The sequence below is a fragment of the Pseudomonas sp. BIGb0558 genome (genome assembly GCF_024807515.1).
Lineage (GTDB): Bacteria > Pseudomonadota > Gammaproteobacteria > Pseudomonadales > Pseudomonadaceae > Aquipseudomonas > Aquipseudomonas yamanorum_A.
The window spans coordinates 115344-171927 of record NZ_JANUEW010000009.1; the positions used below are offsets into that span (position 1 = coordinate 115344).

51 protein-coding genes (2 of these 51 only partly in view) are annotated in these 56584 nt (G+C 62.2%); 14 read left to right on the forward strand and 37 right to left on the reverse strand.

What is annotated here, in order from left to right:
* The 5 genes from M2400_RS13980 to iolC form a co-directional block, all read right to left on the reverse strand.
* Nucleotides 1-241: the 5' portion of a TIM barrel protein gene (locus M2400_RS13980; RefSeq protein WP_177044680.1), read on the reverse strand. It extends 575 nt beyond the left edge of the window; 241 of the gene's 816 nt are visible here — the first part of the coding sequence; its start codon is at nucleotides 239-241; the stop codon falls past the left edge of the window.
* A gap of 25 nt (nucleotides 242-266) precedes the next feature.
* Complete coding sequence (locus M2400_RS13985) at nucleotides 267-1769, reverse strand: CoA-acylating methylmalonate-semialdehyde dehydrogenase (protein WP_177044678.1); 1503 nt, start codon at nucleotides 1767-1769, stop codon at nucleotides 267-269.
* Nucleotides 1770-1792: 23 nt separating this feature from the next.
* Nucleotides 1793-2587, reverse strand: coding sequence for a 5-deoxy-glucuronate isomerase (iolB, locus tag M2400_RS13990; protein ID WP_017479897.1), 795 nt, complete (start codon nucleotides 2585-2587; stop codon nucleotides 1793-1795).
* A complete protein-coding gene (gene iolE / locus M2400_RS13995) occupies nucleotides 2584-3477 on the reverse strand; it encodes a myo-inosose-2 dehydratase (RefSeq protein WP_177044673.1) in 894 nt (297 codons plus the stop codon). Before iolE ends, iolB begins: the two co-directional genes overlap by 4 nt.
* 197 nt (nucleotides 3478-3674) lie before the next feature.
* Entirely contained in the window at nucleotides 3675-5612 is a 1938-nt protein-coding gene (gene iolC, locus M2400_RS14000; protein WP_177078285.1) for a 5-dehydro-2-deoxygluconokinase, read from the reverse strand.
* 303 nt (nucleotides 5613-5915) lie between these two features.
* Here iolC and M2400_RS14005 point away from each other — a divergent pair, with 303 nt between their 5' ends.
* On the forward strand, nucleotides 5916-6812 hold the full coding sequence (locus M2400_RS14005) for a MurR/RpiR family transcriptional regulator (RefSeq protein ID WP_177044670.1): 897 nt from the start codon (nucleotides 5916-5918) through the stop codon (nucleotides 6810-6812).
* Between the two features lie 138 nt (nucleotides 6813-6950).
* Here M2400_RS14005 and M2400_RS14010 read toward each other — a convergent pair whose 3' ends face one another.
* The 11 genes from M2400_RS14010 to M2400_RS14060 all read right to left on the reverse strand — a co-directional run bounded on the left by M2400_RS14010 (nucleotide 6951) and on the right by M2400_RS14060 (nucleotide 21228).
* The gene (locus M2400_RS14010) at nucleotides 6951-8654 is read right to left on the reverse strand and encodes an AMP-binding protein (protein ID WP_259197179.1); all 1704 of its coding nucleotides are present in this window, start codon (nucleotides 8652-8654) and stop codon (nucleotides 6951-6953) included.
* 31 nt (nucleotides 8655-8685) lie between these two features.
* Nucleotides 8686-9984 carry an acetyl-CoA C-acetyltransferase gene (locus M2400_RS14015; RefSeq protein WP_177078288.1) on the reverse strand — a complete coding sequence of 433 codons (1299 nt, stop codon included), beginning with the start codon at nucleotides 9982-9984 and terminating at the stop codon, nucleotides 8686-8688.
* Entirely contained in the window at nucleotides 9984-10871 is an 888-nt protein-coding gene (locus M2400_RS14020; RefSeq protein ID WP_259197183.1) for a MaoC/PaaZ C-terminal domain-containing protein, read from the reverse strand. The genes M2400_RS14015 and M2400_RS14020 overlap by 1 nt, the downstream gene beginning before the upstream one ends.
* Nucleotides 10872-10873: 2 nt before the next feature.
* The gene (locus M2400_RS14025) at nucleotides 10874-12217 is read right to left on the reverse strand and encodes a 3-oxoacyl-ACP reductase (RefSeq protein WP_259197185.1); all 1344 of its coding nucleotides are present in this window, start codon (nucleotides 12215-12217) and stop codon (nucleotides 10874-10876) included.
* A gap of 157 nt (nucleotides 12218-12374) precedes the next feature.
* Nucleotides 12375-14912, reverse strand: coding sequence for an acyl-CoA dehydrogenase (locus M2400_RS14030; protein WP_259197186.1), 2538 nt, complete (start codon nucleotides 14910-14912; stop codon nucleotides 12375-12377).
* A gap of 283 nt (nucleotides 14913-15195) precedes the next feature.
* Nucleotides 15196-16641 (reverse strand): outer membrane protein transport protein, encoded by a 1446-nt coding sequence (locus M2400_RS14035; protein WP_177044658.1) that lies wholly within the window; start codon nucleotides 16639-16641, stop codon nucleotides 15196-15198.
* 102 nt (nucleotides 16642-16743) lie between these two features.
* Nucleotides 16744-17247: an alkane oxidation protein activator PraB gene (gene praB / locus M2400_RS14040; protein WP_259197193.1), complete on the reverse strand. Its 504-nt coding sequence runs from the start codon at nucleotides 17245-17247 to the stop codon at nucleotides 16744-16746.
* 122 nt (nucleotides 17248-17369) lie between these two features.
* Nucleotides 17370-17855 (reverse strand): alkane oxidation protein activator PraB, encoded by a 486-nt coding sequence (praB, locus tag M2400_RS14045; protein ID WP_177044654.1) that lies wholly within the window; start codon nucleotides 17853-17855, stop codon nucleotides 17370-17372.
* A 133-nt stretch (nucleotides 17856-17988) separates the two neighbouring features.
* Nucleotides 17989-18483 (reverse strand): alkane oxidation protein activator PraA, encoded by a 495-nt coding sequence (praA, locus tag M2400_RS14050; protein ID WP_017479886.1) that lies wholly within the window; start codon nucleotides 18481-18483, stop codon nucleotides 17989-17991.
* Nucleotides 18484-18630: 147 nt separating this feature from the next.
* Entirely contained in the window at nucleotides 18631-19911 is a 1281-nt protein-coding gene (locus M2400_RS14055; RefSeq protein WP_177044650.1) for an alkane 1-monooxygenase, read from the reverse strand.
* 318 nt (nucleotides 19912-20229) lie between these two features.
* Complete coding sequence (locus M2400_RS14060; protein ID WP_259197197.1) at nucleotides 20230-21228, reverse strand: alpha/beta fold hydrolase; 999 nt, start codon at nucleotides 21226-21228, stop codon at nucleotides 20230-20232.
* Nucleotides 21229-21531: 303 nt separating this feature from the next.
* Here M2400_RS14060 and M2400_RS14065 point away from each other — a divergent pair, with 303 nt between their 5' ends.
* From M2400_RS14065 to M2400_RS14075, 3 genes are read left to right on the forward strand one after another with little or no spacing between them, the layout of a single operon-like run.
* Nucleotides 21532-23070 (forward strand): NAD(P)/FAD-dependent oxidoreductase, encoded by a 1539-nt coding sequence (locus M2400_RS14065; RefSeq protein ID WP_259197198.1) that lies wholly within the window; start codon nucleotides 21532-21534, stop codon nucleotides 23068-23070.
* Entirely contained in the window at nucleotides 23067-23966 is a 900-nt protein-coding gene (locus tag M2400_RS14070) for an SDR family oxidoreductase (RefSeq protein ID WP_177133241.1), read from the forward strand. Before M2400_RS14065 ends, M2400_RS14070 begins: the two co-directional genes overlap by 4 nt.
* 15 nt (nucleotides 23967-23981) lie before the next feature.
* Nucleotides 23982-24824: a metal-dependent hydrolase gene (locus M2400_RS14075; RefSeq protein ID WP_177133243.1), complete on the forward strand. Its 843-nt coding sequence runs from the start codon at nucleotides 23982-23984 to the stop codon at nucleotides 24822-24824.
* A gap of 6 nt (nucleotides 24825-24830) precedes the next feature.
* Here M2400_RS14075 and M2400_RS14080 read toward each other — a convergent pair whose 3' ends face one another.
* Both M2400_RS14080 and M2400_RS14085 read right to left on the reverse strand, forming a co-directional pair.
* On the reverse strand, nucleotides 24831-25469 hold the full coding sequence (locus M2400_RS14080) for a ribonuclease T2 family protein (RefSeq protein WP_177044640.1): 639 nt from the start codon (nucleotides 25467-25469) through the stop codon (nucleotides 24831-24833).
* 36 nt (nucleotides 25470-25505) lie between these two features.
* The gene (locus tag M2400_RS14085; protein WP_259197201.1) at nucleotides 25506-26486 is read right to left on the reverse strand and encodes a Gfo/Idh/MocA family protein; all 981 of its coding nucleotides are present in this window, start codon (nucleotides 26484-26486) and stop codon (nucleotides 25506-25508) included.
* 141 nt (nucleotides 26487-26627) lie between these two features.
* On the opposite strand from M2400_RS14085, the gene M2400_RS14090 reads away from it, so the two are divergent.
* Nucleotides 26628-26990, forward strand: coding sequence for an NUDIX hydrolase (locus M2400_RS14090; RefSeq protein ID WP_177078310.1), 363 nt, complete (start codon nucleotides 26628-26630; stop codon nucleotides 26988-26990).
* Here M2400_RS14090 and M2400_RS14095 read toward each other — a convergent pair.
* From M2400_RS14095 to M2400_RS14135, 9 genes are all read right to left on the reverse strand, one after another.
* The gene (locus tag M2400_RS14095) at nucleotides 26987-27700 is read right to left on the reverse strand and encodes a transporter substrate-binding domain-containing protein (RefSeq protein WP_177120797.1); all 714 of its coding nucleotides are present in this window, start codon (nucleotides 27698-27700) and stop codon (nucleotides 26987-26989) included. The two genes, M2400_RS14090 and M2400_RS14095, sit on opposite strands and share 4 nt — an antisense overlap.
* Nucleotides 27693-30344 (reverse strand): aconitate hydratase AcnA, encoded by a 2652-nt coding sequence (gene acnA, locus M2400_RS14100; RefSeq protein ID WP_259197204.1) that lies wholly within the window; start codon nucleotides 30342-30344, stop codon nucleotides 27693-27695. The genes M2400_RS14095 and acnA overlap by 8 nt, the downstream gene beginning before the upstream one ends.
* 147 nt (nucleotides 30345-30491) lie before the next feature.
* Nucleotides 30492-31688 (reverse strand): ornithine--oxo-acid transaminase, encoded by a 1197-nt coding sequence (rocD, locus tag M2400_RS14105; RefSeq protein WP_259197206.1) that lies wholly within the window; start codon nucleotides 31686-31688, stop codon nucleotides 30492-30494.
* A gap of 148 nt (nucleotides 31689-31836) precedes the next feature.
* On the reverse strand, nucleotides 31837-32955 hold the full coding sequence (locus M2400_RS14110; RefSeq protein ID WP_177044628.1) for a succinylglutamate desuccinylase/aspartoacylase family protein: 1119 nt from the start codon (nucleotides 32953-32955) through the stop codon (nucleotides 31837-31839).
* Nucleotides 32956-33162: 207 nt separating this feature from the next.
* A complete protein-coding gene (locus tag M2400_RS14115; RefSeq protein WP_259197208.1) occupies nucleotides 33163-34416 on the reverse strand; it encodes an OprD family porin in 1254 nt (417 codons plus the stop codon).
* Nucleotides 34417-34528: 112 nt separating this feature from the next.
* Nucleotides 34529-36172 (reverse strand): ABC transporter ATP-binding protein, encoded by a 1644-nt coding sequence (locus tag M2400_RS14120; protein ID WP_177078320.1) that lies wholly within the window; start codon nucleotides 36170-36172, stop codon nucleotides 34529-34531.
* A complete protein-coding gene (locus M2400_RS14125) occupies nucleotides 36169-37047 on the reverse strand; it encodes an ABC transporter permease (RefSeq protein WP_003208137.1) in 879 nt (292 codons plus the stop codon). The genes M2400_RS14120 and M2400_RS14125 overlap by 4 nt, the downstream gene beginning before the upstream one ends.
* On the reverse strand, nucleotides 37044-37985 hold the full coding sequence (locus tag M2400_RS14130) for an ABC transporter permease (RefSeq protein WP_003208135.1): 942 nt from the start codon (nucleotides 37983-37985) through the stop codon (nucleotides 37044-37046). Before M2400_RS14130 ends, M2400_RS14125 begins: the two co-directional genes overlap by 4 nt.
* A 2-nt stretch (nucleotides 37986-37987) precedes the next feature.
* Nucleotides 37988-39547 carry an ABC transporter substrate-binding protein gene (locus M2400_RS14135; RefSeq protein WP_259197215.1) on the reverse strand — a complete coding sequence of 520 codons (1560 nt, stop codon included), beginning with the start codon at nucleotides 39545-39547 and terminating at the stop codon, nucleotides 37988-37990.
* 389 nt (nucleotides 39548-39936) lie between these two features.
* On the opposite strand from M2400_RS14135, the gene M2400_RS14140 reads away from it, so the two are divergent.
* Both M2400_RS14140 and M2400_RS14145 read left to right on the forward strand, forming a co-directional pair.
* Complete coding sequence (locus M2400_RS14140) at nucleotides 39937-40851, forward strand: LysR substrate-binding domain-containing protein (protein ID WP_177044620.1); 915 nt, start codon at nucleotides 39937-39939, stop codon at nucleotides 40849-40851.
* A 25-nt stretch (nucleotides 40852-40876) separates the two neighbouring features.
* Entirely contained in the window at nucleotides 40877-42307 is a 1431-nt protein-coding gene (locus M2400_RS14145; protein ID WP_259197216.1) for a serine hydrolase, read from the forward strand.
* Nucleotides 42308-43461: 1154 nt separating this feature from the next.
* On the opposite strand, the gene M2400_RS14150 is transcribed toward M2400_RS14145, so the two are convergent.
* From M2400_RS14150 to M2400_RS14160, 3 genes are all read right to left on the reverse strand, one after another.
* Nucleotides 43462-44121 (reverse strand): nicotinamidase, encoded by a 660-nt coding sequence (locus tag M2400_RS14150; protein ID WP_177044616.1) that lies wholly within the window; start codon nucleotides 44119-44121, stop codon nucleotides 43462-43464.
* 61 nt (nucleotides 44122-44182) lie between these two features.
* Nucleotides 44183-44956: an L-iditol 2-dehydrogenase gene (locus M2400_RS14155; RefSeq protein ID WP_259197217.1), complete on the reverse strand. Its 774-nt coding sequence runs from the start codon at nucleotides 44954-44956 to the stop codon at nucleotides 44183-44185.
* A 22-nt stretch (nucleotides 44957-44978) separates the two neighbouring features.
* On the reverse strand, nucleotides 44979-46289 hold the full coding sequence (locus tag M2400_RS14160) for a sugar ABC transporter substrate-binding protein (protein ID WP_259197218.1): 1311 nt from the start codon (nucleotides 46287-46289) through the stop codon (nucleotides 44979-44981).
* A gap of 214 nt (nucleotides 46290-46503) precedes the next feature.
* On the opposite strand from M2400_RS14160, the gene M2400_RS14165 reads away from it, so the two are divergent.
* From M2400_RS14165 to M2400_RS14175, 3 genes are all read left to right on the forward strand, one after another.
* Complete coding sequence (locus M2400_RS14165) at nucleotides 46504-47454, forward strand: AraC family transcriptional regulator (protein ID WP_259197221.1); 951 nt, start codon at nucleotides 46504-46506, stop codon at nucleotides 47452-47454.
* A gap of 155 nt (nucleotides 47455-47609) precedes the next feature.
* On the forward strand, nucleotides 47610-48566 hold the full coding sequence (locus M2400_RS14170) for a nucleoside-specific channel-forming protein Tsx (protein ID WP_177044609.1): 957 nt from the start codon (nucleotides 47610-47612) through the stop codon (nucleotides 48564-48566).
* Nucleotides 48567-48586: 20 nt separating this feature from the next.
* Nucleotides 48587-49624 (forward strand): purine nucleoside permease, encoded by a 1038-nt coding sequence (locus tag M2400_RS14175; RefSeq protein ID WP_259197226.1) that lies wholly within the window; start codon nucleotides 48587-48589, stop codon nucleotides 49622-49624.
* Nucleotides 49625-49749: 125 nt separating this feature from the next.
* Here M2400_RS14175 and M2400_RS14185 read toward each other — a convergent pair whose 3' ends face one another.
* The 3 genes from M2400_RS14185 to M2400_RS14195 all read right to left on the reverse strand — a co-directional run bounded on the left by M2400_RS14185 (nucleotide 49750) and on the right by M2400_RS14195 (nucleotide 51767).
* On the reverse strand, nucleotides 49750-50709 hold the full coding sequence (locus M2400_RS14185) for a zinc-binding alcohol dehydrogenase family protein (RefSeq protein WP_177120804.1): 960 nt from the start codon (nucleotides 50707-50709) through the stop codon (nucleotides 49750-49752).
* Nucleotides 50710-50739: 30 nt separating this feature from the next.
* Entirely contained in the window at nucleotides 50740-50913 is a 174-nt protein-coding gene (locus M2400_RS14190) for a XapX domain-containing protein (protein WP_259197228.1), read from the reverse strand.
* An 89-nt stretch (nucleotides 50914-51002) separates the two neighbouring features.
* Nucleotides 51003-51767, reverse strand: coding sequence for a helix-turn-helix domain-containing protein (locus M2400_RS14195; protein ID WP_177044588.1), 765 nt, complete (start codon nucleotides 51765-51767; stop codon nucleotides 51003-51005).
* 117 nt (nucleotides 51768-51884) lie between these two features.
* On the opposite strand from M2400_RS14195, the gene M2400_RS14200 reads away from it, so the two are divergent.
* A complete protein-coding gene (locus M2400_RS14200; protein WP_003208104.1) occupies nucleotides 51885-52127 on the forward strand; it encodes a DUF6555 family protein in 243 nt (80 codons plus the stop codon).
* Between the two features lie 83 nt (nucleotides 52128-52210).
* On the opposite strand, the gene M2400_RS14205 is transcribed toward M2400_RS14200, so the two are convergent.
* The 3 genes from M2400_RS14205 to M2400_RS14215 form a co-directional block, all read right to left on the reverse strand.
* Complete coding sequence (locus M2400_RS14205; RefSeq protein ID WP_008437063.1) at nucleotides 52211-52381, reverse strand: metallothionein; 171 nt, start codon at nucleotides 52379-52381, stop codon at nucleotides 52211-52213.
* A 92-nt stretch (nucleotides 52382-52473) separates the two neighbouring features.
* Nucleotides 52474-52929 (reverse strand): DMT family transporter, encoded by a 456-nt coding sequence (locus M2400_RS14210; protein ID WP_177120805.1) that lies wholly within the window; start codon nucleotides 52927-52929, stop codon nucleotides 52474-52476.
* Nucleotides 52930-52933: 4 nt separating this feature from the next.
* A complete protein-coding gene (locus M2400_RS14215) occupies nucleotides 52934-53419 on the reverse strand; it encodes a DMT family transporter (protein WP_177078449.1) in 486 nt (161 codons plus the stop codon).
* Nucleotides 53420-53537: 118 nt separating this feature from the next.
* Between M2400_RS14215 and M2400_RS14220 the strand changes: the two genes are divergently transcribed.
* The 3 genes from M2400_RS14220 (at nucleotide 53538) to M2400_RS14230 (ending at nucleotide 55353) form a co-directional block, all read left to right on the forward strand.
* Nucleotides 53538-54470: a LysR family transcriptional regulator gene (locus M2400_RS14220; protein ID WP_177078570.1), complete on the forward strand. Its 933-nt coding sequence runs from the start codon at nucleotides 53538-53540 to the stop codon at nucleotides 54468-54470.
* 137 nt (nucleotides 54471-54607) lie between these two features.
* Nucleotides 54608-54979, forward strand: coding sequence for a type II toxin-antitoxin system Phd/YefM family antitoxin (locus M2400_RS14225; RefSeq protein WP_256348136.1), 372 nt, complete (start codon nucleotides 54608-54610; stop codon nucleotides 54977-54979).
* Nucleotides 54976-55353, forward strand: a complete 378-nt coding sequence (locus M2400_RS14230; protein WP_177044580.1) for a type II toxin-antitoxin system VapC family toxin — start codon at nucleotides 54976-54978, stop codon at nucleotides 55351-55353. The genes M2400_RS14225 and M2400_RS14230 overlap by 4 nt, the downstream gene beginning before the upstream one ends.
* Before the next feature lie 10 nt (nucleotides 55354-55363).
* Here M2400_RS14230 and M2400_RS14235 read toward each other — a convergent pair whose 3' ends face one another.
* Nucleotides 55364-56584 carry the 3' portion of an Nramp family divalent metal transporter gene (locus M2400_RS14235; RefSeq protein ID WP_177044578.1) on the reverse strand. 102 nt of this gene lie beyond the right edge of the window, so 1221 of the gene's 1323 nt are visible here — the last part of the coding sequence; its start codon lies beyond the right edge, outside the window — the gene reads right to left on this strand; the stop codon is at nucleotides 55364-55366.

Genomic DNA, 56584 nt, shown 5'->3' on the forward strand with positions numbered 1-56584 from the left:
GCTCGTCGTTCCATACATCAAACGGGTACAGCGCGTTGATCGACAGCACGGTGATGCCGTGCACCGCGCACAATTCGCGTACGCGGCTGGCGGGAGTGCCGTCTTCAATCTCGATGCCCTTGAGGTCGTTGCGGATCTCGATGGCGTCGCATTTGAGGGTCACCGCCAACTGGATAAAGTCTGGCAGGGAAAGGCTGGGGGCGACCATGCGGTTCAGGGCAAAACGTAGAGGCGACTTCATTATTGTTGTGCTCCACACTTAACAGTTACTTGGCGGTTGGCATGCTGAATTCAGGGCCCTTGGCAATGCTGTCGGGCCAGCGTTGCATGACGCTTTTGTAGCGGCTGTAGAAACGAATGCCTTCTTCGCCGTAGGCATGGTGGTCGCCGAACAGCGAGCGCTTCCAGCCACCAAACGAATGCCAGGCCATGGGCACCGGAATCGGCACGTTGATGCCGACCATGCCGACCTTGATGGTGCGGGCAAACGCGCGGGCAATGCCGCCGTCGCTGGTAAAGCACGACACGCCGTTGCCGAACTCATGGGCGTTGATCAAGGCCACCGCGCTGGCAAAATCCGCCACCCGCACGATGCCCAGCACGGGCCCGAAGATCTCTTGCTGGTAGATGCTCATTTCGGTGGTGACGTTATCGAATAAGGTCGCGCCGACGAAGAAGCCACCTTCCGCGCCCGGCACCTTGAAGCCACGGCCATCGACGATCAGCTTCGCGCCCTGCGCCACGCCCTGGTCGATAAAACCCTCGACCTTGGCCTTGTGCTCGGCGGTGACCAGCGGGCCCATCTCGCTGTCTTTTTGCATACCATTGCCGACCTTCAACTGGTCGATACGCGGCAGCAGTTTTTCGATGAGCTTGTCACCGACATCGCCCACCACCACGGCAATCGAAATCGCCATGCAACGCTCGCCGGCCGAGCCGTAGGCCGCGCCGATCAAGGCGTCGGCCGCCTGGTCCAGGTCAGCATCCGGCATCACGATCATATGGTTCTTCGCGCCGCCCAACGCCTGTACACGCTTGCCGCGCTGGGTCGCCTGCTGGTGGATGTACTCGGCAATCGGGGTGGAACCGACAAACGAAATCGCCTCGATGTCCGGGTGCTGCAACAGGCCGTCCACGGCGCTTTTGTCGCCCTGCACCACGTTGAACACACCGTCGGGCAGCCCGGCTTCGGTCAGCAGGCGGGCCATCAGCAAGCTGGCGGACGGGTCGCGCTCCGACGGTTTGAGGATGAAGCAGTTACCGGTGGCCAGGGCCAGCGGGATCATCCACAGCGGCACCATCACCGGGAAGTTGAACGGGGTGATGCCGGCGCACACGCCCAGGGGCTGGCGCAGGTTCCAGTTGTCGATGCCGCCGCCGATGTTGTCGCTGAAATCGGTTTTCAGCAGGTTCGGCGCGCCACAGGCGTACTCGACGATCTCGATGCCGCGAGTGACTTCGCCCTTGGCGTCGGAGAACACCTTGCCGTGTTCACGGCTGATGATTTCGGCCAGTTCATCGTGGTGCCGGTCGAGCAGTTCCTTGAACTTGAACAGCACCCGCGAACGGCGCAGGGACGACTGCTCGGACCACGCCGGGAAGGCTTTCAGCGCCGAGGCCACGGCTTCATCGACGGTCTTCTGGCTGGCCAGCCCGACGCGGGCCTGGACTTCGCCGGTGGCCGGGTTGAATACATTGCTGAAACGTTCGCTGCCGCTGTCCTGCACCTGGCCGTTGATGTAGTGGCCGATTACTGGGGCGTTGCTCATTATTGTTCTCCGTCGAAAGTGCTTTAAAGATCCAGCAGCCAGCTGTGCTGCGGGTCGTTATGGAAATGCCAGGCGCGCTTGGGGCCGGCCATCACGTTCAGGTAGTAGGACTCGTAGCCATACGGCACGCTGACCGGGTGATACCCCTTGGGCACCACCACCAGGTCGCTGTTTTCCACTGCCATGGCCTGGTCGATGCTGCGGTCGTCGGTGTAGACGCGCTGGAACACGAAGCCCTGGGGCGGGTTGATCTGGTGGTAATAGGTTTCTTCGAGAAAGCTCTGGTGCGGCAGATCGTCGGTGTCGTGCTTGTGGGGCGGGTAGCTCGACGAGTGACCGGACGGCGTACGCACCTCCACCACCAGCAGCGAATGGGCGGGCTCGCTGTCGGGCAGGATGTCGCACACGTAGCGGGTGTTGGCACCCTTGCCGCGGACGCTGCGTTTGCATTGTTCGGGGCGGATCAGGCGTGGGGCCAGGCCTGCTTCGGTTGAGCCGGGTGCGGCGCAGACGGCGATTTGCACGTCGCTCAGGGCGGTGACCTGGGCGTCGGTGCCCGGCGGCAGGTAGGCGGCGAACGGGGATTTGTCTTCGAACACCGAGTGGCGATCACCGAGGTTTTCCCAGTTGAAGCCTTCGCCCTGAATAGTTACCCGGCCGCTGAGCAGCACCAGGCACAGTTCTTTATCACCGGCGGTGACGGGCAGGGTTTCACCCAGGCTCAGGCGGTAGGCGGCGAAGCCCACGTATTCCAGGCGCCCTTCTTCCAGGGCGACCATGGTCTGCCCGCGTTTGCTGCTTTTGACCAACAGGCTCATTGTCCGGTCCTCTCACTCAGAAGTGCGCGCAGCGTGTCATAGCCTTTCTTCGCGTAGATATAGCTCGGCGCCACGGCGGGATCCTGCTCGGCCTCCACCACCAGCCAGCCGTGGTAGTGGGCGGCCAGCAGCACGTCCAGCAGTGCGGCGAAGTCGATATCACCGTCGCCGGGCACGGTGAAGGTGCCGTTGACGATGCAGTCCGGGAAGCTCCACATCTGGTTGCGCGCCAGTTGCACCACCGGTTTGCGTACGTCCTTGAAATGTACGTGGCAGATGCGGTCGATGTGTTTGCGCAGGACGTCGAGGGGCTCGCCGCCGCCCATGTAGCAGTGGCCCGAGTCGAACAGCAGGCCGACTTCCGGACCGGTGCGGCGCATCAGTTGGTCGATGTCTTCCGGAGATTCGACGTAGGCGCCCATGTGGTGGTGGTACGCCAGGCGCACACCCTGGGACAGAGTGAAACGCGCCAGTTCGGTGAGCTTGTCGGCGTACTCCTGCCAGGCCTGTTCGCTGTGGAAACGCGGGCGTTCCATCAGGCGTACCGGCGAACCCTGGATCGAGTCGGCGACTTCGCCGTACACCAACACTGTGGCGCCGTTTTCCCGCAGCAGTTCGACGTGGCTGGCGATGGCCTCGATTTCTTCCGCCACCGAGCGCCGGGCCAGGCGGCTGGAGTACCAGCCGGAGACCAGCGCCAGGTCATACGGGCGCAACACATCGCCCACGCCCTTGGCGTCCTTGGGGAATTTGCCGTTGAGTTCGAAACCTTCGTAGCCGATGTCCTTGCCTTCGCTGAGGGCGGTGCTCAACGGCGTTTCGCCGCCCAGGGCCGGCAGGTCGTCGTTGCTCCAGGAGATCGGGTTGATGCCAATTCGGATAGCGGGCATGGCTGCACCTTTTATTGTTTTTCAGAGTTGCCTGAGATCTGCTTTATGTGGAAGCCAGCTTGTGTGGGAGCTGGCTTGCCTGCGATGCAGACACCTCGGTGCTTCAGATAGACCGAGTGGATCCTATCGCGGGCAAGCCCAGCTCCCACATAAACCAGCTCCCACCTTTGATTGCATTCCAATTCAATGAGCGGCGCTTAACTTCGGGCGCTGCGCCAGGCACTGATCAATTGTTCAAAGATGCCCTGGGCCTGTTGAATCAACCCCTCATCGTCGATCTCCCCTGCCAGCCACGCTCGGCTGGGCTCCTGGAAGATCGTGCGGCCCACGGCGAAACCACGGCAGGTCTGGCTCTGGCTGGCTTGCCGAAAGCCATCGGCCAGGCATTCGGCAGAAGCATTCAGGCCCAGCAGCACCACGCCTCGGCAGTAGGGGTCGCGTTCCTGGATCAATTCATCGAGCTTCTTCCAGTCTTCGGCCGACTGCGCTTCGATCTTCCACCACGCCGGGTAGATGCCCAGGTTGTACAGGCGCTTGAGGCTGCGATAGAGCACGTCGGGATAAGTAGACGGATGATCCTTGGGCGGCACGATTTCCAGCAACAGTTCGTGGCCGCTGACCAGGGAGGCCTGGTACAGGCTCTTGAGTTGCGCTTCCTGTTCCAGGCGCAGCAGCGGTTCGTCGTCGGGGTGGTATTGCACCAGGCACTTGATGATCTGCTCACGGGGCCAGGCAATCAGGTTGCTGCCCACCGAGCGGCCGTGTTCAAAGGCCAGTGGCCGGGAGTTCTGGACTTCCACCGGGCGGGCGATCCACCAGCCGCGACCGGTGGCGGCGTTCAGCGCGTCCTGGCCGAAGCGTTGGTCGGCCAGGATTCCGACGTCGGCCTCGACGCCCTGCTCCGCCAGTTTGCTTTCTACCCGTTCCACGGCCTGGATGAACAGTTGCTTGAGGGCGCTGATGCGCGCCGGGTCCTGGCCGCCCTTTTGCGCCAGCTCCACCAGTTGCCAGCGGTGGTCGAAGGCGAATACAAACAGCTGCTTCCAGGTTTTGCGCGGCACGCTGACCTGGTGCAGGCGTTGCAGCACCGCGTCTTGGTCCGGGCGGGTAATCGGCACCGGACTGTTGAACAGGTAATCGAGTTCGGCACGGGTCGGCATCGCCGGTGCGCAAGCATGGCGGGACACCACCAGGCCGCCGCAGGCATTGGCCAACTGGCAGCAGCGCTCGTCGCTGGCATCGATCAGCCAGCCACTGAGGAAGCCGGACATGAAGGCATCACCGGCGCCCAACACGTTGAGCACTTCCACCCGCACACCTGGGTAGATCGCGCCGTCTTCGAGGCGCGCCGGGATGTCGCCGTGGATCACCGTGCAACCCTGCGGGCCAAGCTTGACCACCAGGGTGGCCGGCGTGAGGCCGCGCACCGTGCGCAGCGCGGTCAGCAGATCTTCGCTGCCGCCGGCAATCAGGAATTCTTCTTCGGTGCCGACGATCAGGTCGAAACGCGGGAGGATTTTTTGCACGTGCTGGCTGACATTCTGGTCGGCCACAAACCGGGTTTCACCGTCGGCCTTGCCGGCCAGGCCCCAGAGCACCGGGCGGTAGTCGATATCGAGCACGCGCTTGACGTTGTGCTTCTCGGCGTAATCCAGGGCCTGGATGCTGGCCTTGTACACGCCGTCAGTGGAGAAGTGCGTGCCGGTGATCAGCAGCGCCTTGCTGGAAGCAATGAACGCTTCGCTGATGTCTTCGGCGCGCAGGGCCATGTCGGCGCAGTTCTCGCGGTAGAACACCAGCGGGAAGGTTTCGCGGTCCTTGAGGCCCAGCAGCACCATGGCGGTAAGGCGTTCCGGGTCGACCTTGATACCGCTGACATCGCAGCCTTCGCGGGCCAGGGATTCCAGCAGGAAACGCCCCATATGGTCGTCCCCCACCCGGCTCAACATGGCCGACCGCAGGCCCAGCCGTGCAGTACCGAAGGCGATGTTGGCGGAGGAACCGCCGAGGTACTTGGCGAAGCTTGAAACATCCTCCAGCCGTGCACCCACTTGTTGTGCGTAAAGGTCGACGCCCAGGCGTCCCAGGCAAATCAGATCCAATTGACGCCCACTGGCAAAACGAGTCTGGCCCATGCTGGCTCCTGTTATTTTTATCAGCCTGCGTGTGCCGTCGTGGTGGCGGCATACGCTCTTGGTGCAAGCAGACTAGAACGTCTGGCGACGCCAATCAATATTTATTCTATAAATATTTTTTGTGGAATATATTTTCCAATACGCCACCATCGACGTGTTCCAGCCACGGTGCAACGTTTCAGCTGTACCGCGGGGCGGGATGCCGAGGTATTTTTTTGCGCCTACCCTGTAGACTTGCGCACATCGACTTATTGTCAGGGGCGCTCCAACGCGCCCTATAAGAACAAGCCAGAAGGATTCCCTATGTCCCAGAGCGCCCCGGAAGACGCACTCGCCAGCCCGCCGATCAACGCCGAGCGCCTGTTGCAGCTGATCACCGATGAGTACGAGAGCCTGCCGCGCCAGCTCAAGCGCATCGCCAGCTACATGAGCCAGCAGAGCGACCGGATCATGGTCGACCGCATCAGCGACATCGCCCGTGAATGCGAAGTGCACCCGTCGGCCATCGTGCGGTTTTCCCAGCGTTTCGGTTTCAGTGGCTTCAGTGAGATGCAGGCGTTGTTCCGCGAGGCCTACACCCACAAGACCACGCCGGTGCAGAACTACCAGCAGCGCATCCGCAGCATGATCGCCAACAAGTCGCAGAAAGCCAGCGGCGGCGACCTGGCGCGTGAATGCGTGAACGCCACCCTGTCCGGCATCGAGCGCCTGGGGCTGGAGCTGGATGACGCCGCCTTCGACAAGGCCGTAGACCTGGTAGTGAATGCCGACAATATCTACGTGGTGGGCGTGCGCCGCTCGTTCGCCGTGGCGGATTACCTGGTGTACAACCTGCAGCACACCAACAAGCGCATTCACCTGGTCTCGGGGTTGGGCGGCAGTTATCGCGAGCAGATGCGCAGTGTGCGGGCCAACGACCTGGTGATTGCCATCAGCTTTACGCCCTATGGCAAGGAAACCCAGCACTGCCTGCGGATTGCCCAGCACCATCAGGCCAAGACGTTGATCATCACCGACAGCAACCTGTCGCCCCTGGCCAAGCGGGCAAGCACGGTGTTGCTGGTAAATGAAGGGTCGTCGTTTGCGTTCAGGTCACTGAGTGCGACGTTGTGCCTGTGCCAGGCGCTGTTTATTGCCGTGGCCTATCGGCTGGAATTGAAGGTCGATGAGATTCATGAGCAGGTGGGATTCGACGACTGAATAAGCGCAAAACGCTGAACCCTGTGGCGAGGGAGCTTGCTCCCGCTGGGCTGCGCAGCAGACCCAAAAAAAGCGGGAGCGCTACGCACTCCAGCGGGAGCAAGCTCCCTCGCCACAGGGGTGCTATGCATTTCGGGATTAGCGCAGGGCCCTTCGCAGCACCTTGCCCACCGTCGTCTTGGGCAATTCCTCGGTACGAAACTCCACAAACCGCGGCACCTTGTACCCCGTCAGGTATTCCCGGCAGTGGGCCAGAATCTGCTCCTGGGTCAAACCCGGGTCCTTGCGCACCACGATGATTTTCACCCGCTCGCCAGTCACGCCATCCTCAACCCCAATCGCCGCCACTTCCCCAACGCCTGGATGCAGCGCCACCACGTCTTCGATCTCGTTGGGGTACACGTTGAAGCCGGACACCAGGATCATGTCCTTCTTGCGGTCCACCAGGCGAATGAAGCCCTGCTCATTCATCACCCCGATATCCCCGGTCGACAGCCAGCCTTCGGCATCCAGCACCTCGGCCGTTTCCGCCGGGCGCCTCCAGTAGCCCTGCATCACCTGCGGCCCGCGCACTTGCAGCTCGCCCTGCTCCCCCAGCTCCGCCAGCTCACCGTCCTCACGGATAAACCGCACCCAGGTCGACGGCAGCGGCACGCCGATGCTGCCGGTGAATTCCATCTCGCGCATGCGTGAGATGTCGATGGGACTGATGCTCACCACCGGCGAACACTCGGTGAGGCCGTAGCCTTCGATGATCGGCAAGCCGGTGACTTCCTTCCAGCGCTTGGCCACGGCGGTGTGGGTGGCCATGCCGCCGGCGATCACCATTCGCAGGTCGGAGAAATCCCGGGCGCAGAACTCTTTGTTTTCCAGCAAACCGTTGAACAGCGTATTCACCCCGGCAATCCCGTTGAATCGCTCCTTGCGCAGGATCATCTGCACCCGTTTCACGTCCCGCGGGTTGGCGATCAGGATGTTGCGCCCGCCCAGGCACATGAACATCAGGCAGTTCACCGTGAGGGAAAAGATGTGGTACAGCGGCAGCAAGGTAACGTTGGTTTCCTGCTGGTTCTGGTCCAACTGGTCACCCACCCACGCCTTGGCCTGCAACAGGTTGGCGATGATATTGCGATGGCTGAGCATCACGCCCTTGGCGTCGCCGGTGGTGCCGCCGGTGTATTGCAGGAAGGCCAGGTCTTCGCGGTTCATCGGCACTGGCAGATGGGCCTGCCCGCGTCCCTGTTTCAACACCTGGTTGAAGCGCACCGCGCCTGGCAAGTTGAAGCGTGGCACCTGCTTTTGCACGCTGCGCAGGATGAAGTTCATCGCCGCACCCTTGAAGGTGCCGAGCAGGTCGCCGATGGCGGCAATCACCACGCGTTTGACGGTGCTGGCGGCGACCACTTTCTCTAACGTATGGGCGAAGTTTTCGAAGATCACGATAGTCTCCGCCTCGCTGTCCTTGAGCAGGTGCTGCAACTCCCGGGCGGTGTAGAGCGGGTTGACGTTGACCACCACCGCGCCCGCCAGGATCGTGCCCAGCAGGCAGATCGGGTATTGCAAGCAGTTGGGCATCATCAGCGCCACCCGGTCGCCCTTCTTCACGCCCTGGGCTTGCAGCCACGCGGCAAAGGCGATGCCCTGCACCTCCCAGTCGGCGTAGGTCATTTCGGTGCCGATGCTGACGTAGGCCACGCGGTCGCGGAACTTGTGCAGGTGCTCCAGGAACACCTCGCGCAGCGACGGGTAGGCCTCGATGCCGGCGTCGATGTCTGCCGGCACGCCGGGCAGGTAAGCGTTCAACCAGAGGCGTTCGGTCTGTTCCAGGCTTACAGCGTTCATGGCAGTCTCCTTGTTGTTTTTATGGTGGGAACTACTTTTCGACGATGGCGGTAATGCCCAGCCCGCCCGCCGCGCAGATCGAAATCAAGCCACGCCCGCCGCCGCGCTGGTGGATGGCCTTGGCCAATGCCGCCAGTTGCCGGCCACCGGTGGCGGCGAACGGATGACCGCAGCCGAGGGAGCCACCGTTGACGTTCATTTTGGCGCGGTCGATGCTGCCCAGCGGAGCGTCCAGGCCCAGGCGGTCGCGGCAGTACTGCGGGTCGTCCCAGGCCTTGAGGGTGCACAGCACCTGGGCCGCGAAGGCCTCGTGGATCTCGAACAGATCGAAGTCGGCAAACGTCAGGCCTTCGCGCTTGAGCATGCGCGGCACCGCATAGGCCGGGGCCATCAGCAGGCCTTCGGTGCCGTCGACGAAGTTCACCGCCGCGGTTTCGCCGGTTCGCAGGTACGCCAACACCGGCAAGCCGCGTTCGGCAGCCCAGTCCTCGCTGGCCAGCAGTACCACCGAGGCGCCGTCAGTCAGGGGTGTGGAGTTACCAGCAGTGAGCGTGCCGTTCTGGCGGTCGTAGGCCGGGGACAGGCCGGCGAGTTTCTCCAGGCTGGCGTCGGCCCGCAGGTTGTTGTCCCGGGCCAGGCCGCGATACGGGCTGATCAAATCGTCGAAGAACCCCTGCTTGTACGCGGCGTCCAGCCGCTGGTGGCTGGTGAGGGTCAACTCGTCCTGGGCCAGGCGCTTGATCTGCCAGCGCTTGGCCATTTCTTCGCAGTGTTCGCCCATGGACAGGCCGGTGCGCGGCTCGCCATTGCGCGGCAGCAGCGGCTTGAAAAACATCGACGGGCGCACGCCCATCAAGGCCTTCAGCTTGGCGCCGGAGCCCTTGGCGCGGTTGGCTGAAAGCAAGGTGCGGCGCAGGGATTCGTTGATGCCGATGGGTGCGTCGGAGGTGGTGTCGGAGCCGCCGGCAATGCCCACTTCGATCTGCCCGAGGGCGATTTTATTCGCCACCAGCAACGCCGCTTCCAGGCCGGTGCCGCAGGCTTGTTGCAGGTCGTAGGCCGGGGTTTCGGGTGACAGCGTGGTGGACAGCAGGCTTTCCCGGGCCAGGTTGAAATCCCGGGAATGCTTGATCACCGCACCGGCGGCGAACTCCCCCAGGCGCAGGCCGTGAAGGTTGTAGCGGTGCACTAAACCTTGCAAAGCAGCGACCAGCAAATCCTGATTGCTGTCATGGGCGTACACGGTGTTGGAGCGGGCGAACGGAATACGGTTGCCGCCGATTATCGCCACACGACGGGTGGGGGCCGGGTTGAAACTGTAGTCACTCATCAATGGCTCTCTTTCCAGATAAACAGCCCACGCATATGGGGTTTGTCACCGGCGAAATTGCGCACTTCAAACTCACGGCGCGGGCCGGTCGGCGGGGCATTCCACAGGGCGACCTGGCCGGGCAGGAAGATCGGCAATTTGAAGTCGCAATGGGCCTCGGCCTGGTCCAGTCCACCGGGCGGTTGCTGGGCGGCAAGGGCGCGGCCCAGGGTCCACATGCCGTGGGCGATGGCGCGACGAAAACCGAACAGTCTGGCGCCGATTATCGAGGTGTGAATCGGGTTGAAATCCCCCGAGACTTTGGCAAACCGTCGCCCCAGATCCGCCGGTAGCGCCCAGCGCTGGGTGCGCAGCAAACCCTCTTCCTGCAACGGCAGCACGTCGTCCCAGGGTTCACCGACCGGGGCGTTTACATCGCGACGCAAATACAGGCTGTCGCTCTCCCACACCAGGGTGCCGGCGCTGTAGGCCCGGGTGGCGATGCTCAGGGCCTGGCCCTTGGGATGGGCGACCCAGCGCTCGCAATACACCTCCAGGCGCAGGGCCTGGCCCTCCTCCAGGCGTCGATGCTGACGGATGCGATTGGCCAGATGCACCATGCCGCTGGCCGGGTACGGGAAACTCGGGCGCGTCAGCAACATCAGGTGCAACGGGAACGCCAGCACATGGGGATAGGACAGCGGCACGCCTTGCTCGCGGCGAAAACCACAGGCCCGACCATAGGCCGCGATGCCTTGGGCAGACAGCTCGACCGCCGAACGCACCAGGCGTTCTTTCGGCAGCGTCGGTGCACCGTCCACCTTGGGTTTGCGCATTGCCAATACGCCGTCCAGCAGCAGGCGCGAGCGCGAGGGCGGCGGGTCAATAATCTGCGTCACATAGTCCATGTTCAGGCTCCCAACAGGCTTTGGCCGCAGACCCGCACCACCTGGCCGTTGACCCCGCCGGAGGCCGGATGCGCCAGCCAGGCGATGGTTTCCGCCACGTCGATGGGCTGGCCGCCCTGGGACATGGAATTCATCCGTCGCCCCGCTTCGCGGATCATCAGCGGGATTTTCGCGGTCATCTGGGTTTCGATAAAACCGGGCGCCACGGCATTCACCGTCACTTGCTGCGCCGCTGCTTGCGGTGCCAGGCCTTGCACCAGGCCGATCACCCCGGCCTTGGAGGTGGCGTAGTTGCTTTGCCCGAGGTTGCCGGCAATGCCGGAAATCGACGAGACACACACGATCCGCCCGCCCGGATTCAGGCCCTGGCTTTGCAGCAGCGCGGTGCTCAGGTGCAGCGGTGCTTCCAGGTTGACCGCCAATACGCTGCGCCAAGCCGCTTCAGTCATCTTGGCGATGGTCTTGTCGCGGGTGATCCCGGCGTTGTGCACCACCACGTCGAACGCGCCGTGTTGGCTGACATGGGCCTGCAACTGCTGCGCGGCATCGGTGGCGGTAATGTCCAGCGCCAGCGCGGTGCCACCGACACTGCTGGCGGCCTGTTGCAAGGATTCCTGGGCCTGGGGCACATCCACGCAGACTACTTGCGCACCGTCGCGGGCCAACACTTGGGCGATCGCCAGGCCGATGCCACGGGAGGCGCCGGTGACCAGGGCGCGACGGCCGCTGAGGGGTTTGTCCCAGTTGATCTCGGCTTGGCTGTCCACCGGTGTTTCGAGGCGCACCACTTGCCCCGAGACATAGGCCGAGCGCCGCGACAGGAAGAACCGCAGGCTGCTTTCCAGCGCGCCCTCGGCGCCCGGTGCAACGTAGATCAACTGCACGGTGATCGCCCGGCGCAGCTCCTTGGCCAGTGAGCGTACCAGCCCTTCAAGGGCGCGTTGGGCGATGGCTTGCGGCAAGTCCTTGCACAACTCCGGCGCGGTGCCGAGCACCACCACCCGTGCGTGCTGCCCGAGGCGCTTGGCGTTGGCGTGGAAGAAGGCGTAGAGCTCGTCCAGTTGCTTGAGGTCGGCGATGGCGCTGGCGTCGAACACGGCGCCCTGGACCTTGACCGTGGACGGTGCCTTGAGGGTTGCGGCAGTTGCGCTCACGGTGTCGGTGGCGGTGAAGATCCGCTGGATTTCAGCAGTCAGGCGCCCTGCCCCGGCGACGATCACCGGGTTGGCCAGGCCTTGCTGGCCGCTGCGGTGGCGTTGCAGTGCCAGGGGTTGGGGCAGCCCGGCGGTGCGGGCCAGCCAGGCGCCCCAGGGGGAGTTAACGAAAGAAAGGTAGCTGTCACTCATGGGTAAATTCACTCACAACACGGTCTTGCCATGGAAACCCGACCTCTGTAGGAGCTGGCTTGCCGGCGATGGCATCGCCTCGGTGTAACGGATACACCGCGGCGTCTGCATCGCAGGCAAGCCAGCTCCCACATTGACCGTGTTCCTCCAGTTCCAGTCAGTTGACCGGCGCGTTTTCGCCTTGGCTGGCGCGGCGCTTTGCGCTCGGTTTGGCGGCCTGTTCCAACGCCTGGTGGCGCTGCTGCAGGGCTTCCAGCAAACCGAAGTCCTGCGGGAAGTCGTCCACCTGGATCGCGTGATCGCCGTATTCCACATAGCGCGCCAGCAAGCTGTCTTCGTCGTCTGTGATCAGGTCCAGCGCCCGCGCCTTGACCCGCCATGGGGTGAACGCGGCGCCGGAAATCGGCATGGGGTCGATCAGGCCTTGCTTGACCGCGCCCTTGAGCCGCGCCTCGATCAACTCCACCTGGGGCAGCAGGCGCAAACCCAGTTCGCCATAAGCCAGCTTGTCGATTTCCGGCCGCGGAATGTAGGAGTTGCCCAGCAAGCGGTCACGGGTTTCCCCCGGCACCTGCACCAGCTCCGCCACTTGCGCCAACAGGCGATCCGACGGTTTGCGCTGCGGGATTCCGAACGGGAACGTCAAGCCACGCACCACGGCGGACGCGGCTTTCGACGGATAGTTATCGAGCACTTCAGCCAGGGCTTCATGGGCGCGCAGCAACGCGTCCTGGGCCGCCCAATGCACCAGCGGCAAATCCGCCTGTGGCCGGCCATCATCCTCGAAGCGCTTGAGCACGCAGGACAGGATATACAGCTGGGACAGAATGTCCCCCAGCCGCCCCGTGATGCTTTCCTTGCGCTTGAGGGCACCGCCCAGCACGCCCATGGAAATGTCCGAGATCAACGCCAGCACCACCGACAGCCGATTGGCCTGGCGATAGTAGGACGCCAGCGCCGGGTCGGTCTTGCCCGGCACCGAAATCAGCCGCCCGCCTGTCAGCGAATGCACTGCGGCGCGTACGGTATTGGCCAATACAAAACTCAGGTGACCGAACATCGCGCTATCGAAATCCACCAGGGCCCTGCGCCGGTCGGTGTTGCGCGCCGCTTCCATCTCGCGGAACACATAGGGATGGCAACGGATCAGGCCCTGGCCGTAGATGATCAGGCAGCGGGTCATGATGTTCGCGCCCTCCACCGTGATGGCGATGGGGCTTTGCTGGTAGGCCCGGGCGAGGAAGTTGTTGGGGCCCATGCAGATGCCCTTGCCGGCCACGATGTCCATGCCGTCGTTGACGATGATGCGTGCACGTTCGGTGACGTGGTACTTGGCGATGGCCGAGATCACCGAGGGCTTTTCACCGGCATCCAGTGACGCCACCGAGACCTTGCGCACCGCATCGCAGGCATACAGATGCCCGGCCATGCGCGCCAGTGGCGCCTGCACGCCTTCGAACTTGCCGATGGGCAGGCCGAATTGCTTGCGCATCGCCGCATAAGCCGTGGTGCCGCGCACGGCCACCTTGCCCAGGCCGACGTTGGCCGACGGCAGGGAAATCGCCCGGCCGGCGGCCAGGCATTCCATCAACATGCGCCAGCCGTTGCCGACTTGCTCGCGGCCACCGATCACCCATTCCAGTGGGATAAAGACGTCCTTGCCGGTGGTGGGGCCGTTCTGGAACACGGCGTTGAGTGGCCAGTGACGCCGGCCGCTGTTCACTCCTGGGTGGCTGGTTGGGATCAACGCGCAGGTAATGCCCAGGGAACCGGGCTGGCCCAGCAGGCCGTCCGGGTCTTCGGCGCGGAAGGCCAGGCCGAGCACCGTGGCGATCGGGCCGAGGGTGATGTAGCGCTTGTCCCAGGTCACGCGAAAACCCAGCACTTCCTCGCCTTCATGCTGGCCTTTGCAGACGATGCCCAGGTCAGGAATCGCCCCCGCATCGGAGCCGGCATACGGGCTGGTCAGGGCGAAGCACGGGATGTCTTCGCCACGGGCCAGGCGTGGCAGGTAGTAGTTGCGCTGGGCGTCGGTGCCGTAGTGCAGCAGCAGTTCCGCCGGGCCCAGGGAGTTGGGCACCATCACCGAAATCGCCGCCGCCGAGCAACGGGTGGAAAGTTTCATCACCACCTGCGAATGCGCGTAGTGGGAGAAACCTTTGCCGCCGTATTGCTTGGGAATGATCATGCCGAGGAAACCGGCATCCTTGGTGTACTGCCAGCCCTCGGGGGACATGTCTTGCCAGATTTGAGTGGTTTCCCAGTCGTTGGACATGTCGCACAGGGTCTCCACTTCGTTGTCGAGGAAGGCCTGTTCTTCAACGCTGAGGCTGGCCGGCGCAGCTTGCAGCAGGCGCTCCCAGCGCGGTTTGCCGCTGAACAGCTCGGCGTCCCACCACACAGTGCCGGACTCGATGGCGGCGCGCTCGGTGTCGGACATCGCCGGCATGATGCTGCGGAAAAGGCCCAGGGCCTTGCTGGTCAACAGGGTGCGGCGCAGCGGTTTGATCGTCAGCAGCAACGCAGGCAACACTACCAGCACCGCCACCACACCGGCGCCGAAACCGGCCACCACGTTGAACAGGTAACCGACCGCCAGCCAGACCAGGCCGGCACCCAGCCAAAGGGTGGCAGCGGCTTGTCGATACGCCAGGGCAGTCGCTGCTGCGAGTCCTGCCAATAACCAGATAACCATGGGGATACCTCTACTCAATTCAGGGTACGGCTGATGCGCAAGCAGGTCGCAATAACCTGTGACGTAAAGCCACACTACAAACTTGAAAAGATAAATTCAAATTTTGTTTTGAAATTTTTATTTAATGCTTGGACAAAAAAACAACGGCTGAACGGGGCCAGCCTTGCAGGTTAAGTGGAAGGAATCGAAATCGGTCGCCAGGGCGACCCATCAATAGACGACAGCCTGAAGAAAGGCAGCAAGATGCGCTGGCTGCCCGTCTCCACTACTGCCGTTGACAACCTTAGAACTTATAGGTTGCCGACAAGCTGACCACATCCCCTGAGGATTCAGCCTCGCCGTCCAACTGCGCCGCACCGAGACGATCAACGTTCTTGGTCTTCAGGTTGACCTTCTGCACGAACTGGTGCGAGTACGCGGCATCCACCGACAGGCCAGGAACAGCCTTGATGTCATAACCAGCACCAAATGCCAGGAAGTAACGGTCACCGTCCGGGATTCGCGGGTCCCGGGTAGAGTTGCGGGTAGGTGTCTGGTCGTAAGCCACACCGGCGCGCAGCGTGAGTTCATCGGTGGCTTTGTAGTCGCCGCCAATCGAGGTCATCCAGGCGTTTTTGTAGTTGTAGGGAATGGCAACAATGGTGGTGCCTTGGGACTTGAGCGTCAGGTCCTGGAAGGAAGACCATTCAGTCCAGGTAGCACTCACCCCCAACGTCCAGCGGTCGTTGAACTCGTGAACCCAGTCAACCGAAGCGGTAGCCGGGATATCCAGTTGGGTACTGGCGTGGGCACCGTCCGGGAACAGCTTGAGACCAGGGTAGGCGATTTCAACCAGGGTTTCGCCGTTTGGACCGATCGGATTGGTCATCGCGTTACGGCCGACGGCATCTGTGTAGATGTTGTATTTGCCGGTCATCTTGTTTTTGATCTTGGCGTGATAGTTCAAGCCAAGTGTGTCTTGCAGCGTCGGCTTCCAAACCACGCCACCAAACCAGCCCACCGAGATGTTATCGACTTTCACACGCATCAAGGAATGCCCCAGCCCCGTGGGTAACCCCGCGCCGCCAAGTCCTGGAGAAACATCCGCGGCGGCCAGCAAATCAATGTTCTGGCTGACGAACCCTTGACTGCGCTGGACGATGGCACCACCACCGACCGAGAACTGATCATTGACCTTGAACGACAGGGAGCCCGTCAGACCGATGGTCTCGATTTTGGTATCGACCGCGAAATCCCGCAGTTTGGAGTCTTCGTTCCAGGTGGTTTTCATACCCTGTGGCACGACCTGGCTCAGACCAAAGGCGAAACGGTCGCCCATGGGAATCACCAGAAAGCCCGTCGGCAGCCAAGCGGTGAAACCGCCTTGCCCGCCATTGTTAGTGTTGAGGACCGGGTCGCCCGTATTGCCCAGGTCATCCAGTACGGGCGTATTGGTCACCGGGTTGCCCGCGTAGTCATAGGCCTGGCCGGTGTATTTGATCTTGACCCGAGCATAGTCAACGGTCTGCTGCGCGATGGTTGAATCGATAAAGGCCATGGCTGCCGGGTTGTTGTACGCCGCACTGGGGTCATTTTTGAACAGTGAACCACCACCAAACGCACGACCCCATCCTGGCGCGCCGAAGGTCGGTGTGGAGAACCCACCCGCCTGCGCTTGCCCTGTGGTCATCAAGCCCCCCAACAGGGCCAGTCCCAGTAACGTGTGAGCGTGTTGTTTCTTATTGTTCATGCGGTACTCCTTATTATTATTTACACCCGGCCCCTGCCGGTGGGTCGTGTAACCACAGAACGTCTTTCAAAGAACGCCTGTCCTGGAACGGTGTATCGGTATTCAGGGATTGGTGGTGAGCGAGCCGGTCAGCGTGGCGTTCAACGACACCAAAGTGCAGTAGCCACTCATGGCTTGATTGGTTGCGCTCAACACGTGGGTAGAGTTGTCCCACGAGACAACAACGTTGACTGGGCCACAAACTGAATCTCCGGGCACTCCCAGTTTGGCCATCGAAAAACCGATGTTATTCAGACTTCCCTGCGTCGTACTGCTCAGGTTCACGGTCCAGGGCAGCCCGGTTACCTTAAGCAAGGGGCAGAGCCCGTTGGTTGCCGGCACGGCACTGCTGATGATCGCCACGCCATTGGCATCAATCGTTCCCGACAGGGTCAGACCACAGGTCATCGGGGCTTGAAACGTCGATGGCAGCTTCAACACAACACTGCCATTGGTTCCGCTAAACGGACCCGGCGGGCTGAAACCCGCCGCGACCGCCATGGATGAGGCAACGCCCAGAGCCGCTAACATCGAACCCAGGAGTGCTGTTTTCACAAGGCTTTGCATTGTCATGTTCCCCAGACAATAAATACCGTATCCAACCGGCTCCGCCGGTGGTTTCCCCAACCGGCGCCTCACACGAGGCACCGGTCTTTCAACGGGGTGATCAGCCCTTTACGGAGTCCCGCTTACGGATTAACGGTCAGCGTTGGGGCAACAACACTCAGCGAAACCACGGTGCAGTTGCCGGTGAGCGCCTGATTGGCTGCCGAAAGCGTTTTGCTGCCTGGAGTCCAGGTCACAGCGATGGTGGTTGGGCCGCAGTTGGTGGCCGGGATCGAGGTGATCTTGTAGCCGACGTTGGTTACGCTACCGGTGGTACCCGTTGCAGCCGTCAGTACCCAAGGCAGGTTGGTCAGCGTTGGCAGGCCACACAGACCGCCACCGGTCAGGGATGCGCCATTGATCGAGGCCACGCCACCGCTAACGTTGCCGGTAAAGGTGATGCCGCAGGTCACCGCGGCACCGAAGGACGAAGGCGACTTCACGACGATGGTGCCGGCGCTGGTCGAGAACGGACCATCCGGGGAGATGGAAGCCGCGCTGGCCATGGAAGCTGCGCCGAAGCACACTGCGAAAGAAGTTGCACAAACGAGGGTTTTCAAGCTTTTCATTATTTTTCCTCACATGTAATGGCGAGTCATTTCGCCAGGGGTAATGGCCATGATCGAGAGGTCACGGTGAATCTGCAGAACTTCCCTTTCCAGCCAAATTTCAATTCAATTACCGCTACAAATTCGGGGGGTGTTATTCAACAACCTTGAACGTCGGGGGCATCTTGATCGACACCGTTTTAATCGTGCAGTCTTCGCCGATAGGCACATTGGCAGCCTCTAACTTGCCCGTGGCGTTATCCCAGGTTCCGTCTGCCGTAGAAGGTCCGCACTTGCCGCCCAACCCAAAGGCATGCACATCGACGGCGATCTTCGACATCGAACCGCTCTTGGTATCTTTAGCCACCAATACCCACGGCAAGTTGATCGCTTCTACCCGGCTGCACTTGAGGCCGCCGTCGAATTCAACTTTGTCGACATTCACCGACGAGCCATCCGCCGCCACCTTGCCGGCGACCTTGATGGTGCAATCCGCGCTGATCAGCGCACCCTTGGAAAAGCTGATGGGCCCCTGGGCAGTAAACGCACTGCCGGCGGGTTCGATACGGGCAGCCTGGGCCTGGTGGTAAACGATCAGGCCCAGGGCGGCCAATACAATGTGCGTCGTGAACTTGGCAGGGTTTTGCATGGTGTACGTCCTTCCCTTCATTTTATTTTTGTTAGGGTCAAACAAACTTTCTTGCAACTAAGTCGCACTCGAAACCGATAATCCCGGGGCGATAAAAACCTGCGCGATACACAGATCCCGAGTACGCCCTACAACTGACTGTTTTCGTTAGAAGGTACTGGTGGTGTTGCTGTATTTCTCCAGGTACTTCAAACGCTGTGAAGGTTGAAGGTTGGTCAGGGTAATGTCCCCGGCATAATGATTAAGTACCCGATGGTCCATGCGTCGTCGCCACAAGTACGGTACATAGGCCCAGACAATCATGCTGGCATAACCGTAGGGCAGTTGCGGCGACTCATCAAAATGACGCAGGGACTGATAACTTCTGGTTGGATTGGCGTGATGGTCAGAATGACGCTGCAGTTGGAACAGAAAGATGTTGGTGACAATCCGGTTGCTGTTCCACGAGTGCCGGGGTGAACAACGTTCATACCGACCATTGGGCAACTTCTGGCGCTTCAAACCGTAGTGCTCCACGTAGTTCACCACTTCCAGCAGCGAGAAGCCGTAGATGCCCTGGATGATCAGGAACGGAATCACTGCCGCCCCCAGCCAGGCAATCATCGCGCCCCACAACACCACGCTGTACATCCAGGCGCTGAGTACGCCGTTCTTCCAGTGCCAGGCCGGCAGGCCGAGTTTGCGCAGGCGTTCACGTTCCAGGTTCCACGCCGAGCGGGCGCTGAACCACACCGAGCGTGGCAGGAAGGCCCAGAAGCTCTCCCCCAGCCGCGAGCTGGCCGGGTCTTCCGGGGTGGCGACGCGCACGTGGTGGCCACGGTTGTGTTCGGTGTAGAAGTGCCCGTAGAAGGTCGGCGCCAGGGTGATCTTGGCCAGGACGACTTCCAGCAGGCGCGGTTTGTGCCCCAGTTCATGGGCGGTGTTGATGGCGATGCCGGTGGCGGCGCCGGTGGACATCGCCATGCCCAGGTAGGTGAACCAGCTGACTTCGCCGTGCAGTTCGGTGCGAGCCGTGATGAATGCGGCGGTCTTTGCCAGCCAGCTCGATGGGTCCAGGGTGGCGGTGGCGTGCAGCAGGCCGCCGTTGATGATCCAGTCGATGCCGCCTGCCGCCAGCCACCCGGTGATCACCACGGAGGAGATGACAAACAGCACACCGGTGTAGACGATCCAGCGGTAGTAGCTTTGGGATTCGAGGTTGCTGACGGCGGATTCCGGCGGGTTGCTGACGTCTTCACCCAGCAGGCCGTCGATCAGCGGGATCAGGCCGAAGATCACCAGTACGCCAACCCACCACAGCTGTTGCACACCGGTGGTGATGGCCAGGGAGCCTGAGAGCAATGGGGTTGCCAGGGGCATGATGCCGAGCCACCACAGGTGGCGTTTGCCGTCGGTCCAGACGTTCGGGGCAGCCAGGGTCTGATTCATGGCAGCCTCCGCACGAGGCAGGCAGGCAGGGAGAAAAAATCAACACTGGACAGGTACACGGAGCGGTGACTGCTCCGAGAATTCAACCATGCGATAAAAGGCGTTTTTTTCATTATTTTATTCGCTCTTAGGCATTTCAAAAATTATTTCAAATTAGACATTCAAATAATTTTTTTAAATAAATAGCGCGGAATCGTTAGGTCGTCAACTAAATTCTTGAACCCTTTTTTGCGTGACCGGGCAGTCTCTTTTTCAGCCGATTGGTCAGGCGTCTAGGGCAAGCATTGACGGCGTAGAACCGCGTGTTCAGTCGCACAATTATTTACTCGCCAACGCAAACGGCGGATGCAAAACCGTGGCGCTCTCCGGTGGCCGGACGCGCCTGGCCACCTGCTCCACCACCGCCGCGACACGCTCGGTGGCGGTGATCGGCAACATATGCCCGCGCCCTTCCACCAACTGCAGCTTCAGGCCCGGCACCAGGCTGGCCAGGGCCTGGCCGTGTTTGCGGAAGTCCAGCACCCTGTCCTGGGCGCCATAGATCAGCCCGACCGGCAACGTCAATTGCGGGTAGCGCTTAACCATGTCCGGCAGGAAATCGTTGACCAGGTTGATCTCGGTGGAGGCGGCGTAGAAGTTGTCGGGCCGCATGCCCAGCAAGCCGCCGCCACGCGTGGCGAAGTCTTCCGGGGCTGGGTCGGGAGCGAACACGCCCTTGACCACCGAGCCTTTGGTCAGCAGGCCGATGGGCATGGTGAGGGTGTGGGACATGAAGCGCCGCAACCATCCGGGGCGTATCGCCAATGACATAAATACCAGCGGCAACATACGCTGGGGATGGGTGAGCGGCGCCACCAGGATCAATCCGGACACCGCGTGGGGATGGTCCAGCGCCAGCGCCAGGGAAATCGCCCCGCCCAGTGAGTGGCCCAGCACCAGTGGCTTATCCAGGTCCAGCGTCTTGATAAAGCTGGCGACTTGCCGGGCCTGGCCAGGCAAGTCGGCGGCGGTGCCGGCATGCCGGGTGGAATAACCCGACCCCGGACGATCCAGGGTGATCACCCGAAAGTGCTCGCGCAATTGGGCAGACAAGGCATACGTCAGGTTGCGACTGCTGCCCATCAGCCCGTGGATCATCACCAGCGGCGGGCCCTTGCCCTCGTCTACATAATGAAAGCGCTCGCCGTTGATCTCCAGAAAGCGCCCGTTGATCGGAACAGCGGCTTCTATACGCCGTGTCATCCGGGCACTGAAGCCCCACAACACTACGCTTAACCCTACACACACGCCCGCAGCGACAAACCATTCGACAGCCATAGCTCGGTTCCTCTGCATCCCTGCAGCCGGCGGCCTGACCGGGATTGGTCAGCACCTCGGCATCGTCCATACCCTGGACCTTGACTGCGTGCGTAAAAGCCCTCGTCCGTCGGATAAGTCGCACATTAGGAACTGGATCGTAGCCTAGACGATATTTTCAGGTAGATTATTTAAAATCTTTTTTAAAATAATTAATTCAATTTTCCTTTGCAATGGTGTTCTATCTAAAAAGCCAAAACAAAAACAAGGAGCACATCCGATGTCGAAACCCGTCAGGCGCCATCAGCCCACGAGGGACAGCCTATGAATGCCCACGACACTGTCGACATCGCCATCATCGGTTCCGGATTTGCCGGGCTGTGCATGGCGATCAAACTCAAGGAAGCCGGCTTCAATGACTTCTTTATTGCCGAGCAAGCCGACTCCCTGGGCGGCACCTGGCGGGACAACCACTACCCCGGTTGCGCCTGCGACGTGCAATCCCATGTCTATTCGTTTTCCTTTGCACCGAACCCGCACTGGACGCGGCAATTCGCGCCCCAGGCGGAGATTCGCGCGTACCTGGAGCAGTGCGCCCAACGCTTCGAGCTGGCGCCGTTCCTGCGGTTCGGCATGGGCCTGCAGAAGGCCGTGTTTGATGAGGCGCAACAGCACTGGAGCCTGACCTTCAGCAATGGCCGCCAGGTCAGCGCGCGGGTGCTGGTATCGGGAATGGGCGGCCTGTCGCGCCCGGCGCTGCCGGACATTCCCGGCCTGGACAGCTTCAAGGGCAAGCGCTTCCACTCCCAGCAGTGGGACCACGAGTATTCGTTGAAGGGCAAACGCGTGGCGGTGATCGGCACCGGCGCCAGTGCCATCCAGTTCGTGCCGCAGATCGCGCCGCAGGTGGCCCATCTGGACCTGTTCCAGCGCACCCCGCCGTGGATCATGCCCAAGCCCGACCGGCCGATTTCACGCGTCGAACGTTGGGCGTTCAAGCACCTGCCCTTCACCCAGCGCCTGATGCGCGGCGCGTTCTACTGGGCACTGGAAGGCCGCGTGGTGGGCTTTGCCCGGCACCCGGGCCTGATGAAAATGGTGCAGAAAATCGCCGTGCGCCACCTGCACAAACAAGTGGCCCGCCCTTCCCTGCGCAAGACCCTGACGCCGGACTACACCATCGGCTGCAAGCGCGTGCTGATCTCCAACGACTACTACCCGGCGCTATCGCGCAGCAACGTGCAGGTGGTGACCGACAACGTGCAGCGCATCGAGGCCGACGGGGTGATCACCGCCGACGGGATCAAGCACCCGGCCGATTGCATCATCTTCGGCACCGGCTTCCAGGCCACCGATCCCCTGCCCCGCAACTGCATCATCGGCCGGCATGGCATCGACCTGATGGACACCTGGCAAGACGGCGCCCACGCCTACCTGGGCACCACAGTGCCGGGCTATCCGAACCTGTTCCTGATCGTCGGGCCCAACACCGGGCTGGGGCATAACTCGATGATCCTGATGATCGAGGCCCAGGTCACCTACATCCTCGACGCCCTGCAACAGATGCAGCGCCATCGCATCGCCACGGTGGACGTCAAGCCGACAGTGGAACTGGCCTACAACGCCAGGCTGCAGGAAAAACTCCAGCGCACCATCTGGTCCACCGGCGGCTGCAAAAGCTGGTACCTGGACCCGCGCACCGGCAAGAACACCACGCTGTGGCCCGGCTCGACCTGGCGTTTCAAGCAGGTCACCCGGCATTTCGCCCTCAAGGACTACGTCGCCAGCCGGGTGCCGATGCCATCGACGCCGCGCCCTGCTTCGGCGCCGCCCCACACCACCCCTGAAGGGAGCCTGTCATGAAGTCATTCAACGGCCGCGTGGCGGCGATTACCGGTGCGGCTTCGGGCATGGGGCGCGCGCTGGCATTGGCGTTGGCGCGCGAGGGTTGCCACCTGGCGCTGGCGGATAAAAACAGCCAGGGCCTGGAGGAGACGGTTGCGTTGATCAAGGCCCAGGTCCTGTCTCCCGTGCTGGTCACCTCACACGTGATCGACGTCTCCGACCGCCAGGCCGTGGAAGACTGGGCCGCCCGCTGCGCAGCCGAACATGGCCAGGTCAACCTGATCTTCAACAACGCCGGGGTCGCCCTGTCGAGCACCGTCGAAGGCGTGGATTACGCCGACCTTGAATGGATCGTCGGCATCAACTTCTGGGGCGTGGTGTATGGCACCAAGGCCTTCCTGCCGTACCTCAAGGCCAGCGGCGCCGGGCATGTGGTCAACACCTCCAGCGTGTTCGGCCTGTTCGCCCAGCCGGGCATGAGCGGCTACAACGCCACCAAATTCGCCGTGCGCGGCTTTACCGAATCCCTGCGCCAGGAACTCGACCTGCAACAAAGCGGAGTCTCGGCCACCTGCGTGCACCCCGGCGGGATCCGCACCGATATCTGCCGCAGCAGCCGGATCGACGCGAACATGACCGGCTTTCTGATCCACAGCGAACAACAGGCCCGGGCCGACTTCGAAAAACTGTTCATCACCGACGCCGACCAGGCCGCCAAAGTGATCCTCAATGGCGTACGCAAAAACAAACGCCGCGTGCTGATCGGCCGCGACGCCTACTTCCTGGACCTGCTCGCCCGCTGCCTGCCGGCCGCCTATCAAGCATTGGTGGTGCTCGCCAGCAAACGCATGGCGCCCAAACAACGCAGCGCGCCCTCGCCCGTCCTTGAAACCAACGAAGAGCAACGTCTCTGAACTGGAGTACCAACCATGCTGCCGATTCGCCGCGACCTCCGTTTTGCCTTGCCGGCCGAACGCATCAAGAACTGGCACGAACAAGGCCCGTTCATCACCCACTTCTTCAATGCGCTGTCGTTGCTGTTTCCCCAGGGCGAACTGTTCTTCATGGACAGCGTGCGCCATTACCGCCAGCGCATCGAAGACCCGCAACTGAAGAAAGAAATCCAGGGGTTCATTGGCCAGGAAGCCATGCACAGCCGCGAGCACGTGGCCTACAACGACCTGCTGCAAGCCGCCGGGCTGCCGGCGCACACCCTGGATCGCCGCCTGAAGATGATCCTCGACGCGCAGAAGAAATACATGCCCGCCTCGTTCAACCTGGCGGTCACCATTGCCCTGGAGCACTACACCGCGATGCTCGCGGAAATCCTCCTCAGCGACCCGTCGCGGTTTGGTGATTCGGTCAAGGGTTACCAGCAGATGTGGTACTGGCATGCCCTCGAGGAAACCGAGCACAAGGCGGTGGCGTTTGATGTGTGGAACAGCGTGATCAAGCCCGGGCCCAAGCGGTACTTGCTGCGCACCGGCACCATGCTGACCACCACGCTGCTCTTCTGGTTGGTGATCTTCGATTTCCACCTGCGCCTGCTGTTTGCCGACCGACGTTCGGGCGGGCATTTGAAAGGCTTCTGGCGGATGCTCAAGTTTCTGTACGGGCCCAAGGGCGTGTTCCCGCGCATGGCGCTGCCGTGGCTGCATTACTTCAAGCCCGGATTTCACCCCTGGGACCATGACAACCGGGCGCGCCTGGCGGGAATCGACCGCTTGGTGGAAGAGATCGAGCAGACCCATAAAGGCTATGGGCCCGCCTGAGTCCCCTTAGCGCTGGGTGGGGATACGGATGTCACCGTCCCGGCACTGGCTCTTGACGCTGCGCGGGCAGCCGGCAAACGCCAGGTCCTTGGTCAGGCACACCCGCACCTCGGTCAGCACCGCGCCCTTGCAGATCACAGCCAGGCCATGGTTGCCCATGGCCGGGTTGCTCTCGCGAAACAACGCTTCGATGTCCCGCGCAGCCAGGCCACTGGGCACATTGAAGGGCTCAAGCTTCTGCGGGATCTTGACCACGCCCAGCGCCGCATCGGTCTTGTCCAGATAGGCCGAAGCCTCGAGGCCGCTGCAGGTGCCGTGCTTGGCCCACTCATGCCGCAGCAGCTTGGGCGACGGGAACAGTGTCTTGCCCTTGGCGAAATCGGCATCCGACAGACGCGACTGCGGCGCACAGGACGCCGGCCAGCCGCCTTTCGCGTACTGCGGCCACAGCCCGTGCAGGACAAAACCATAACCCTTGCCCGAACATTGCTGGTCGTCCGGGTGAGTCAGGCAGAAGGTCGGCGACCAGGACAGCGACAACACATAAAAATCAAATTCCCCGGCCTGGCTCTGGGCCCGCGGCGCTGCCGTCGCGGCACCCGCCAATATCAGCCACAAACCCATCCAGGCTGCGTTCCATTTCATCTGCTCATTCCTTTAAAAGAGAACATTCAAGCACGGTTAAACAGCCAGGTTGGGGTTACGTTGTAGCACCCGGTCCATGACCCGGTCGGTCTTCAACGCCTCGATGGCCAGCGCCGGGTGTTTGCTCTCGCCGCGAATATGCGCATTCATTGCCAGCACGTGATGCCACTGGATGTGCGCATGGTTAGGTACCGTCAGTTCCTCACGGGTCTCGGCCTCAAGGCGCAACGGTGCCTCATCGAATACCGAGAAGGTGATACGGCCCTTGCTGCCGATCAGTTCCACCCAATCCTCGCGACGGTCGGCGACAAAGTTCCAGCACCCCATGCCCAGCGCGCCCGAGGCGAAGGTCCAGCAGGCGGTCACGGCATCCTCGGCGGCATACCGCCCGGCCTGGCGCGCGGTGAAACCGGCCACATCGACGATATCCCCGGCCAGGTACTGGAACAGGTCAAAACCGTGGCTGGCCAGGTCCGCAAAATAGCCGCCGCCGGCGATCAGCGGATCGGTACGCCAGTTGGTGCTGCTGGCGTCATCCTCGGACGGCGGCTTGCACAAGGTCCAGGTCAGATGGCGCAACTCGCCGATGCGCCCGGCCTGCAGCCAGTCCCGCACCTGCTGGAAACGCGGCAGGGAGCGCCGGTAGTAGGACACAAACAGGTGCAGCCCGGCCTGTTCGAAGGTGCGCTGCATCAACGCGCTTTGCTCGGCGTTCAGCGACATGGGTTTCTCGACACAGCAATGCTTGCCGGCGGCGGCCACCATCAGGCTGTATTCGAGGTGGCTGTCGGGCGGCGTGGCGATATAGACCGCGTCCACTTCCGGGTCGTCGATCAGCGCCTGGGCGTCGGTGTAGAACCGGGCGATGCCATGGCGTGCCGCATAATCGCGCACGGCCTCCTCGCGGCGCCCCATCACGGCCACCAGCGCGGAACCTGGCGCTTTGTAGAAGGCGGGTCCACTCTTGAGTTCAGTGACACTGCCACAGCCGATCATGCCCCAGCGTACGGTGTTCATCTGCATCTCCTTCAGGTGAGTTTTTTTCGATGGCGCAGTATCGGTGTTTTCCGGCCCCCTCTCCACCCTGCCGGATAAAGACTGAGCATGACAATTGCATTACACTTTTATGACATTCATCCAACTGCAGGGGCACAGACGATGAAAATAAGGGCCACGGTGATTTGCGAGCACGACGGGCACATCCTGTTCGTGCGTAAAGCCCGATCGAAATGGGCACTGCCCGGTGGCAAGGTCGAGCGCGACGAGCGGCCGGTGGGCGCCGCCGCGCGGGAACTGGAAGAAGAAACCGGGCTGAACGTGGACGGTTTGCTGTTATTGCAGGAGCTGAAGGCCAGCGACACGCTGCACCATGTGTTCGAGGCGTCAGTGGTGAATATCGATGAGGCCCGGCCTCTGAGTGAAATCAAGGAATGCCAGTGGCATCCCTACACGCGCCTGGACGACCTGGACACCACCCAGGCCACCCAGCAGATCGTCAAATCGTTCCTGCGCCGTCTCTAAGGCGCCGCCAGTTCCGGGCTTTGCCCACTGCGCGACAACGCCTGTTTTACCAAGCCATTCGCTTTCTGCCGTTCGACAAAGGATTTGACGAACGCGGCAGCGGCTGTGTGCGCCACCGGTACCGCGACGGCCTGGCTGATGCTCATGAAATCATCGTCCAGCAGGCGCCAGCGCTCATCGACCCGGGTGCGCAGGTAATCGCGAACCCCGGCCGCTGCGTTCAAGCCTTGCTCGATAAACAGGTCTACGGCGCCCGCCGAGGTGGGCGCGCGCACTAATTCGGCGTGTTGCACCGTGCGGCTCAGGTACAGGTCGTACGCTGCGCCCTGGCCGACGGCGATGCGTTGGCCGGGAGCGTCCAGCTGCGCGACGTGGGTCAAGGGTGAGTCCACCGCCACCAGGCAGGTGCCCTTGATGATCACGTAGGGCGCGCTGAAGGCGATTTCCCGCTCGCGCACCGGCTCGATGGCCAGGAAAGCCACCCGCCAGAGGTCATCGGCCAACGCGGCGAAGACCTTGCCGGCTGCTTCAAAGGTGATCAGTTCAAGCCTTGCACCCAACTCATCGGCCAGGGCCTTGGCCAGTGCCACCGACACGCCCTGGGGCTCGCCGCCCTCGCCGCGCTGGGCCAGCACCGGGTTGCCGAAGTTGATGGCGGCTTTGAGCACACCCTCGGGGGCCAGTTGTTGCAGTACCTGCGGGTCAATCATTACGCGCTCCTTGAACGGTTCTTTGCACGGTCTTGCGAATGACAAAGGGCAAGACGCCGCCGTGTTCAAGGTAACCAACCTCTTGCAACGAGTCGAGGCGCAAGGTCAGCGCGGTGTGCGTGGTTTCGCCGTTGGCACGTTCAATCAGCAAGGTGATCGGGTTCTCGCCGACCTGCAAGTGATCCAGGCCGAGGAAGCTCAGGGACTCACCGCCATCGAGGTGCAAGTCCTGCACTGTCGCGCCTTCATCAAACACCAGCGGCAACACGCCCATGCCGATCAGGTTGCTGCGATGGATCCGCTCGATACTGCGGGCCACCACCGCCTTGATCCCCAGCAGGGTCAGGACCTTGGCCGCCCAGTCGCGGCTGGAGCCGGCACCGTAGTTGATCCCGGCAAACAGCACCGTCGGCGTACCCGCATAGCTTTGTGCGGCGAGGTACAGCGGCAGGTAGTCGCTGCGGTCGGCATTCCACGCCCAGACGCCCTGGCGCGGGGGTTGGTCGGGGCTCAGCAGGTTGTTCAGGCGCGGGTTGGTGAAGGCGCCGCGCACCATCACCTCGTGGTTGCTGCGTCGGGTCGAATACTGATTGAGGTCCGCCAGCGCTTCACCGCGCTCCTGCAGCCAGTGCCCGGCCAGGCTGTCAGCCGGGATCGTGCCCGCAGGGGAGATATGGTCGGTGGTGACGTTGTCCCCCAGTACCACCAACGCCCGGGCATTGCGGATGGACAACGAAGCGGCCGGCAACGGCGCTACCTCGGCAAGGTACTGCGGGCGGCGCAGGTAGGTGGAATCCGGGTGCCAGGCGAACTGCACGCTGGCGTCGGCCTCCAGCGCCTGCCAATGGTGAGTGCCTTGCCACAGCAGTTGCTGACGCTGCCGGAACAGCGCCGGGCGCACCACCGCCGCCACTTGCGCGGCCACATCGCCCTCGCCGGGCATCAGCTCATGCAGGAACACCGGCTGGCCGTGGGCGTCCATCGCCAGCGGCTGGGTCGACAGGTCGATGTCGATGCTGCCGGCAATCGCATAGGCCACGCACAACGCGGGCGATGCGAGGTAACCAGCGGGGACTTTCGGGTTGACCCGGCCTTCGAAGTTGCGATTGCCCGAAAGCACCACCACGCCTTTCAAGCCCTGTTCGGCGAAGGTCTCGACGTGGCGTTCAAGGCTGCCGGAGTTGCCGATACAGGTCATGCAACCAAAGCCGGCCAGGTCGAAACCCAGTGCGGCAAAATCCTCCAGCAAGCCGGCGGCTTCGAGGTAATCCGCCACCACCCGCGAGCCCGGCGACAGCGACGTCTTGACCCACGGTTTGCGCGTCAGCCCACGGGCGCGGGCATTGCGGGCAAACAGCCCGGCCTGGATCATCTGCGCCGGGTTGGCGGTGTTGGTGCAGCTGGTGATCGCCGACATCACCACTGCGCCATGGGTAATCGGCACCTGGAACGACGGCTCGAAAAACACCTGTTTGTCGGCGCTCACGTGCTGATGAAACGAAGCCCCGGCGTCTGCCAGGGACTGGCGCTGATGGGGTTGATGGGGGCCGGCGACGCTCGGCTCCACCTGTGCCAGGTCCAGCTCGATCAACTCATCGAACAGCGGCTCGGGGTCCTCCTCCCGGCGCCACAGCGACTGCGCCGCCATGTATGCCGAGACCTTGTTGATCAAGGCTTGCGGGCGCGCACTCAGGTTCAGGTACGCCAGCGTCTCGTCATCAAACGGGAAAAACACCACGGTGGCGCCGTATTCCGGCGCCATGTTCGCCACCGTACCCCGCGCCGCCCAACTCAGGGAGGCCAGGCCCGGCCCGGTGAACTCGACGAACTTGCCGACCATGCTGCGCCGGCGCAACAGTTCAGTCACCGTCAACGCCAGGTCTGTGGCGGTCACGCCGTCGCGCAAGGCGTTGGTCACGCGAATGCCCACCACCTGCGGGTAAGGAATCGGCACCGGCTCACCGAGCATCGCCGCCTGCCCTTCAAGGCCGCCAACGCCCCAGCCCAGCACGCCGATGGCATTGATCATTGGGGTGTGGCTGTCGGTGGCGACCATGCAGTCGGGGTGCAGCAGCACATGGCCGTCGCGCGGCGCGCTTTCCCACACCACCTGGGCGATGGACTCCATGTTCATCTGGTGGATGATCCCGGTACCCGGCGGGATCACCTTGAAGTTGTCGAGGCTGGCCTGGGCCCACTTGATAAAGCGATAGCGCTCGCTGTTGCGGCGAAAATCGATGTCCAGGTTGGCGTCCACCGCGCCCGCCTCGGCGTAATGCTCGACTATCACCGAATGGTCGATGGTCAGCACCGCCGGGATCGACGGGTTGACCGCCCGGGGATCGCCGCCCAGTTCCGCCACCACATCGCGCATCCCGGCGAAATCCGCCAGGGCCGGCAGGCACGTGGTGTCGTGGAACATCAGCCGGTTGGGCTGGAACGGCACTTCGCAATCCGGCCCTTCGCCGATGGCCCGCGCCACTACCTGGGGCAGTGACGCCGGGGCACAGCGGGCAATGTTTTCCAGGAGGATGCGCACGGAATACGGCAGCCGCTGGAGTTGCGCCGGGGTCAGCAGTCGGTGCAGGTCGATGTAGGCGAAGCGCTGCTGGTCGACATTCAAGTGATTTAGAAAATCAGTCATGCGGAACACTCAAATCTGGGTAAGTCGTAGCAGCTGTCGAGCGAAGCGAGGCTGCGTCCGGCGGCGAGGCGGCCGTGAACCCGGCGAGGACTTCGTCCTCGAACGCAGCCTCGCTTCGCTCGACAGCTGCTACGTAAAAGGGCGTGGTCAGGCAAGCTGTTTGAATACCCGCTCGATACGCTCAAGGCCCCAGTCCAGTTCTTCTCGGGTAATGGATAACGGCGGCGCGATGCGCAGTACGTTTTCGTGGGTTTCCTTGGTCAGCAATCCTTCGGCCAGCAGCGCTTCGCAGATTGGCCGTGCATCGCGGTCCAGCTCCACGCCGACCCACAAGCCACGCCCGCGAATCTCGCGAATGGCCGGCGAGTCCATCGCCTTCAGGCGCTCCACCAGGTAATGGCCCAGTTGCGCGCTGTTGTCGATCAGCCCCTCCTCTTCCAGCACCTTCAGCGCTTCCAGGCCAATGGCCGCCGCCAGCGGGTTGCCGCCGAAGGTCGAGCCGTGGCTGCCGGCGTCAAACAGATCCATGATCGAGTGATCGGCGACAAACGCCGACACCGGCATGATCCCGCCGCCCAGGGCTTTGCCGAGGATCAATGCGTCGGGGCGGATGCCTTCGTGCTGGAACGCGAACCACTTGCCGGTGCGGCCCAGGCCGGACTGGATCTCATCGAGGATCAGCAAGGTGTTGGTCTCGTCGCACAGTTGGCGCAGTTGCCGCAGGAAACCGGCCGGCGGCACGCGAATGCCGGCCTCGCCCTGGATCGGTTCGATCAGCACCGCGCAGGTGTCGGCGGTGATGGCCTGGCGAAAACTCTCAATGTCACCGAAGCGTGCCTCGGTGAAGCCGTTGCAGAACGGGCCGAAGTCGGCCTTGTAGTCGGGCTCTGACGAGAAGCCGACAATGGTCGAGGTGCGGCCGTGGAAATTGTTGTCGGCCACCACGATGTTGGCCTGGTTGGCCGCGATGCCCTTGATTCGATAGCCCCAGCGCCGGGCGGCCTTGATCGCGGTTTCCACGGCTTCGGCGCCGCTGTTCATCGGCAGGGCCGAGTCAAAGCCCGTGATGCGGCACAGGGTCTTGAGGAAGTTGCCCAGGGGTTCGCTGTAGAACGCCCGGGACACCACGCTGATCTTGTCGATCTGCGCCACGGCGGCGGCGCGGATACGCGGGTGGACATGGCCGTGGCTGACGGCGGAATAGGCCGACATCATGTCCAGGTAGCGCTTGCCATCGTCGCCAATGGCCCAGACGCCCTCACCCTTGACGATCACCACCGGCAAGGGGGAATAGTTGTGGGCGCAGAATTGGTTTTCGAGGGTAATTGCCGGGTTGGAGTGCATGAGCGATGTCCTGCCAAATAAATAATGAATGAACAACGCAGCGCCAATGTGGGAGCTGGCTTGCCTGCGATGGCGGTGTATCAGGCGGCATTGATGTCAAATGTGCCGCCGCTATCGCAGGCAAGCCAGCTCCCACACTTGTCCTGCGTCAGGCGCTGAGTAGCTTGCCGCTGCGAATCGGTGTGGCACCGGATACGCGCCCCAGCGGATCGCCGGGTTTGACGAAGCGCACGTCGCGGCGCATGTAGAGCACGCCAGTGTTGTGGCTGTTGACTGTGGTGACCTGCCCACTGTGGGGGTCAACAATATCGAACAACGCCTGCCCCGCCTCGATGCGGCTGCCCACCGCCGCCCGGTGCACCAGCACCCCGGCGCACGGCGCATAAAACTGCTCGCTGCCGGCCAATGGCGTCGCCGGGTTGCGCAGGGCCGGCAATGGCCGTGGCGTGCCTTCAATCGCGCCCAGGTGAGTCAGGTAGTCAATAATTGCCGTGGCGTCATGCTGCGCCAGCTCATAGGACACATCCCGCTGGCCACGATGCTCAACGGTCACCGCCACGCTGCTGTCGGGTATCGGGAACCGGTCGCCAAACCGCTCGCGCAAGTTGACCCACAGCAGGTACAGCGCCTCATCGAAGGAGTTGGCCTGGGAGTCGGTGGCCAGCAACGAGGCTTCGGAACCGATATAGCGCGCCAGTGGTTCCACCGTCGCCCACACCGCTTCACCGGTGTACACGTGCATCGCGGCTTCACGGGAGCAGTGCAGGTCCAGCACGATATCGGCGTCGTGGGCCAGCAGCATCAGGGTACGTTGCAGGGACTGGAATTCGTCCAGCGGCTGCGCGTCCAGCAGGCATTCGCCCCACGCCTGGCGGATCAGTTGGCGGTTGGCGTCGATGTCCTGGCCCAGCAGGTGTTCAATCTTGTCGGCAATCGCCGGGTATGGCACCGGAAAACCCCGGTTGTAATTGCGCCCGCTGCCCAGCTCGAAACGCCCGCTGGGCGCGCCCATGATGTATTGGCTCAGCCCCGTAGGGTTGGCCACGGCCACCAGCACGATCTCGGCATTCAGGCGGTTGGCATTTTCCAGTTCCACCAGTTGCCGGCGCAGGTGCGCGGCTACCAGCAGCGCCGGGGTTTCGTCGGCATGCAGCGCCGCCTGGATATAGATTTTTCGACCTGCACCCATTGCACCGTAATGCTCACTGTCCACGTGCCTGTGGGTACCTTGTGTCGCTTGCAGCAAGGGGTGTGATTTAAGTTTCATAAACCGGAAATCTCGATATTCGAGTGATGAACGCTGAAGAAATATTAACGAGCCGGCGTGATCGTCTGTAAGGGCGGCCAGGGCTATCTCGATCTGGTAATCCGATCAGTGTGGGAGCTGGCTTGCCTGCGATAGCGGTGGGTCAGCCAGCCTATTGCGTGACTGACCCACCGCAATCGCGGGCAAGCCCGCTCCCACAGTGGGTGGTTACCAGAGCGCCAGGGTGTAGCCCAGCATCACGCGGTTCTCGTTAACGTCGTTGAAGTAGTTGCCTTTGCTCAGCGCGTTGCGCCAGCGCATCGACACGCCTTTGAAAGGCCCGTTCTGCACCACGTAACCCAGGTCCAGATCGCGCTCCCACTCGCGGCCTTCGCGGTTGAAGCCGAGCACCTCGGCCGAATCACCCTTGGCGTACTTGATCCCGAACAGCAGGCCCGGCAAACCGAGGTCGGCAAAGTTGTAGTCATAGCGGGCGTGCCAGGCACGTTCCTTGGTCTGGGTGAAGTTGCTGAACTGGTACTCGGTGAACAGGTAGGTGATGGAGCCGTCCAGGTAAGTAAACGGCGTGGTGCCGTATTGCTGCTGGAAGCCGCCGCCAATGCTGTGGCCGCCGTAGGTGTAGGTCAGGCGGCTGCTCAACGCGCTGTTGTCGACCTTGCCCGCCAGGCCCGCACCGTCCTTGTCGGACTTGAAGTAGCGCACGTCGGTTTTCAGCGTGCCCGGTCCCAGGCCGAAGTTGTTCTTGAAGCCCACGTATTGCTGCTGGTAGATGCTGTCCAGCGCAGCGTAGTGGTAGCTGAGCAAGGTGTTGGGGGTCAGCGAATAGTCGCCACCGGCAAAGCGAAACTGGTCGCTCAGGGCGGTGCTTTTGTAGACCTTGCTCACCGTGGTCAGCTTCATGTCTTCGTAGTTGGTGGAGTCACGGTCCTTGGCCTGGTCGATCTGGCCGAGGGTGATTTTCAAGTTGCTGATGTCGTTGGACACCAACTGGGTGCCGCTGAAGGACTGCGGGAACAGACGGCTGGTGTTGGGTTGCAGGATCGGGAGGTCCGGCACCAGGTAACCCACACGCAGCTCGCTTTTTGCGAAGCGCGCCTTGGCGGTTACGCCCAGTTTGGAGTAATCGTCAGAGACGTTTTTGTCGCTGTCACGCTGCAGCAAGCCCGTACCGGACAGCCCAGGGCTGGAGTCGAGTTTCACCCCCAGCATGCCGGTCAGGTCCAGGCCGAAGCCCACGGTGCCTTCGGTGAAACCGGACTTGATGCCGAGGATAAAACCTTGGGCCCACTCGGCGCGCATCGACTGGGACGCCGCTTCGCGGTAGTCACGGTTGAAGTAGTAGTTCTTCAATTCCAGCGTACCGCTGCTGTCCTTGATGAAGTCTGCGTAGGCCAGTGACGGGACCAGCCCGCTGCTGACAACGCCGACGCCGGTGATGAGTTGAGTCAGGGATTTTTTCATTTTTTTAGCTCCTGGCAGTGTGGTGGGGGTTGGTGTTTTTATTGTTCTTCGGGCATGGCTTCGCCGTTCGCGCAAATCAGTGATTTGCGCGGCGGGTGACGTCAGTCCTGGGTTACAGCGCTAGCGGTACGGGGCCTTGGCGGATGCGGTAGCCACCGTTTTCAAGTTTCTCCAAGGGGCTGGCAGCGGCCAGCAGCTTGCGGGTGTAAGGGTGTTGCGGGCGGTCGAAGATCTCGTCGCGGGCGCCCATTTCCACCACCCTGCCCTCGCTCATCACCGCCACCCGGTGGGCGATGCGTTCCACCGCCGCCAGGTCGTGGGAGATGAACAGGCAGGCAAAGCCGTATTGCGCCTGCAGGCGTTCGAACAGCTCGAGGATCTGCTTCTGGATGGTCATGTCCAGCGCCGAGATCGGCTCATCGGCGATCACCAGGCGCGGGTGACGCACCAGTGCCCGGCCGATGGCCACGCGTTGGCGCTGGCCACCGGACAACTGGTGCGGGAAGCGGTCGACAAACTGCTCCGCCAGGCCAATGTCCACCAGGGTTTTCGCCACCCGTTCCCGACGTTGCGCCGGCGTCATGCCGGGCACATGGCGCAGGGGTTCGGCGAGGATGTCGCCGATCTTCATGCGCGGGTCGAGGGACGAATACGGGTCCTGGAAAATCATCTGGCATTGCAGGCGATGGTCGCGGTTGCCGGCTTTGAGAATGTCCACGCCTTCAAACTCGATGGCACCGGAACACGGGCTGTTCAGGCCGACAATCGCCCGGCCCAGGGTGGTCTTGCCCGAGCCGCTGCCACCCACCAGCGCCAGGGTTTCCCCGGGGGCGATGGACAGGTTGGCCGAGTGCACCACCCGCTTGAACTGGCTGCGGCCCCACAGGCTGCGCGGCCCAGGGTGTTCGATGCACACGTCCTTGACCGTGAGCAACGGCCGGTCTGCCTTGGGCAAGGCTGCCAGGGTGCCGCGCCGCGGCAGGGCTTCCAGCAGTTGCCGGGTGTACTCGGCCTTGGGCGCCAGCAGGATCTGCTCGATGGTGCCCTGCTCCACCGCGCGGCCTTCGCGCATCACCACCACTTTGTCGGCGTAGCGCGCCACCAGCGACAGGTCGTGGCTGATAAACAGGATCGCAGTGCCCTGCTCGCGGGTCAGGTCGAGCATCAGCTTCAACACGTCCAGTTGCGCCAGGCAATCGAGGGCCGTGGTGGGCTCGTCGGCAATCAGCAACGCCGGGCGCAGCAGCATCACCGAGGCGAGCATGATGCGCTGGCGCATGCCGCCGGAGAACTCGTGGGGAAACGCCGCCAGGCAACGCTCGGCGTCCTTGATGCCGATATGCCCGAGCATCTCCAGGCTGCGCTCGCGGATCTGCGCCTCGGTCAGTTTGGTGTGCAGGCGCAGGCCTTCGGCCATTTGCTCGCCGATGCTCATGGACGGGTTGAGGGACACCATGGGTTCCTGGAACACCATGCCGATCTTCGCCCCGCGCAACTGGCGCAATTGCTCCGGCGCCAGGCTGCCCAGGTCATGGCCCTGGAAGCGCACCTGGCCGCTGCATTGTTCCAGGGGCGGTGGCAGCAGGCCGATGGCGGCGCGGGCGGCCATGGTCTTGCCGCTGCCGGACTCGCCCACCAGCGCCACGATTTCGCCGGGCGCGATGGTGAAGCTCAGGTCGTTGACCGCCAGCGGGCCGTGGGCCCCCACGCGGATTTTCAGTTGGTCGACTGCCAGAAGGATGTCAGTCATGGTCATTTACTCATCCGCGGGTCGAGACGATCGCGCAAGGCATCGCCACACAGGTTGAACGCCAGCAACGCCATGGCGATGCAGACACCGGGAAACAGCCCCAGCCAACTGGCTGTGGCGATATACGGCCGGCTGGCGGCGAGCATGTTGCCCCAGGTGGCGGCCGGCGGCGGAACGCCCAGGCCGAGGAAACTCAGGGAGCTTTCCGCCAGGATCGCCCAGCCGAACATGCTGGTGGCGAGCACGCACACCGGTGCCACGCAGTTCGGCGCGATGTGCCGCAGCATGGTGTACAGCTCGGAGTTGCCGATCACCCGCGAGGCCTCGACAAACTCTTTCTCGCGCAGCGACAGCACCGTGCCGCGCACTACCCGCACCACCGACGGCGTGTAGGCCAGGCTCAGCGCAAACACGATCCCGTAGAGGCTCGGGCCGATGATCGCCATCAAGCCCAGGGCCAGCAGGATGCCGGGAAACGCCAGCAATGCGTCGTTGACCATCATCAAGCCACGGTCGACCCAGCCCCGCAGGAACCCGGCCAGCAGGCCCAGCACTGTGCCGGCGGTGATCGCCAGCGTCACCGTCAACACACTCACCCACAGGCTGGTGTGCGCGCCGATCATCAGGCGGCTCAGCACATCGCGGCCGTACTCATCGGTGCCCAGCCAGTGCGCGGCCGTGGGCGCCTGCAAGCGCGCCAACAGGTTCAGGGCCAACGGGTCGTGGGGCGTCCAGACCAGGCCGAGCAAGGCCATGATCAACAACAAGGCCAGCAGCAGCGCACCGATCAGCGCGTTCAACGGCGGCACACGCCAGGCCCTGGGGGCACGCGCCGGTGCCGGCAACAGCACCTCGGGTGCGGCAGGTAGAGGCTTATTCATAACTTAACCCTGGGGTCGAAGAGCGGGTACAGCAGGTCCACCAACAGGTTGACCAGCACATAAACAAAGGTCACCAGCAGCAGGCAGCCTTGCAGCACCGGGTAGTCCCGGGCGTAGATGGCGTCGACCATCAGCCGGCCGATGCCCGGCAGGGTGAACACCGTTTCGAGCACCGCGATGCCGCTGAGCAGGTTGCCGAGGATCAGGCCGATCAGGGTCAGGGTCGGCGCAAACGAGTTGCGCAGCGCATGCCGCCACAGCACCGCCCGCTCCGACAGGCCCTTGGCCCGGGCGTGGGTGATGTATTCCAGGCGCAGCACTTCGATTGCACTGGCCCGGGCCATGCGGGTGATTGCGCCCAGTTCCACCAGGGTCAGGGTGACAATCGGCAGCACGATAAAACTCAACGCCTGCCACGGCGACTGGCCGAACGACACATACCCCACCACCGGCAACCAGCCAAGCTTGATGCCGAACGCATAGAGCAACAGCAAGCCGAGCCAGAAGCTGGGAATCGACAGCAACAGGGTGGCGGTCGACACCACGCCAAAGTCCAGGGAGCTGTTCTGTTTCCACGCCGAGAGCAAACCGGCCGGTACCGCAATCAACGCCGCGAGCAACACCGAGACCAGCACGATCCCGGCACTCACCTGGAAGCGGTCAAGGATCAGCGGCAACACCGCCTCATTGGTGGTGATGGAATGCCCGAGGTCGCCACTGAGCACCGCCTTGAGCCAGATCACAAACTGCAGCGGCAACGGCTGGTCCAGGCCCAGGGACGCACGCGCGACCTCCAGGCTATGGGCGTCGGCCATGTCACCCAGCATCAGCAGCGCCGGGTCACCGGGCACCAGGCGGATGATCGCGAATACCATCAGCGAGATCAGCAGCAAGGTCGGGATCGACATCGCCAGCCGTTGGAAGATGAAACGCAACATCCTCAGTTACTCCCGGTGGCAGGCACGCTGACGGTCCACAGGCGCGGCTTGGACACCGGCCAGGTGCGCAGGCCGTGCACGTAATCGCGGCTGGCGGCGATGGCGTTGCCGTTGTACATCGGGATCATCGGCACGTCCTTGAGCATCTGCTGATGCAGTTGATCAAACAGCGCCTGGCGCTTGGTGATGTCGCCTTCGCGCTGGGCTTCACGCAGCCATTCCTGGGCCTGGGGGTTGTCCCAGACCTTGCGGGCTTCCTTGTCCTTGTCGCCGGTCATGGAGTCGAAACTCAGGGCCGGGTCGAGGCGTTCGGAATACGGGAACGCCATCATCTGGTAGTTGCCGGTCTGGTAGCGCTCCAGCTGAGTGCCCCACTCCAGGGTTTCCAGTTCCAGGTTGATGCCGCTGGCCTTGGCCATGGCTTGCACGAACACGCCCATGTCGAAGATCGCGGCGTAGCGTTTGTTGACGATCAGCTTGATCGGCTGGCCTTTATAGCCGGCTTCACGCAGCAGTTGGGCAGTCTTGGCCGGGTCGAAGTCGAAGCCCTGGTTCTCGATGGCCTGGTGGTAGTGGCTGCCGCTGGCGACCATCGAGTTGTTGGCCTGGGAGCGGCCACCGGTCAAGGCGGCGACGATTTGCGCCGAATCCAGCGAATGGGCGATGGCCTGGCGCAGGCGCACATCCTTGAGCAACGGGTCGCGGGTCTGGAACAACAGCGCGTTGACCGACATGGTGCCGCTGGAGGTGACCTTGATGCCGGGGTTGGCCGCCAGTTCGGTGGCGTCCAGCGGTGTGACGTCAATCAGCAGGTCGACATTCTTCGACAGCAAGGCCGCCTTGGCCGCCGCCGGGTCGGGGATCACCAGCAGGCGTACGCGGTCGAGGGTGGTGGTTTTATTGCCGGTGTAGCCGTCCGGTTCTTTCTCGTCACGCGGGGTGTAATGGGCGTTGCGCAGCAGGTCGATGTACTGGCCGGGCTTCCACTCGCCCAGGCGGAACGGGCCGGTGCCGATGGGGGTTTTCCATTGGCCGTCGACCACCGAGTCGGGGTGCAGGATGCCGCTGCCGCCGCATTCCGGCAGCGCGGTGCTGGTCAGGAACAGGCCGTTGGGTTTGTCCAGGGTGAACACCACGGTGAGTGTGTCCGGGGCGCTCATGTCGACGATCTTGGCGCCGCCATGGCCATCGAATTCAGGGGCGCAGCGCCACTGGGTTTTCGGGTCGAGGTAGTGTTTCCAGGTCCACAGCACTTCGGCGGAGGTCAACGGCGCACCGTTCTGGAACTTGACCCCGCTGCGCAGATGGAAGGTGTAGCGCAGGCCGTCGTCGGACACCTGCACGTCCTTGGCCAGCAGCGGGCCGACGGTGGCATCTTCGCGGAAGGCCACCAGTCCTTCGGTAATGTGCAAGATGACGGCGTCGGAATTGGTGTCACGGTTGACACCTGGCTCGGTGCTGCGAATGTCGGCGTTCAACGCGACCTTCAACAGATTCTCGGCGTGGGCAGTGCCCACCAGCGCGGCGGACAAGGCGCCAGCCAGGATTAAAGTCTTGTTCATGATAAATGCACCTTGAATGATCCTTACGCTTGGGTTCGGACGCTGGCAGGACCCAAAAAGAGGCACGGCCGAACACCTGAATAGTTGTTGTTGTTTTAGTCGCTGATTACGGTTTGCGAATGTTCCTGGACCGATCTTATTCGCCACCGGATGAACTTGAGAAGAACGCTCCGAGTGATCGGGCTCGGTTTATCCGATCATCAACCGTCCGTGGGTTGCCCAGGCCTTACCGTACCGAGAAATCAGGGCCTGTAGCTGAAAAACAGGCGGTTTTTCCGATCAGAAATAATGATCGTGATCACTCATACCGATCTGTGCGCACCTATAGTCATCAGATAAGCTGGCTGGCATTCAATGGTTTAAATGCAGCACTGACTGAGTCGACTGTCATGACCCTCACCCATCTTCGTGCGTTCTGCTCCGTGGTTGAAAAAGGCAGCTTCCGCTCTGCCGCACGCCAACTGGATGTGGCGCAAAGCACCCTGACCCAATCGATCCAGACCCTGGAAAAAGAACTCGGGGTGGTGCTGCTGCAACGCTCCAACCAGGGCATCAACCTGACCCCGGCCGGCGAGGTGTTCCTGGCCCGCGCCCGCTCCATCACCCTCGATTGCGAACGCGCCCTGCTCGACCTGCAACCCTGGAAAGGCGAGCCCGAAGGCCATATCGCCCTGGGCGTCACCTCCGAACCCTTGGCCGAGCTGCTGCTGCCGGTACTGAGCAACTTCACCCAGCGCTTCCCGCGCATGCAGGTGCATGTGGCCAGCGATACGACCAAAGGCCTGGTGGAAAAAGTCCGCGATGGGCGCCTGGATTTCGTCTTGTGCCCCCTGGCGCCCAACGTGGCCGATATCGACCTGGCCATCGACCGCCTCTACAGCTCCAACGCCGGCATCATTGCGCGCAAGGGCCACCCGCAGGCCCACGCAAAATCCGTGCAAGCCCTCACCGACTGCCAGTGGATCAGCGTACGCCCGGCCGGCGTGGTAGGCGGCGCGGAGAACCGCTTGATCGAACTGTTCCGCACCCAGGGCCTGGCGCCGCCGAAGATCGCGATCACCACCGATTCGTTGCTGGAAACCCTGCACATCGTCTCGGAAACCGACTACCTGACCATCGAGCCGCGCATGCTGCCGGGGATGAAGCTGTTTTCCAGCGCCCTGACCACCATCGCCATCGACGAGCCGCTGGCCCCCCGCGATGTGTGCCTGATCAGCCGCCGCTCATCACCGCTTACCAGCGTCAGCCAGGAACTGACCAGCATGCTGATTTCCTATTCGCGGCTGGTGCACCGCAGCCGTTGATCTTCCTCCCACCACGAGCCTGTTTATGCCCATGTCCTACGATGGTTTGTCCCGCGCCAGCGCCAGCAGTGTCGGCGTTGATCCCGAGCACCTGATTGCCTTTCTCGACGAAGTGAAAGCGGCCGGCCTGGACCTGCAAGGCCTGATGCTGCACCGCCACGGCCACGTGGTCGCCGAAGGCTGGAGCTGGCCGGTGGACCCCAACGAGCCACGGGTATTGCACTCGGTGGCCAAGAGCTTTACCGCCTGCGCCATTGGCCTGGCGCTGGATGAAGGGTTGCTGAAACTGGATGACCGGCTGGTGGGGTTCTTCCCCGAGTTCGTGCCGGCCGATGCCGACCCGCGCCTGGCGGACATGACCGTGGAGCACCTGCTGACCATGCGCACCGGCCACGCCGCCAATACCTCGGGCTCCGTGTGGCGCGGGATCGAGACCAGCTGGATTACCGAATTCTTCAAGATCCCGCTGGCCTATGCGCCGGGCACCACCTACGTCTATACCAGTGCGGCGAGCTACATGCTCTCGGCGCTGATCAACAAGGTCACCGGGCAGACCTTGCACGCTTATCTCAAACCGCGGCTATTTGTGCCGCTGGACATCCATAACGAACGCTGGGACATCGGCCCCGACGGTGTGAACCCCGGCGGTAACGGGCTCAAGGCACCTACGTCGGCCATGCTCAAGCTGGCCGTGCTGCATGCACAAGGCGGCGTGTGGAATGGCCAGCAGATTCTGCCGGCCGCCTGGGTTGCTGCGGCCACCCGGCCACAAGGTGGGCCGGACAGTCGTTACGGTTATCACTGGATGATGAAGCCGGCACACGCCTTCAGTGCCGTGGGTGTGTTTGTGCAAATGGCGATGGTGTTTCGTGAGTACGGCGCAACGCTGGTGGTGATCGGCGGGATGAAGAATTCGGCAGAGCTGATCCCGTTTGTCGAGCGGCATTTTCCGGCGGCGTTTGGCAGTGATTGCAGCGTCAACCCTGAAGCGGATGCGCGGTTGGAGGGGCGTTTGGCGAGCATGGCGCTGCGGCCTGATTTGCTTTCAGCCTGCGCCGGACCGGCGGATTTCACTGGTGGCTATCAGGTGGAACCGAACGGCCTGGATGTGCGGCAACTGGCGTTCACCGTTGAGGGTGATGTGCTGCGCTTCCAACTGACCGACAGCAAGGCCAGCCATGTCCTTGAAGTGGGGATTGATCGCTGGATCACCGGCACCACCAGCATACCGGGTCGAGCGTTGCACCACGGTTATGAATTCAAGGACGCGCAGATCGTTGCCGGTGCGCGCTGGCTGGATACCGGGACGCTGGAGATGACCTGGATCTACCCGCAGACGGCGTTTCGCGACCGGGTGGTGTGTGAATTTGACCGTGACCGCGTGCGTGTGGCGCGTACGGTCAACGTCAACAGTGCCGGGAAGGAGCAGGAAGTCTTGGTCGGCATGAAGCTCTAATGTGGGAGCCGGGCTTGCCCGCGATGCAGGCAACTCGGTACCCCAGCCACACCGCAGCGCTCCCATCGCAGCCTCGCTAAAGCTCGACAGCTCCCACATTGGAATGTGTTCACAAATCAAAATGTGGGAGCTGGCTTGCCTGCGATACAGGCGACTCGGTACCCCAGTCACACCGCAGCGCTCCCAACGCAGCCTCGCTAAAGCTCGACAGCTCCCACATTGGAATGTATTCACAAATCAAAATGTGGGAGCTGCCTGCGATACAGGCCACTCGGTGCCCCAGTCACACCGCAGCGCTCCCCTCGCAGCCTCGCTAAAGCTCGACAGCTCCCACATTGGCATGTATTCACAAATCAAAATGTAGGAGCTGGCTTGCCTGCGATACAGGCGACTCGGTGCCCCGGTCACACCGCGGTGATCCCATCGCAGCCTCGCTAAAGCTCGACAGCTCCCACATTGGAATGTATCCACAATCAAAATGTGGGAGCTGCCTGCGATACAGGCGACTCGGTGCCCCGGTCACACCGCGGTGATCCCATCGCAGCCTCGCTAAAGCTCGACAGCTCCCACATTGGAATGTATTCACAAATCAAAATGTGGGAGCTGGCTTGCCTGCGATACAGGCAACTCGGTACCCCAGCCACACCGCGGTGATCCCATCGCAGCCTCGCTAAAGCTCGACAGCTCCCACATTGGCATGTATTCACAAATCAAAATGTGGGAGCTAGCTTGCCTGCGATACAGGCGACTCGGTACCCCAGTCACACCGCGGTGATCCCATCGCAGCCTCGCTAAAGCTCGACAGCTCCCACATTGGAATGTATCCACAAATCAAAATGTAGGAGCTGGCTTGCCTGCGATACAGGCAACTCGCTACCCCAGTCACACCGCAGCGCTCCCATCGCAGCCTCGCTAAAGCTCGACAGCTCCCACATTGGAATGTATCCACAAATCAAAATGTAGGAGCTGGCTTGCCTGCGATACAGGCGACTCGGTGCCCCGGTCACACGGCGGTGATCCCATCGCGGCCTCGCTAAAGCTCGACAGCTCCCACATTGGAATGTATTCACAAATCAAAATGTGGGAGCTGGCTTGCCTGCGATACAGGCGACTCGGTACCCCAGTCACACCGCAGCGCTCCCATCGCAGCCTCGCTAAAGCTCGACAGCTCCCACAACCATCGCGGCCAGTTCTTCGCGGCTGCGGCTGATCATCACGCCGACTTGTGCAAGGTGGTCAACCGCTGCCACGCCGCCCTCCTCGCTGATCCCCCGGCACGCCGGCAAGTGCAGGATCACCTCGAAACCGGCCTTGAACAGTTGCAAGACGGTGGTCTTGACGCAGTAGTCCAGCGCCAGGCCACCGACGATCACGCGCCGAATGCCCTGGGCATTGAGGTATTCAATGACCCCGGTGGAGAGTTTGTCGTGGAGGTCGTGAAAGCAGGCGCCGTAGGGATGCAGGTCGGGCTCGACGCCTTTCCAGATGAAGTAGTCGTAGTCATAGGGCGTGGGTAATTCGTCCAGCAGCGTGAAACCCTCGGTGCCGGGCACGCAGTGGGCCACCCAGGTGACATCGGCATGCACCAAGCCGGTGGGTTGCAGCATCTCGCTGTGGTGCGAGACCACCCAGGGCGCGTGCGGGGTGTGGGCGTCCTTGCTGCCCACACGGCGCCCGGCGAGGCTGGCCATATAGTTGAGTTCACTACCGATCTGGTCGCCGCCGGCCACCGGCAGTTCAGCGGGGCACAGCGGCGTGAAACTCTTCTGGGCATCGACATCAAATGAGGCAACAGCGGTTTTCGGGACGGTCATTTTGGCGTTCTCCTCTGGCATGCGCACAAAAGCACAGGGCCAGGTAAAGGAGCAAGTGCCGTCAGTTCATCCAGTTGCCGCCGTCGACGTTGTAGGTCTGGGCAACCACGTAGTCAGCCTCTTTTGACGCGAGGAAAATCGCCATGCCGGTAAGGTCTTCTGCGGTGCCCATCCGCCCGTAAGGCACCTCTGCCCCCACGCGCTTTTTCTTCTCCCCCAGCGGTAGCCCTTCATGCCGGGCGAACATCGCATCCACCCCGTCCCAATGTTCACCGTCCACCACGCCCGGCGCGATGGCATTCACGTTGATGCCCTGCTTGATCAAATTCAGCCCCGCCGACTGCGTGAGGCTGATCACCGCCGCCTTGGTCGCGCAGTACACCGCCACCAGCGGCTCACCACGGCGCCCGGCCTGGCTGGCCATGTTGATGATCTTGCCGCCATGGCCCTGCTTGATCATCTGCTTGGCAGCCGCCTGCAAGGTGAACAGCGTTCCGGCGACGTTGATCGAGAACAACCGGTCGAAGCTGTCGCGGGTGATGTCGGTGATGGGTGCCAGGTCGAACAACGCGGCGTTGTTGATCAGGATATCGAGCTTGCCGGCCTGGGCCACCACGGCGGCAATCGCGGCGTCGATGGAGGCCTGGTCGGTGACGTCCATCGCCACCGCGTAAGCCATCGGGCCCAGCTCGGCGGCGGTGGCCCGGGCCCGTTCCAGGTCGATGTCGGCGATGGCAACGGTGGCGCCTTCGTTGATGTAGGCCTGGGCAAATGCCCGGCCAATGCCCCGGGCGCTGCCGGTGACCAGCGCGCTTTTACCTTCCAGTCGTTTCATGAATACGGTGTCCATAAGGTGATTATTTCGGGTAGCCGGCGCGTTTCATTTCACGCTCGGTGGTGGACTGCGCCTCGGCCAGCGCCTTGTCGACGGTCATGCCGCCGGTGAGCGCCGCCGAAAACAGCTTGCCCACCGAGGTGCCGATGGCCTGGAACTCGGGGATCGTCACGTATTGGATGCCCACGTACGGCACGGGCTTGGCCGATGGGTGCGCAGGGTCGGCGTGTTGCATCATCTGCAAGGTCACCTTGGCGAACGGCGCCGCAGCCAGGTACGCCGCGTTGTAGGTGGACTGACGCGTGCCCGGCGGCACGTTGGTGATGCCGTCCTTGTCCGCCACCAACTGGATGTATTCCTTGGAGGTGGCCCAGGTGATGAAGGCTTTGGCGGCGTCCTTGTGTTTGGAGGTGGCCGGGATCGCGAGAGACCAGGCGTACAGCCACGACGAGCCCTTGTCGGTGACCTCGGTGGGTGCGGCGGCAAAGCCCACGCTGTCGGCCACCTTGCTTTGGGTTTTGTCGGTGGTGAACGAGCCGGCGACGCTGGCGTCGACCCAGATCGCGCATTTGCCGCTGTTGAACAGCGCCAGGGTTTCGTTGAAACCGTTGCTGGAGACGCCCGGCGGGCCGTAGTTCTTCAGGGTGTTGACGTAGAAGTTGGCTGCCGCGGTCCACTCGGGGCTGGTCAGCTCGGGCTTCCATTGCCCGTCAAACCAGCGGGCGCCAAAGGCGTTGGCCATGGTGCTCAGCAGCGCGACGTTTTCACCCCAGCCGGCCTTGCCCCGCAGGCACATGCCGTATTGGTCCTTGGCGGGTTGGTTGAGCTTGGCGGCGAACTCGCCCAGTTGGGTCCAGGTCGGATGCTCGGGCATCGTCAGGCCCGCCTGTTTGAACAGGTCGGTGCGGTAATAGGTGACGGTGCTTTCGCCATAGAACGGCAAGGCATAGAGGGTGTTGTTCACCGACAGCCCCTGGCGCACGGCCGGGAAGATGTCGTCCACGTCGTAGTCGGCAGGCAGTGGCGTGATCGGTTCCAGCCAGTGCTTGGCGCCCCACAATGGAGTTTCGTAGGTGCCGATGGTCAGCACATCGAACTGGCCGCCCTGGGTGGCGATGTCGGTGGTGAGGCGTTGACGCAGGACGTTTTCTTCGAGCACCACCCAATTGAGTTTCACGTCCGGGTGTTGTTGCTCGAACACCTTGGACAGGCGTTGCATGCGGATCATGTCGCTGTTGTTGACGGTGGCGATGGTCACGGTTTCGGCCGCGTGGGCGGCGATTGCCAGCGTGAGGCCGGAGAGCAGGAACAGCGCTTTCGGAATCTTGAACATGGCGGTTTCCACTTATTGTTTTTGTTGTTGACGGCCCGATTACAGCAGCTTGCCCGGAACCGGACAAACGACTGGCGGATGCCCGGCTGATACTTTTTTAACCGCTCAGCCCAAATCAAAAAAGTATCAGTGGCGGGCAAAACCCGGGGTAGCGGCTGCCCGGGCAAAGGGCGTATTTTGGTCCCATTCCAAAAAGCCCAGAAGGGCCAAGCCCATGCCTGCAAGCCTCTCCGCCCTTTTCGAGCAACGCCCCGCCGAGCTGGAAGTGATTCTGGCCGAGCCCGAACATGGCTTTCGCTGGTACGAACATGACTATCCGTTCGAACTCGCGCGCTGGAACCATCACCCCGAATTCGAGATTCACCTGATCCGCCAGGGCAGCGGCAAGTTGGTGGCGGGCGACTATATCGGTGCGTTTGGCGCCGGCCATGTCGCACTGATCGGCCCCGACCTGCCCCACGACTGGATCGGCGACCTGGCGCCGGGCGAATACCTGACCGGGCGCGACGTGGTGTTGCAGTTCGACGGGGCTGCGCTGCTGGCCCTGCGCACCACCCTGCCCGAGCTGGGCGACCTGCAAAGCCTGTTTGACCGAGCCCGGCGCGGCCTGGAATTTACCGGCGAGACCGCCCTGAAGGCTGCGCAACTGCTGGAATCCATCGGGCCCGCCCAAGGCCTGGCGCGCCTGATTCTGTTCATCCAGTTGCTGCACACCTTAATGCAGGCGCCCTCCGGGGAAGCCCACTGCCTGGCCAGTGCCTGCTACACGCCGAGCCTGGACGCCCGCAGCTCGGAGCGAATCCACAAGGCTTTCGATTACCTGATGACGGAGTTGACCGGCGACCTGCGGCTGTCGGTGATCGCCCAACGCCTGGACATGAGCGAGCCGGGCTTTTCGCGGTTCTTCAAGCGCGTCACCGGCCACGGCTTTATCGACCTGATGCGCAAGTTCCGGGTGCAGCGTGCCTGCCGCCTGTTACTGCAAAGCGAAATGTCCGTGGCGGATATCTGCTTTGAAGTGGGCTACGCCAACCTCTCCAACTTCAACCGGCACTTTCGTATCGAGATGAACCAGACTCCCACCGAATATCGCCGGGAAACCGCAACGTATCTGTTCAACCGCAACGGTGATCAGGCGCTGCCGTTTACCAAGGCGCATTTCTGACCAAAAGGCCGACTATTTCCCACTTTTCTTAATTCGTTCATGCAATTGACACAAATTGGTACAACCTGTGCAAACGTTTGCGGAACGAACTTGGCAGCCAAGTTCACCTCAACCCGAAGAATCGGGCCACAACCGCGTACGAACAGGGATTTTCAATGCACCCCACTTCCAGACGACCCACGTCGGCCACTCCTTTTGCTGTTTCCCTGCTACTGGCTGCCGTTACGGGAGTACTCAGCGCACCCATTTTGGCGCAGCAAAAACCCGCCGATGACTCAGCACAGGGCGAAACCCTCGCCCCGCAAGACAGCCCCTCGAAAAAAGGCGTGTACCTGTCGGACTGGTTCAACCAGGACCTGACGGTAATCGGCAGCAAAGACATCAGCTTCGGCCCCAAACCCGCCGATGACGTTTACCTGGAGTACGAATACTTTGGCCGCAAGGGCCCGTTCGAACTGTATGGCTACGTCGACATCCCGAAAATCTTCGGCATCGGCAACAGCAATGACAAAGGCGCCTGGGACCACGGCTCCCCGGTGTTCATGGAACACGAACCGCGTATCTCCATCGACTACCTGGCCGGCCGCAGCCTGGCCATCGGGCCGTTCAAGGAATGGTACGTGGCGTTCGACTGGATCTACGACCACGGCAGCAACAAGGCCAACCGCGCCAACACCTTGTACAGCGGCCTGGGCACCGACATCGAGACCCACTCGCGGGTCAACCTGTCGGCGAACTTCTATGGCCGCTACCAGTGGGAAAACTACGGCGCCAGCAACGAATATTCGTGGGACGGCTACCGGGCACAGATGAAATACATCGTGCCCATCGGCAGCTTCGACAATGGTGCCTCGCTGACCTATATCGGCTTTACCAACTACGATTTCGGCTCGGACCTGCACAAAGACAACCCCGCGCGCACCGCCAACTCACTGGTTGCAACAAACGTGCTGTTGTATTCGTTCACTCACCTGCGCTTCACCCTGGTCGGCCGTTACTTCCATAACGGCGGCAACTGGGAAGACGGCAGCGAGCTGAACTTTGGCGACGGTAATTTCCGCGCCCGCTCCAACGGCTGGGGTTACTACGCCGGTGTGGGCTATCAATTCTGAGTGTGAACAAGGAGCAGTAGATGAAGATTTTTACCCGTCTTTCCATCGCCATCGGCCTGGCCGCCGGGGCGCTGTTGCCGCAAGTCGTGCTGGCCGATACGCCGGCCCCGATCAAGCCCAAGGTGATGCTGATCACCATGTTCGCCCCCGAGGCGCAAAACTGGATCGATCGCCTGGAGCTTAAACAGGAAGTACGCGTACCGGGCCTGTCGGCCGAGTATCCGGTGATCCGCTGCAATACCCAGGACGTGTGCCTGCTGGTCACCGGCATGGGCCAGACCAACGCTGCCGCCTCGACCCTGGCACTGGCGTTGTCGCCCAAGTTCGACCTGCGCCAGAGCTACTTCCTGATTGCCGGGATTGCCGGGATCAACCCGCACCACGGCACCATCGGCACCGCCGCGTGGGCCCATTACCTGGTGGAGTTCGGCACCCAGTGGGAGCTGGACTCACGGGATGCACCGAAGGATTGGCCGACCGGTTACATCGGCATCAATACCAAGGGGCCGAACGAGAAACCGCCGCTGGACTACAAGACCGAAGTCTTCGAGCTCAATCCCAAACTGCAGGCCAAGGCGTTTGCGCTGTCGCAGAAAGTCGAACTCAGCGAAAGCAGGGAGTCCGCGGCCTGGCGCAAACACTATCCGTACGCGCCGGCCAATCAGCCGCCGCAGGTCACCCGGTGCGACACCCTGGCGGGCAATACCTGGTTCTCCGGGACGCGCCTGAGTGAGCGCGCCGAGGTCTGGACCAAATTGCTGACGGACAATAAAGGCGTGTACTGCACCACCCAGCAGGAAGACAACTCCACCTATGAGGCGTTGTTGCGGGCCAGCCGTGAAGGTTTGGTGGATATCAATCGCCTGGCGGTGGTGCGGGCCGGTTCCGATTTTGATCGACCGTACCCGGGCTACAGCGAAGTGGACAACCTGTTGAAATACGCAGACCAGGGCGGTTTTGTGCCAGCACTGGAGAACCTGTACCGCACCGGTAACCCGCTGGTGCAGGCGATTCTGAAGAACTGGTCGGCGTGGGAGAAAGGCGTTCCGCAAGAGTAAAGACTGCGCAGTACGTCTGTAGGAGCAAGCTTGCTCGCGATGGTGGTTAACGATAACGCGGGGCATCGGGTACCCCGCGTCGTTCTCAGGCTTTTCGCGAGCAAGCTCGCTCCTACAGGGGTTGATCAGGGCAGGAAGATAATCTTGTCTGCGCTGCCCTGGTTCACTTCCTCAAAGCACTGCACACCGTCGGCCAGCGATACTTCCCGCAAGCCGGTCGGCAACGGCAACAAATCCTCGTCAAAGAACCGCCCGAATTGCTCAAGCATCACGGCGCACTGTTCGCAGTTGTAGAGCAACGAATTGATCCCCACCACCGAACCGCCCTTGCGATACAACGCCAGGGCCGGCAGTTGCACGTGCCCGTCCACCGGCGCGGCGATGATCGCGATACGACCGAAAGGCGCCAGCGCCGCCACGGCAGCCGGCAACCAGAAGCCGGTGGTGTCGAAAATCACATCGGCGCCCCCGCCGAACAAGGCATTGACCTGTCCGCCCAGCGCCTCCGGCTGCCCCAGTAAAATCCCCTCGAAACCCTGCTCACGCAAGGCCTCGACCTGCTCCGGCCGACGCACGGCCCCCAACACCTGGGCACCACGAATTTTCGCCAAGGCCAGGGCCGCACTGCCTACCGCCCCGTTGGCACCAATCACCAGCAAACGCGTACCTTTGCCGACACCGCTGCGCTCAAGGGCGTCCCACGCCGTGGTGTACGGCACGCCGAGGCTGGCGGCCTGGGCAAAGCTCAAATGGCTGGGCTTGTGGGCCACGCCCTTGGCCGACACGGTGAGGTACTGGGCGTGGGAACCGTCGGCAAAAAAGCCCAGGTCACGGCCGGTGCCCCAGACTTCCTGGCCGACCAGGTGCTGCGGGCCTTCAACCACGACCCCAGCAAAATCACGCCCGGGAATGCGTGGCAACGTGGTGTAAGGGAAACGCCCGAGTACGTTCTTGACGTCGCTGGGGTTCAGCCCGGCAGCCTTGATCTGCACCAGGACTTCACCCACTGCCGGCACCGGAGTGGGGACTTCGACGTAAGCAAGGGCAGCGAGATCGCCAGTGGCGGAAAATTGCAGTGCTTTCATGGCCAACATCCATCGAGGTTAAAAAGGGTTTCAGGACAACCAGGTGCTGATCAACTGCCGCCCCATGGGCCAGAGCTTCTCGCCCATCAACATGCCCATCAGCCCTACCAGGGCGATGGCGGGAGGCGCAGGCGAACGAAAGTCCAGGGCACCGTAAATCACGCCGACCAACAGGCCGATGGCCAAGGAAATCAGGTAATTCATGGAACGCTCCGCAGCAAGGGTTGATGCGGTCAGTGTAGGGGGCTCAAATCCGAAGCATCGGCCAAGTGCTTCAGGATTTCGGCCAAGCCTCAGACAGGATACTGCGACGGCGCCATCCCCAGTTCACGGCGAAACATGTCGCTGAAACTGCTGGGGGAATAACCCAGCGACCGGGCGATGGCACTGACCGACTGGCCCTGGATCAACTCGGCCACGGCGGTGGCCAGTTGCACCTGCCGACGCCACTCGGCAAAGCCCATGCCCAGGCTGTTCTGGAACAGCCGGGCCAGGGTGCGCACGCTGGCACCGGAGGCTTCGGCGTGCTGCTCGAAGGGAATGTCCAGGGACGGCGACGCCATCACCGCCTGGCACGCGCTCATCAGGCGGCGGTCGGCGCCCACGGGCAAGGCAATGCGAATCGGCGAACGCCGGGCCCGTTGCAGCTCCAGCAGGGCCAGGCCGACCACTGCCTCGTAGTAGGCCTGATCACCCTTGTCGCCCTGCTCTACCAACGCCACGATCAGTTCGCGCAGCAGCCCGCCGACCTCGATCACTTGCACCTGGCTGTCCAGGGTCGCGGCCAGTGCCGGGCGCAGGTAGATGTTGCGCATCTGCAGGTCGGACACCACGCGAATCCCGTGCTCCACACCCGGCGGCAGCCACACCGCGCGCTGGGGCGGCACCACCAGCGCTTCCTGAGGCGTCTCGACCCACATCACACCACTCATCGCATACAGCAACTGGCCCCAATCATGTTGATGCGGCTCAACGTACAACCCACGCGGGTAGGTACGCGCCAAGGGTTGCACGGGGACGGCGTGGTTACTGAGGTCGGGGGGTGCGGCAAGGGCCATGGAAGGCACATCGTTGAAGGATGGACAGCCATGGTAATGACCCGTGTCGGATAATCCGAGTGAATTTTTACCGTCTGGGGAGGGTCACTTAAAGACACAAGGAGGGTTAACGGATCCATGACTAACGCAAAACTTTTCGTGATCGACTACACGCTGCATGGCCAGCCCAAGTCATTCATCATCCGCCTGGAAAAACTCGACAACGCCGAAGCCTGGCATTGGGCAAGCTGCGACGCGGGCGTGGGTCGCATCGGGCGCTTTGCCCGGGAGCAGGTGAAGAAGACCAGCCAGCCCCAGGCCGAGAAATTCGGCATCGAAAACGTGCAATGGCGCCGCTCGGATGCGCGCCCCAGCGCGTGAAACGATGACGCGGGGCATTTGGTGCCCCGCGTCACTCCCGGGTGTTTCGCGAGCAAGCTCGCTCCTACAGGAGGTGGCCTGCGTTAGCCATGGGCCGACTTGGCACATTCGCACCCGGTCGCCGAAGCACAAGGCTCACCATGGGCATGATGCTCGGCGCAGCCTTGGCAGCAATAGCCCTTGCCATCCTTCATCACCGCGTTTTTCCCCAACTGGCAGTTGCAGTGAGGGCAGGCGCATGTTTTCTCTTGCATGGTCAGACTCCTTTTTCATGGTCGTCCAGGTGCGGCGAACGCCGGCACCTCAAGGAGTGACTATAGGCAATGATGCAAGGTTCAAAGGCCCGTCAGTCCGCCCGACGGGCGTTGCTGCGGTACATGAACACCAGGGCCAGCGCCAGGCAGAGCATCGCCACGATCCGGCTACCGGACAGCTCGATGGCCGGGTTGCCGAGCCAGCCGAAGTTGTCGATCAGCATGCCCATGCCCAACTGCCCGACAATCACCGCCACCGTCGCCACCGCAGTGCCGACAATCGGTACCGCACCGACCATCACCATCATGTACACCACCCCGAACAACGCCCCGGTCAGTTGCCATTTGGGCACGTCCAGCAGGCTGACGGCATGGGCCGGTTCAAAGAACAGAATCAGCAAACCCGTACTGATTGCCCCCACCACAAACGTCAGCAGGCTGCTGCGCAAAACGCCCACCGCCTGCCCGAGGCGGCCGTTGATGGCTGCCTGCACACTCAATACCGCACCGGCAGCCACGACCACTACCAACAATAGAACCAGATTCATCGCCTTAACCCCGTGCAATCAGAACAAGTGCCACCACAATCAACCCCAGTGCGATCCAACGCTCCACGTTGACCCGCTTGCGTGCAGTGCCGAACCAGCCGAAGTGGTCGATCAGCACGCTCTTGCCCACCTGGCCCGACAAGATCGCGATCATGGTCATCGCGATGCCGATATGCGGTGTGGCCAGGGTCAGCACCACCACGTACATCGGCCCCAGGAAGCCACCAATCAATTGCCAGCGCGGCAGATCGGTCAACGCCGGGCCCTTTTGCGGACCGCTGAACAGCAGCAGCAAAAACAGGATCGCCGAGCCGACGCCGAAGATGCTCAAGGTCGCCCACAAATGCCCGACCTGCACACCCAGCGGGCCCAGCAACCCGGCCTCTACCGACAAGCCCATGCCGGCGAAAATCACCAGTGGCAGCAACAGCAACCGAAGAAACGTCTTGGGCCTGGCCTGAGCCACACCCGCCATTGAAGAAGCCTGCATACATCACCTGCGCGTTAGAGAGAGGAACAATGGCGCGCATTATCCGGTGGCACTGCTGTGCGATAAATGGGAGCATGCCGACAACACCTTTGCGTAAATCGCACAGAACGGAGTGATGATGCAGGGCTTGAACGAACTGAGTTTCAAGGCGCTTCGCCTGTTTGTCGCCGTGCTGGACTACGGCAGTTTCTCTGAAGTCGCACGCCGCGAGGGCCTGGCGCCCTCCTCCATTTCCCGGCAAATCCAGCTGATGGAACAGGCCCTGGGCCAGCAGCTGTTGTATCGGCATACCCGTGCCGTCAGCCCTACCGAAGCCGGGCGCCTGCTGGGCCGTCATGCACGGTTGATGCTGGAGCAACTGGAAGCCGCCGGCCAGGCGCTGCAGGAACAGGAAAGCGAACCCAGTGGGCTGGTGCGCATCAACGCGCCCATGGTGTTTGGCCAGCGCCATCTGTCGCCGTGGCTGGGGGAGTTGTGCCGGCGTTATCCGAAGCTGCAACTGGATATCCAGCAAACCGACACCTATGTCGACCCGTTGCAAGACGGCACCGACCTGCTGTTTCGCATTGGCGTGCTGAACGATTCCGGCATGCAGGCGCGAATCTTCGCTCCCCAGCGCTTCCGCCTCGCCGCCAGTCCTGGCTATCTGGAGCGTTTCGGTACACCGCAACATCCCGACGAACTGGTCAACCACCAATGCCTGGCCTACAAGGGCGTTACCGGCCAGCAGCGCTGGTTCTTCCGCCGTGACCAGGGTGACTGGACGCCCTACAGCGTCAAAGGCCCGATCACCGGCAACCATGCCGATACCCTGACCCACGCCGCAGAGCAAGGCCTGGGCCTGGTGGTGTTTCCATCGTGGCTGATCGGCGAAGGCCTGCGCGCCGGCACGCTGCAGGCGGTGCTGACCGACTATGAAGTGGCGACGACCCTGGAGCCGCAACAGATTGCCGCGTTGTGGCCCGGTAGTCGGCGGTTGTCGTTGAAGGTGCGCACCGTGATCGACTACTTCGTCGAGTGTTTTGGGACGGTGCCGTACTGGGACCGTTGAACCCTCAGTGCCCCTATTCGCCCCACCCTGTCAGAGAAAATTCTCCTTCGGGTAAGTCCGGTCTGTTTTTGCGAAACACTGGTCCAAAGTCTCTTGCACTCGGGCAGACTTCGATGAATTCCTTCAGGAGAGACGTCATGGATGCCAGTCATTACCCGTTCGGAAACACCCACTCACACGCGCAAAAATCACCCTCGACCAGCAGTCGGCTGACCTTTGCCTGGCTTCGAAATTTTGGCTATATTTGGCCAAAATCCGGAGAAGACCACATGATTACCGTACCGTTGGGCGAAGCAAAAAATAACCTGTCGAAACTGGTCGATGATGCCGCCGCCGGCCAGATCATCACCATCGCCAAGCATGGGCGCGCCATGGCCCGCCTTGTCCCCGTCGGGAAGCCGACAGGCCGACGCATCGGCGCAATGAAAGGGAAACTGGTGCTACCGGATGACTTTGATGCGCCATTGCCAGACGACATGCTGGATGCGTTCGAGGGAAACCACCCATGAGGGTGTTGCTGGACACCCACATCCTGCTGTGGGCCCTGAGCGATGATCCAAAACTGTCCACCAAGGCCCGAAAGCTGATCGAGAACGCGGCAGAAATCTACGTCAGCGCTGCTACATTCTGGGAGCTGGCAATAAAGGTCGGGCTCGGAAAGCTCAACGTAAACCTGGAGGAAATTCGCGAATACTGCCTCGAAAGCGGTTACGTGGAATTACCCATCACCTCGGAACACGCCATCGCGGTGAAGGACCTCGAGCACCATCACCGGGACCCGTTTGACCGACTGATCATCGCGACGGCCATCATCGAACCGATGAAGCTGGTGACAGCCGATCCGATGGTGGCGAAATACACGTCATTGGCGGTTCTGACCTGAATGACCGGGTTCAAAAAAACACCCACTGCCCGATCAGCCAGGCATTTGCCGCGCTGATCACCACAAACAAGCCCCAAGCCAGCAGGCGCGTCGGCAAACGGTTAACGAACGGCCCCATCAGGCGCTTGTCACCCGTCATGCGGATCAGTGGGTACAGCGCAAACGGCAACTGCAGGCTCAACACCACCTGGCTGAGGATCAGCAACTTGCCGATGGCGTCGTCGCCCATCAGCCACACCCCGAGGAACGCCGGGATCAGCGCCAGGCCTCGGGTGATCAGGCGCCGCTGCCAGCAGGGAATACGCAGGTTGAGGTAGCCCTCCATGATCACCTGCCCGGCGATGGTGCCGGTGAACGTCGAGCTCTGGCCGGACGCCAACAACGCAACACCGAACAGCACACTGGCGAAGGCGCCGCCCACCAGCGGGTCCAGCAAGTGGTAGGCGTCCTGGATTTCCACCACGTCCGTGTGACCGGTCTGGTGGAACGCCGCGGCGGCCAGTATCAGGATGGCCGCGTTGACCAGCAGCGCCAGGGCCAGGGAACCAATGGTGTCGATACGTGCCAGCTTGACCGCGTCCTGGCGGCTGGCCAGGTCCTTGCCGAACAGCCGGGTTTGCACAATGGAGGTGTGCAGGTACAGGTTATGGGGCATCACCGTGGCGCCCAGTATGCCGATGGCCAGGTACAACGGTGCGGCATCACTGATGGCCGACAGCGACGGCGTGAAACCACGGAACACGTCGGGCCAGTAAGGCTTGATCAGCACCAGCTCGATGAAGAAACACACGCCGATGGTCGCCACCAGCGCCAGCATGATCGCTTCCAGCCGGCGGAAACCGCGGTTTTGCAGGGCCAGGATCAACAGCGTATCGAAGGCGGTGATCACAATCCCGGTGGTCAGGGACACGCCCAGCAACAGGTGAAACGCCAGGGCACAGCCAAGGACTTCGGCGAGGTCGGTGGCGATGATCGAGATTTCCGCGAGGACCCACTGCACGAACGACGAGCGCCGGCTGTAGCGCTCACGGCTCAATTGCGCGAGGTCCTTGCCGGTGGCGATGCCCAGCCGGGAGCACAGGCATTGCACCGCCATCCCAGCCAGGCTGGCCAACAGCACCACGAACAACAAGTTGTAGCCGTAGCGTGAGCCGGCTTCGATGGCCGTGGCCCAGTTACCCGGGTCCATGTAGCCGATGGAAATCAGCAAGCCGGGGCCGGCAAATTTCAG

Coding starts and splice junctions, on each gene's coding strand:
- M2400_RS14230 (WP_177044580.1), top strand. CDS start 54,976: ATGAGGGTGTTGCTGGACACCCACATCCTGCTGTGGGCCCTGAGCGAT.
- M2400_RS14060 (WP_259197197.1), bottom strand. CDS start 21,228: ATGGCTGTCGAATGGTTTGTCGCTGCGGGCGTGTGTGTAGGGTTAAGC.
- M2400_RS14005 (WP_177044670.1), top strand. CDS start 5,916: ATGTCCCAGAGCGCCCCGGAAGACGCACTCGCCAGCCCGCCGATCAAC.
- M2400_RS14145 (WP_259197216.1), top strand. CDS start 40,877: ATGCCCATGTCCTACGATGGTTTGTCCCGCGCCAGCGCCAGCAGTGTC.
- M2400_RS14215 (WP_177078449.1), bottom strand. CDS start 53,419: ATGCAGGCTTCTTCAATGGCGGGTGTGGCTCAGGCCAGGCCCAAGACG.
- iolE (WP_177044673.1), bottom strand. CDS start 3,477: ATGCCCGCTATCCGAATTGGCATCAACCCGATCTCCTGGAGCAACGAC.
- M2400_RS14200 (WP_003208104.1), top strand. CDS start 51,885: ATGACTAACGCAAAACTTTTCGTGATCGACTACACGCTGCATGGCCAG.
- praB (WP_259197193.1), bottom strand. CDS start 17,247: ATGCAAAGCCTTGTGAAAACAGCACTCCTGGGTTCGATGTTAGCGGCT.
- M2400_RS14165 (WP_259197221.1), top strand. CDS start 46,504: ATGCCTGCAAGCCTCTCCGCCCTTTTCGAGCAACGCCCCGCCGAGCTG.
- M2400_RS14115 (WP_259197208.1), bottom strand. CDS start 34,416: ATGAAAAAATCCCTGACTCAACTCATCACCGGCGTCGGCGTTGTCAGC.
- M2400_RS14110 (WP_177044628.1), bottom strand. CDS start 32,955: ATGAAACTTAAATCACACCCCTTGCTGCAAGCGACACAAGGTACCCAC.
- M2400_RS14150 (WP_177044616.1), bottom strand. CDS start 44,121: ATGACCGTCCCGAAAACCGCTGTTGCCTCATTTGATGTCGATGCCCAG.
- M2400_RS14065 (WP_259197198.1), top strand. CDS start 21,532: ATGAATGCCCACGACACTGTCGACATCGCCATCATCGGTTCCGGATTT.
- M2400_RS14135 (WP_259197215.1), bottom strand. CDS start 39,547: ATGAACAAGACTTTAATCCTGGCTGGCGCCTTGTCCGCCGCGCTGGTG.
- M2400_RS14010 (WP_259197179.1), bottom strand. CDS start 8,654: ATGAACGCTGTAAGCCTGGAACAGACCGAACGCCTCTGGTTGAACGCT.
- M2400_RS14140 (WP_177044620.1), top strand. CDS start 39,937: ATGACCCTCACCCATCTTCGTGCGTTCTGCTCCGTGGTTGAAAAAGGC.
- M2400_RS14195 (WP_177044588.1), bottom strand. CDS start 51,767: ATGGCCCTTGCCGCACCCCCCGACCTCAGTAACCACGCCGTCCCCGTG.
- M2400_RS14095 (WP_177120797.1), bottom strand. CDS start 27,700: ATGATTGACCCGCAGGTACTGCAACAACTGGCCCCCGAGGGTGTGCTC.
- iolB (WP_017479897.1), bottom strand. CDS start 2,587: ATGAGCCTGTTGGTCAAAAGCAGCAAACGCGGGCAGACCATGGTCGCC.
- acnA (WP_259197204.1), bottom strand. CDS start 30,344: ATGACTGATTTTCTAAATCACTTGAATGTCGACCAGCAGCGCTTCGCC.
- praB (WP_177044654.1), bottom strand. CDS start 17,855: ATGAAAAGCTTGAAAACCCTCGTTTGTGCAACTTCTTTCGCAGTGTGC.
- rocD (WP_259197206.1), bottom strand. CDS start 31,688: ATGCACTCCAACCCGGCAATTACCCTCGAAAACCAATTCTGCGCCCAC.
- M2400_RS14030 (WP_259197186.1), bottom strand. CDS start 14,912: ATGGTTATCTGGTTATTGGCAGGACTCGCAGCAGCGACTGCCCTGGCG.
- M2400_RS14070 (WP_177133241.1), top strand. CDS start 23,067: ATGAAGTCATTCAACGGCCGCGTGGCGGCGATTACCGGTGCGGCTTCG.
- M2400_RS14185 (WP_177120804.1), bottom strand. CDS start 50,709: ATGAAAGCACTGCAATTTTCCGCCACTGGCGATCTCGCTGCCCTTGCT.
- M2400_RS14210 (WP_177120805.1), bottom strand. CDS start 52,929: ATGAATCTGGTTCTATTGTTGGTAGTGGTCGTGGCTGCCGGTGCGGTA.
- M2400_RS14120 (WP_177078320.1), bottom strand. CDS start 36,172: ATGACCATGACTGACATCCTTCTGGCAGTCGACCAACTGAAAATCCGC.
- M2400_RS14205 (WP_008437063.1), bottom strand. CDS start 52,381: ATGCAAGAGAAAACATGCGCCTGCCCTCACTGCAACTGCCAGTTGGGG.
- M2400_RS14155 (WP_259197217.1), bottom strand. CDS start 44,956: ATGAAACGACTGGAAGGTAAAAGCGCGCTGGTCACCGGCAGCGCCCGG.
- M2400_RS14170 (WP_177044609.1), top strand. CDS start 47,610: ATGCACCCCACTTCCAGACGACCCACGTCGGCCACTCCTTTTGCTGTT.
- M2400_RS14130 (WP_003208135.1), bottom strand. CDS start 37,985: ATGTTGCGTTTCATCTTCCAACGGCTGGCGATGTCGATCCCGACCTTG.
- M2400_RS14190 (WP_259197228.1), bottom strand. CDS start 50,913: ATGAATTACCTGATTTCCTTGGCCATCGGCCTGTTGGTCGGCGTGATT.
- M2400_RS14220 (WP_177078570.1), top strand. CDS start 53,538: ATGCAGGGCTTGAACGAACTGAGTTTCAAGGCGCTTCGCCTGTTTGTC.
- M2400_RS14020 (WP_259197183.1), bottom strand. CDS start 10,871: ATGGACTATGTGACGCAGATTATTGACCCGCCGCCCTCGCGCTCGCGC.
- iolC (WP_177078285.1), bottom strand. CDS start 5,612: ATGGGCCAGACTCGTTTTGCCAGTGGGCGTCAATTGGATCTGATTTGC.
- M2400_RS13985 (WP_177044678.1), bottom strand. CDS start 1,769: ATGAGCAACGCCCCAGTAATCGGCCACTACATCAACGGCCAGGTGCAG.
- M2400_RS14160 (WP_259197218.1), bottom strand. CDS start 46,289: ATGTTCAAGATTCCGAAAGCGCTGTTCCTGCTCTCCGGCCTCACGCTG.
- M2400_RS14075 (WP_177133243.1), top strand. CDS start 23,982: ATGCTGCCGATTCGCCGCGACCTCCGTTTTGCCTTGCCGGCCGAACGC.
- M2400_RS14015 (WP_177078288.1), bottom strand. CDS start 9,984: ATGAGTGACTACAGTTTCAACCCGGCCCCCACCCGTCGTGTGGCGATA.
- M2400_RS14085 (WP_259197201.1), bottom strand. CDS start 26,486: ATGAACACCGTACGCTGGGGCATGATCGGCTGTGGCAGTGTCACTGAA.
- M2400_RS14080 (WP_177044640.1), bottom strand. CDS start 25,469: ATGAAATGGAACGCAGCCTGGATGGGTTTGTGGCTGATATTGGCGGGT.
- M2400_RS14055 (WP_177044650.1), bottom strand. CDS start 19,911: ATGAATCAGACCCTGGCTGCCCCGAACGTCTGGACCGACGGCAAACGC.
- praA (WP_017479886.1), bottom strand. CDS start 18,483: ATGCAAAACCCTGCCAAGTTCACGACGCACATTGTATTGGCCGCCCTG.
- M2400_RS14025 (WP_259197185.1), bottom strand. CDS start 12,217: ATGAGTGACAGCTACCTTTCTTTCGTTAACTCCCCCTGGGGCGCCTGG.
- M2400_RS14035 (WP_177044658.1), bottom strand. CDS start 16,641: ATGAACAATAAGAAACAACACGCTCACACGTTACTGGGACTGGCCCTG.
- M2400_RS14090 (WP_177078310.1), top strand. CDS start 26,628: ATGAAAATAAGGGCCACGGTGATTTGCGAGCACGACGGGCACATCCTG.
- M2400_RS14125 (WP_003208137.1), bottom strand. CDS start 37,047: ATGAATAAGCCTCTACCTGCCGCACCCGAGGTGCTGTTGCCGGCACCG.
- M2400_RS14175 (WP_259197226.1), top strand. CDS start 48,587: ATGAAGATTTTTACCCGTCTTTCCATCGCCATCGGCCTGGCCGCCGGG.
- M2400_RS14225 (WP_256348136.1), top strand. CDS start 54,608: ATGGATGCCAGTCATTACCCGTTCGGAAACACCCACTCACACGCGCAA.